This window comes from Streptomyces sp. ICC4, assembly GCF_003287915.1.
Classification (GTDB): Bacteria; Actinomycetota; Actinomycetes; order Streptomycetales; family Streptomycetaceae; genus Streptomyces; species Streptomyces tritrimontium.
Genome location: NZ_CP030286.1, coordinates 2352244 through 2407645, shown reverse-complemented (window position 1 = coordinate 2407645; position 55402 = coordinate 2352244). Strand labels below are relative to the sequence as shown.

Below are 55402 nucleotides of genomic sequence, written 5' to 3'. Positions count from 1 at the left end.
GAGAAGTGGCCGAAGCGGATGAGGCGGTCATCGAACAGCCAGAAGTCGGCACCCGGAAGAGCGAGCGTGGCGGCCTCGGGGCGAGGGAGCCAGCGGATCAACTCCCCGGCCCCGACGTTCAGGTACGTACCCGCGTGCTCGTACCGGATGTACGCGCTGACCGGCACGGAGACGATGCGGGCACGGCGCATGACGACGCCACGGCCGACGGCTTCCTTCACCAGGTCGAGCCACGGGCGGCGGCTCTCGACCGACTCGGGGCTGATCCCGCCAAGCTCCCGCCACATGGCGAAGTCCTCGTCCTCCGAGGCGATGCCGTACGAGTCGCGCAGCTCCAGGTGGACGGCCGACCTCTGGCACCCCGCAATCAGCTCACCGAACGGCGGCACGCTGCTCGGCTTCATCACACGCCTTCCTGATCTGGTCCACCATGCTTACCGGGATACGCACGACGCCCTCATGGTCCGGGATGCCGCCCACGGTGAGGCATTCCGTTTGCGTGGCCTCGTCAGCCTTCACACCCTGGATGACGAGATCGGCCGACGTGTCGTCCACCCACACGCTGGGGCAGTTGTCGCCGTTGCTGTTGGGGTCCTTGCCGAAGAACAGTAGAGCCATGGCCTTGCACTCCTGACGAGTCAGTTGCGTCTGGTTGCACGAGCGTCGCCCGCACGAATGAGCATCGTCAAGAGTGCGTCGCAGAGCACGAGAAAGCCCGGTCACTCACAAGGAGTGCCGGGCTCACGGTAATTCCTTTCGCAGGGCGCGCGCCCCAGAGGCGAGCAGCCGAGGCCTCATGGTGGTCAGATTCATTGATTGCGTCAATACAGTGGCTCTGAACTGCGGCTTTAGAACTAATGGTTGGGCGAGGCGAGAACCTCATCAGGTCTCTCAACACCACCGAGCGGGGCCCAGGCGACGCTTCTCACAGGCCCCGTTGCTCTGCTTCTTCATCGAGTGGGCTTCTGGCGTGCCAAGACAATCAGGCGAAGCGGGTGCCCGGACGCCAAGGCGCCCGGCCGCGGCCGGCGGGGCCGGCCGCGGGTCCGGGCCTTGGGTCAGGCGTTGGGCGATGCCACTGCCGCCGAGGGGCGGATCGGGAGCCGGTTGACCGGGCGGCCCGTGGCCGCGCGGACCGCCGAGGCCACCGCCGCCGGGGAGGTGACCACCGGGACGGCGCTCGCCGGCTTGGCCCCGAAGGGGGCCACCACGTCGCGCTCCTCGACCAGCTTGACGATGCGGACCGTCGGGGCGTCCAGCGACGTGGGCAGGGCGTAGCCCGTCAGGTCGGGGTGGCGGATCAGGCCGGAGGCCGTGCGCAGGTTCTCCGTCAGGGACGCCCCGACGCCCTGGATGACGCCCGCCTCGATGCGGGCCGCCAGCTGGCGGGGGTTGAGGACGCGGCCCACGTCCTGGGCGACCGCGAGTTCGACGACGCGGACCGAGCCCAGCTCGATGTCCACGTCCACCACCGCGCGGATCGCGCAGAAGGCGAGGCCGACGAAGGCGTCGCCCTGCCCGTCCGCGTCCAGCGGCTCGGTCGGGTGGGGGCGGCACTGGGCCGTCGCCCAGAGTTCCTTGCCCTCCATCGCCTCGGCGACCGTCGTGGAGAAGGCGCCGTCGTACGAGGTGATCCGGCCGTCCGCGATCTGCAGGAGCTCCGTGGACATGCCGAGCTTGTGGGCCATCGGCTGGAGGAGCTGGGTGCGGACCATCTTCGCCGCCCGCTCCACCGCGCCGCCCGAGACCCACGTGTGGCGGCCGTGCGCCGAGGGACCCGCCGGCGGCTGGTCGGTGTCGACCGGGGCCACGACGACCTCGTCCACGCCCAGGGTCTCCTGGACGATCTGGCGGGCGAGCGTGGAGAAGCCCTGGCCGGTGTCGACGGCCGCGCAGATGACCGTCGCGGTGCCGCCGACCACCTTGACCGTGGCCGTGGACACCTCGTCGGTGCCCTCCGCGCCGAGCATGTGGACCATGCCGACCCCGTACCCGACTCCGCGCCGCACCGCGCCCGGCTCGCCCGCGCCCTCCAGGCCGCCGGGGAGCAGCCAGTCCTCCTCCGGGGTGTCCTTCGGGAGCGGCGGGAGCTCGTAGTCGCGGACCGCGCGCAGCAGTTCGGCGACGGGGGCGGGGCAGGTGACCGTCTGCCCGGTGGGCAGCAGGTCGCCGGTGGCCAGGACGTTGCGCAGGCGCAGTTCCGCGCCGTCTATGCCGAGGGCGGCGGCGAGCTTGTCCATCTGGCCCTCGTACGCCGCGCAGACCTGCATGGCGCCTTCGCCGCGCACGTGGCCCGACGGCGGGTTGTTCGTACGGACCGCCCAGCCCTCGACGAAGGCGTGCGGGACGACGTACGGGCCGCACGCGAAGGCCACGGCCGCCGCGAGGGACTCCGAGGAGGCGTCGGCGTAGGCGCCGCCGTCCATCAGGATCTGGGCCTCGACCTTGACCAGGCGGCCGTCCGCGTCCGCGTGGTGGCGGTAGCGCAGCAGCGTCGGGTGGCGGTGGGGGTGGCCGAGGAAGGACTCCTCGCGGGTGGCGGCCAGCTTCACCGGGCAGCCGGTGCGCAGGGCGAGGAGGCCCAGCGGGAGCTGGAAGGCGGCGTCCTCGCGGTCGGCCGTCGCGCCCGGGACGCCGGTGACGACGACGCGCACGCGGTCCGGTTCGAGTCCGAAGCAGGCGGCGGCGAGGTCGCGGTCGGTGTGCGGGTCGGTGGAGGCGGTGTAGATCTCCACGCCGCCGTCGGGGCGCGGCACGGCCAGCCCGGCCTCGGCGCCGATGGGCGCGGGGTCCTGGCGGCCGATGCGGTAGAGGCCCTCGACGACGACTTCGCCGGTGGCCTCCGGGTCGCCGTAGCGCAGCGGGATGTGCCGGATCAGGTTGCCGTCGGGGTGCAGGGCGGGGGCGCCGAAGGCCTGTTCGGGGTCGGTGACCGGGTCGAGGAGCTCGTACTCGACGGCGATCGCGGCGGCCGCGAGGCGTGCGGTGTCCGGGTGGTCGGCGGCGACGGCGGCGATAGGCTCGCCGTGGTGGCGGACCACGTCGTGCGCGAAGACGGGCCGGTCGGCGATGCGGCGGCCGTGCGTGGTGGCGCCGGGGACGTCGGCGTGGGTGACGACGGCGCGCACGCCGGGCATCTCGGTGGCGGCCGTGGTGTCGATGGACAGGATGCGGGCGTGGGCGTGCGGGGAGCGCAGCACGGCTGCCCACAGGAGGCCCTCGGCCCACAGGTCGGCGGCGTAGGGGAAGGTGCCCTCGGTCTTGGCGCGGGTGTCGGTGGCCGGGACGGACGCGCCGATGCCGCGCGGGACTTCCCGCGCGGCGGGGTCCGTGCCCTCGGGGGGCGCCGCGGAGACCCCGGTGGACCCGGTGGACCCGGAGAGCGCCGATGCCGTGGCCGCGTCGTGGGCGCTCACGCCGTGCCTCCCTGCTGGTTGCCGTGCCCGTGCAGGCCTTGGTTGCCCTGGTTGCCCTGGTTGCCGTAGTGGCCCTGCGTGCCCTGGTTCCCGGGCATGCCCGGCATTCCGTGGACGCCGCCCTCGCCGGGCGGGGCCTGGTGCGGGATCCGCGCCTCGGCCGAGGCCGCCGCGGCCGCTTCCGACGCCGCCTCGCGCTCGGCAGCCACCTCGCGCACGGCGTCGATGACGCCCGAATAGCCCGAGCAGCGGCAGAGGTTGCCGCACAGGGCCTGGCGGGTCTCCAGCTCGCTCGGGGCGTGGTTGCCTTCGAGCAGGTCGTGGATGGTCATCGCCATGCCGGGCACGCAGAACCCGCACTGCACCGCACCCGACCTGCACAACGCCTGCTGCACGTCCGACAGTTCCCCGTCGGTCGCGAGACCTTCCACGGTGCGGACCTCGCTGCCCGCCGCCGTCGCCGCCGGGACGAGGCAGGAGGCGACGAGCCGGCCGTCGACCTGCACGGCGCACGCCCCGCACTCGCCCTGCGAGCAGCCGTCCTTGGCGCCGGCGAGGCCGAGGCGCTCGCGCAGCACGTAGAGGAGGGACTCGCCGATCCAGGCGCCGGTGACCGGGCGGTCGGCGCCGTTGACGCGCAGGACGTAGGAGGCCGGCGGGTGCTCGTGGTGGGCGTCGGCCGCGGCGTCCGCCGCATCCGTGTCCTCTTCGCCGTACGTCGCCCCCTCGGACCCCGCCCCTGCGGCCTGCTCCGCCGAGGCGGTCGCGACAGCGCTGTCGGCGGTGTCCGAACCCGGTGCGAGCGCGGCCCCGGCTCCGCCGTAGGTGTGCGCGTCCCCGGCCGCCTCCGCGTGCGCACCCTCGGGCACGGCTCCGGCGGCCCCGGCCTCCGGCGCCTCGGCGGCCTCCGCCTCGGTCCCCGGATGCGGCCGCTCCCCCGTCACCGGGATCCGCGCCGGGCCGTGGGCGGCTTCGATGTCGTGCGGGGCCGGGTAGGCCGGCTCCCCCTCGGGGCCCGCGGACTCCGCCGGGAGCGGCGTACCGACCCCCGGGCCGCCCAGCACGCGCGGTCCGCGTCCCGGGCCGCCCGCGAAGCCGCCGGCGCCGGATCCGGACGCCGCGGCGGGAGCACCCGGCAGCGCCCCCGAACTCAGGGCGTCCTGGCCCGGCTGCTGCGCCGCGTATCCGCGCGCGCCCTCGAAGTCGGGGTGGCTCGCCCACGGCGCCGCGGCCCCGCCCGGCAGGGTCGCGGGGGCCTGGCTCCAGTCGGCCGACGCCGCGAGCTGCCCGAAGCTGCCCGTGTCGCCCGTCCCGCCCGGTGTCCACACATCGCTCGCGGCGGCTTCGGGGAAGTGCCACTCGGCGGTCTCGCTCGATTCGTGCGCGCCGCCGGCGTTCGTCCGGGCGGCCTCCGCGGCCGGCTCCGGGGCGGGCTCGGCGAACGCCGCGGCCACCGAGGCCGGGAGCGGCACCGAGGCCGGGATCGGGGCCCGCGCGGCGACGGCCTGGGCGGCCGCGTGACCGGCGACGGCCGCGGCACCCGCGCCCGCGTCGGCCGGGGCCGGGGCGCCCGCCTCGGGCCACTGCACGGGCATCGTCCAGGTGCCGGTGGCCGACGGGTCGGTGCTCGCCGTGCCCAGCGGCACGATCATCGGCGGCGGCACGTAGCCGTGCCCGGGAGCGGCCAGCGGCTCCCCGGTGCCGAGCGCGTCGAGCATGTCCTGCGGCAGCTTCACGAAGGCCGTCGCGTCGGAGTCGTACTCGCCGCCGTGCGGCACCGGCTCCCAGCCCCACGCGGGGCCCGTGTTCTCGTTCTCACTCATGAGCTCAGCGCCCTCCCCAGGGCCCTCCGTGCCAACACGGCCACCGTCCGCCGCAAATGCAGTACTCCGGGAGCCACCGGCTCCCCCTGGTCGGGTACGCAGGCGGCCGCGACGTACTCGCCGAAGGCTTCCAGCGCCTCGGGGGCCAGGCTGCGGTCCCCGTCCCAGTCGATCAGCGAAGCCACCCACTGCTCGGCTTCGAGCGGGCGCAGCGGCATCGGGGCGACCGCGCCGATCGCGCAGCGCACTCCGCGACGCGCCGGGTCCAGTACGAGTCCCACGGACGCCACCGCACGACCCGGTCCGGTGCGGCCCGTCGCCTTCAGGAACACCTGCGGCGCGTGCAGCAGCGGCACCCGTACGAAGCCGATCAGCTCCCCGGGGCGCAGCATCTCCCGGCCGGCCAGCAGGTGCGAGACCGGGATCTCGCGGCGCGATCCGCCCGGCCCGACGATGATGAGCACGGCCTCCAGCGCGGCCAGCACGGGCAGCGCGTCACCGGTCGGGGCGGCGGTGGCGATGTTGCCGCCCAGCGTCCCGGCGTTGCGGATCTGCGGGGGCCCGGCGGCGCGCGCGGCGGCCGCCAGGGCCGGGATCAGGGCGGCGAAGTCCGGCCGGCCCATCCTGGCGTGCGTGAGGCCGGCGCCGAGGAGCGCGTGGCCGTCCTGGTACTGCCAGCCGCGGATCTCGTTGATCCGGCCGAGGCCCACCAGGGCGGCGGGGCGCAGCAGTCCGGCGTTGACGGCGGCCATGAGGTCGGTGCCGCCGGCCACGGGGACGGCGGCGGGCATGGCGGCGAGCGCCGCCACGGCCTCGTCGAGCGAGGTCGGCAGCGTCACGGACTGCGCCGCGTTCCCCGCCTGCGGGTCGTCCCGGGGCCCCTGGGACGTATCCCGTGCCTGCGGTGCGTGCGTGGTCAACCCAGCTGCCCCTTCCCGATGTCCCGGTCCTGGCGCTCACGCCTGTCCGCCGTACGGTACGTGCTCACCGCCGGGACGTGGCAACTCTGGCACATCTTCCGGAGCACCGGAGGCGAGGGTCTCACGCCGGGCCCGGAGGCTGACCGGGGGGTGTGCGCGGCACGCTCCGGACCTGCCGGGCACAGGCGCGGACGGCCGGAGTCCGGCGGCCCGCGCGTCATCCGCACGGGGGTCCGTCACACGTTCGGGGGTGCTCCCTCGATCGGGCGGCCGAGCACTCCGGGCCTGCGCTGCCACGGCAACGGCCCGCCGGGAGCGCGGTAGTCGACCCCGAGCGCGTCCAGGCGCGGGTAGTGCGCCGCCATCCGCGCCTCGAAGTCCGCGTAGTCCCGCCGCTCCGGTTCCGGCAGCCGCGACCACACCGCTTCGGCGAAGGCCGCGAGGCGCGGGAACACCTGGTAGTCGATCCGGCTCTGGTTCTCCATCACCTCGGTCCACACGTTGGCCTGGGCGCCCAGCACGCGGGAAGCGGCCTCTTCCGACAACTTCGGCGGAACCGGCTCGAACCGGTACACATCCTCCAGTGTGCGGACGAACCCGATGGGCATCGGCTCGTCCCCGCCGTCCGCCTGACGGTGGTCCAGGTACACCTGCTGCTCCGGGCACATGACCACGTCGTGGCCGGCCTCGGCGGCGGCGATCCCGCCCGCGTACCCGCGCCAGGAGGAGACGGCCGCGCCGGGGGCGAGTCCGCCCTCCAGGATCTCGTCCCAGCCGATCAGCCGGCGGCCGCGCGCCGCGAGCCAGCCGTCGAAGTGCCGGATGAACCAGGACTGCAGGCCGTCCTCGCCGTCGACCCCCAGTTCCGCGATCCGCCCCTGCGCGACGGCCGAGGCCTTCCACTGCGCCTTGGGGCACTCGTCCCCGCCCACGTGCACGAAGGGCGAGACCTCGGCCGGGAACAGCTCCAGCAGCTCCTCGAAGACCCCCTCGTAGAACCGCAGGACGGCCTCGGTGGGCGCGAGCACGTTCTCGTTGATCCCCCAGTCGTCCCACACCTCCAGCGCGGCGGTGTCCACCACGTCGGTGTTGCCCAGCTCCGGGTAGGCGGCGATCGCGGCCTGCGAGTGCCCCGGCACGTCGATCTCCGGCACCACCCGCACGTGCCGCTCGGCGGCGTACGCGACGATCTCGCGGATGTCGTCCTGCGTGTAGAAGCCGCCGTGCGGGGTCTCGTTCCACAGCGGCGAGGCCCGGTGGCCCCAGCGGCTGCGCGCCCGCCACGCGCCCACCTCGGTGAGGCGCGGGTGGCGCTTGATCTCGATCCGCCAGCCCTGGTCGTCCGTCAGGTGCAGGTGCAGGACGTTGAGCTTGTGGGCGGCGAGCAGGTCGATGTAGCGCAGCACCCCGTCCTTGGGCAGGAAGTGCCGGGCGACATCGAGCATCATGCCGCGCCAGCCGAAGCGGGGGCCGTCGGCGATGCCCCCGATGGGCAGCCGCCACACCGCCCCCGGCAGAGGCGCCCGTCGGTACGCGTCGGGCCCGAGCAGCTGACGCAGCGTCTGGGCTGCGTAGAAGAGGCCCGCCTCGTCGGTCCCTTCGAGGAGTACGAGGCCGGGCGCGACGTGGAGCTCGTACGACTCGGGGCCGGTGTGCCGCGCGATCTCCGGGCGCAGCGCGAGGCGGATCACCGGGCGTCCGCCGTACGCGTCCCCCTGGGCTGGGGCCGGGAGCGCCCAGCCGGTGGCCGCGCCGAGCTCGCGGCGCAGCCACCGGGCCGCGCCTCTGACACCGGGTCCGGCGTGGAGCAGCGGGTCCGTGAGCTCGTACGTGCCGGCGTCGGCCGGGAATCGCGCGTACCGCGGCTGCGGGATCAACTCGGGCATGGGATCGGCTCCTCCACCGTTGCAACATGTGCAACGCACGTTTCACATGGCGCTTACGCGGCGACCCTAACCCGCCCCCGGGGCACGGAAAAGGCCCCCGGACGCAACCGTGCGCGCCGAGGGCCTTGGTCCCGCTCAGGGGGGCCGGACTACTTGTCCTTGCCGCCCTTGTCCTTGTCCCCGCCGGGGCCCATGGACTCGTAGATCTCCTTGCACATGGGGCAGACCGGGTACTTCTTCGGGTCCCGCCCCGGAACCCAGACCTTGCCGCAGAGCGCGACGACGGGGGTGCCCCCGAGCGCGCTCTCCATGATCTTGTCCTTCTGGACGTAGTGGGCGAAGCGCTCGTGGTCGCCGTCACCGTGGGACACCTGCGGCGTCGGCTCTACGAGGGTCCCCGTACCAGTCCCGCGATCGGGCTCAAGAGTGCTCATGGAGCAAGCGTACTGAACCCCGCCGGGGTCAGTTCAGCGACGGGTCGTCCGGATAGGTGGCCACCATCGCCAGCTCGCTGCGCTGGCGCCGCAGCACCGCGCGCCACAGCCGCTCCGGATCCGGGAAGGACACGTCACCGGGCTCGGAATCCACCACGTACCAGGCGCCGCCGCCCAGTTCCTCCTCCAGCTGGCCCGGGCCCCAGCCCGAGTAGCCGGCGAAGATGCGCAGGCCGCCGAGGGCCGCCGCGAGGAGCTCCGGCGGGGCCTCCAGGTCCACCAGGCCGATCGCCCCGTGCACCCGGCGCCACCCGAGCGGCCCCTCCTCCCCGGGGATGACGGCCAGCCCGAGCGCGGAGTCCAGCGCCACCGGGCCGCCCTGGAAGACCACCCCGGGGGCGCCGGCCAGCGGGGCCCAGGGCAGCAGGACGTCACCGACGCCCACCGGGGTGGGCCGGTTGAGGACGACGCCGAGCGAGCCCTGCTCGTCGTGGTCGAGCAGCAGCACGACCGCGCGGTCGAAATTCGGGTCCGCGAGGGCGGGGGTGGCCACGAGCAGCCGCCCTGTGAGGGAGGACACCTCGGTCATGCCGTCATGGTCTCGCACATTGGCCCGTGAGGGGGAGCGGACGCGGGGATCGGATCCCGCGCAGCTCAGGCGCGCGGCGGCAGCGCGGGGGGCGTTCGCCCGGCCGGCCGCGGACCCGGGCGGAAGGAGACGCTCCGCCACCTGGCGGGCACCCAGGGCGTTGTGGCGAATTCATGACAGTCCTACGGCCCCGTCAGCCATACAAACAAGGGGGTCGTGCCCCTTACCCTTTTGACTTGGCCCCCCGCCCACCCCTCTCCGGAACGCGAGATTCATGACCGGCATCAGTGACGATGTACTGCTTGTCCACGGCGGAACCCCGCTCGAGGGCGAGATCCGCGTCCGAGGCGCGAAGAACCTCGTACCGAAGGCCATGGTCGCGGCCCTGCTCGGCAGCGGGCCCAGCCGGCTGCGCAACGTTCCCGACATCCGTGACGTCCGGGTCGTGCGCGGGCTGCTGCAGCTGCACGGGGTGACCGTCCGCCCGGGCGACGAGCCGGGCGAGCTGGTCCTCGACCCCACCCACGTCGAGAGCGCCAACGTCGCCGACATCGACGCGCACGCGGGCTCCTCGCGCATCCCGATCCTGTTCTGCGGCCCCCTGCTGCACCGCCTCGGCCACGCCTTCATCCCGGGCCTGGGCGGCTGCGACATCGGCGGCCGGCCGATCGACTTCCACTTCGACGTGCTGCGCCAGTTCGGCGCGACCATCGAGAAGCGCGAAGGCGGCCAGTACCTGGAGGCCCCGCAGCGGCTGCGCGGCTGCAAGATCCGCCTGCCCTACCCCTCGGTCGGCTCGACCGAGCAGGTGCTGCTGACGGCCGTCCTGGCCGAGGGCGTCACCGAGCTCAGCAACGCCGCCGTCGAACCGGAGATCGAAGACCTCATCTGCGTCCTGCAGAAGATGGGCGCCATCATCTCCGTCAACACCGACCGGACCATCCGGATCACCGGTGTGGACAGTCTGAGCGGCTACAACCACAAGGCGCTCCCGGACCGCCTGGAGGCCGCCTCCTGGGCGTCCGCCGCCCTGGCGACCGGCGGAAACATCTACGTGCGCGGCGCGCAGCAGCGTTCGATGATGACCTTCCTCAACACCTTCCGCCGGGTCGGCGGTGCCTTCGAGATCGACGACGACGGCATCCGCTTCTGGCACCCGGGCGGCCCGCTCAACGCCATCGCTCTGGAGACGGACGTCCACCCCGGCTTCCAGACCGACTGGCAGCAGCCGCTGGTCGTCGCGCTGACCCAGGCGACCGGCCTCTCGATCGTCCACGAGACGGTCTACGAGTCCCGCCTCGGCTTCACCTCGGCGCTCAACCAGATGGGCGCACACATCCAGCTCTACCGGGAGTGCCTGGGCGGCAGCGCGTGCCGCTTCGGCCAGCGCAACTTCCTGCACTCGGCGGTCGTCTCGGGGCCCACCAAGCTCCAGGGCGCCGACCTGGTCATCCCCGACCTGCGCGGCGGGTTCTCGTACCTGATCGCGGCGCTCGCCGCCGAGGGCACCTCGCGGGTCCACGGCATCGACCTGATCAACCGCGGCTACGAGAACTTCATGGAGAAGCTCGTCGAGCTCGGCGCCAAGGTCGAGCTCCCGGGCGGCGACCTCGTCTGACCCCCGCCGATCCGCCGTCGGCCCCGGGCCGACGGCGGATCGGCACAGACCGACCCAGAACGCCCCCAGGGCCCCGTACAGGGCCTCTGGGGGCGTTCTGGCTCCCGGGGGCCACCCGGGCCCCGCAAGCGCCGAGAGGCGGCCACCCGGTGCCGGGTGGCCGCCTCTCGCGTACTACGTACTACTACTGCCGTCCCAAGGGCCTGTGCGGCCCTCGGCACAAGGGCGGACTACTTGCCCTTGGCGGCTTCCTTGAGCTTGGAGCCCGCGGAGACCTTCACGCTGTAGCCGGCCGGGATCTGGATGGGGTCGCCGGTCTGCGGGTTGCGCGCGGTGCGAGCGGCACGGTGGGTGCGCTCGAAGGTCAGGAAGCCGGGGATGGTGACCTTCTCGTCGCCCTTGGCGACAATCTCGCCGACGGTCTCGGCGAGCGCGGCCAGAACGGCGTCGGCGTCCTTGCGGGTCACCTCGGCGCGCTCGGACAGAGCGGCCACCAGCTCACTGCGGTTCATGTTGTACTCCCGTGTTCAACGTGCCTTAGAGGCGTGAGATCGAAGCCGATGCTGCCAGGGCCCTAGGACAGTCCCCGGACCCGGGTCTGACGTCAGACCCTCTCGCCCGGTTACGCATCCTGCCCCCACCAGCGGCGGGAAAGCCAATCCGGCACCCGCCGGGGTCACACGAAAAGCGCCACAGTCACGCCGCGGTGACGCTCCGTCCGCACCAGAAGGCGTCCGGAGGGTGTCCGGAGACGCGGACCGCGGGCCACGCGGGCATCCCCGCAACCCTAGAGGCGCCCCGGGGGGCCCGCATCCCGCGACGCGCCGGGGGATCAGACGGAGGTGGGGCCCGCCACGGCCGGCGTGGCGGCCTTGCGGACGGCGCCCGCGACCGCGCCCGCGACCTTGTCGTTGAAGACCGACGGGATGATGTAGTTCGCGTTCAGCTCGTCCTCGCCGACCACGTCGGCCAGGGCGGCCGCCGCTGCCAGCATCATGCCGGTGTCCACCGTGCGCGACTGGGCGTCCAGCAGGCCGCGGAACACGCCCGGGAAGACCAGGACGTTGTTGATCTGGTTCGGGAAGTCGGAGCGGCCGGTGGCCACGACGGCGGCGGTCTGGCGGGCCACGGCCGGGTCCACCTCGGGGTCCGGGTTCGCGAGCGCGAACACGATCGCGCCTTCGGCCATGGCGGCCACGTCGTCGCCGCTGAGCACGTTCGGGGCCGAGACGCCGATGAACACGTCGGCGCCGACCACGGCCTCCTTCAGGGTGCCCGTGTAGCCCTCGGGGTTGGTGTTGTCGGCGATCCAGCGCAGCGGGGAGTCCGCCGCCGCGTCGACGAGGTCGGGGCGGTCCGCGTGCACGACGCCGTGGATGTCGGCACTGACCGCGTTCTTGACGCCCGCCGCGAGGAGCAGCTTGAGGATCGCCGTGCCGGCCGCGCCGGCGCCCGACATGACGACCTTGACGTCGCCAACTGCCTTGCCCACCACGCGCAGCGCGTTGGTGAGGGCGGCGAGGACCACGATGGCGGTGCCGTGCTGGTCGTCGTGGAAGACGGGGATGTCGAGGGCCTCGCGCAGCCGGGCCTCGATCTCGAAGCAGCGGGGCGCGGAGATGTCCTCGAGGTTGATGCCCGCGAAGCCCGGCGCGATCGCCTTGACGACGGCGACGATCTCGTCGGGATCCTGGGTGTCCAGGCAGATCGGCCATGCGTCGATGCCCGCGAAGCGCTTGAAGAGGGCCGCCTTGCCCTCCATGACGGGCAGCGCGGCCATCGGGCCGATGTTGCCGAGGCCCAGCACGGCGCTGCCGTCCGTCACGACTGCGACGGAGTTGCGCTTGATGGTCAGGCGGCGGGCGTCCTCGGGGTTCTCGGCGATCGCCATGCACACGCGGGCCACGCCCGGGGTGTAGATCATCGAGAGGTCGTCGCGGTTGCGGATGGGGTGCTTGGACGCCATCTCGATCTTGCCGCCGAGGTGCATCAGGAAGGTTCGGTCGGAGACCTTGCCGAGGCTGACGCCCTCGATCCCGCGGAGCTTCTCGACGATCTCGTCGGCGTGCGCCGTGGACGTCGCGGCGATGGTGACGTCGATACGGAGCTTCTCGTGGCCGGATGCGGTCACGTCGAGGCCGGTGACCGAGCCACCGGAGGACTCCACGGCGGTGGTGAGCTGGGAGACCGCGGTTCCGCTCGCGGGCACTTCCAGGCGGACCGTCATCGAGTACGAGACGCTGGGCGCCGTTGCCATGGCCGTGTTCCTCTTCTGTCCCTGGTTTTTCTGTACACACGCAGGGCCCCGCGCCTCTTGCCTAGAACACGGCAGGTGTGGCAGGACCTGTTGTCCGATCGTCCCACCTACCAGCCGGTACGAGGTAACCAGCTACAAATTTCGGAAGAACTCTTCCACCATACGAGATAAGTGGGGCCCGCGGAATGGGTGGTCCATACAAAAAGGTCCGCGCCCCCCACCGGAGTGGGGAGCGCGGACCTGATGATTCCTACGTCTATGACACCGACCCGCCATGCTCGCCTCGCGGCAAGTGGTCGCTCTAAGCGACGAAGGTTGGGCCCGGGGGCTTGGATCGAGTCGGTGCCGTAACCCAGGCTAACAAAGGTTCGCCCGAAGTGATCCCCCTACCGGCGGCCGGTTTCGGCCGACCACGCCCTTGGCCGCCGACCATCCGGCCGTACCCCGCCGCACCAAGCCGTACGAAGCCCTGGGCGGGCCGGGAGACGGTGGTGAACCGCCCCCCGGCCCAGGGCTCCGCCCCGGCCTCCGGCTACGGCTGCAGCAGGGCGGCGACGCCCGCCGCGTCCGGGGTGTCGCGCGCGGTGGAGATCACCGTCAGTTGCTGCGTCGCACGGGTCAGGGCCACGTACAGCACGCGCAGGCCCGCCGGGGACTCGTCCGCGATCTCCGCCGGGGAGACGACCACCGTGGCGTCGTACTCCAGCCCCTTCGCCTCCAGGCTGCCGAGCGCGACCGCACGCTCCCCCAGGTCCGCGAGCCAGCCCGCGGCCTCCACGCGCCGGTCCATGGCCACGACCACGCCCACCGTGCCGTCCACCTGCTCCAGCAGCCTGCGGGTCTCCTCGCGGACCGTGTCCGCGAGATCGTCCGCCACCGCCGTGAAGCGCGGCTCCAGGCCCGTCGAGCGCACCGCCGTCGGCGGCTCCGTGCCCGGGGCCGCCAGCTTCAGCACCCGGGAGGCGACCTCGGCGACCTCGGCCGGGTTGCGGTAGTTCACCGTCAGGGTGAACCGCCGGCGCGGCCGCGATCCCAGCGCCTCGTCCCGCGCGGCCGCCGCCTCCTGCGGATCGGTCCACGAGGACTGCGCCGGGTCGCCGACCACCGTCCAGGTGCCCATCCGGCCCCGGCGGCCGACCATCCGCCACTGCATCGGCGTCAGGTCCTGCGCCTCGTCGACGATGACGTGCGCGTACTCGGTGCGCTCCGCCGCGAGCCGCTCGGCCCGCTCCCACTGGGTCTCCTCGCGGGTCGGCATCAGCTCCTCCAGCCCGCTCAGCTGGTCGAGCGGGTCCATCTGCCGCTTGCGCTTGGGCCGCGCGGGCGCGCCGACCAGCTGGTGGAGCTCGTCCAGCAGCGCCACGTCGTGCACCGACAGCGGACCCTTGCCGTCCGGGCCCACCCGGCGCAGGGAGCGCGCCATCTGCCGGGTCTCGCGCGGGTTCAGGTCGCGGCGCGACCAGCGGCCGAGCTTGCGCTCGTCGGCCATCGCGGCGAGCACCGCGCGCGGGGTCAGCTCCGGCCACCAGGCGTTCAGGAACTCGATGAACGCGTCCTCCGTCGAGATGTCCTCGTCGAAGGCGGAGCGCAGCTCGGCGGCGAGCTCCGGGTCGCTGTGCCGGCCGGCCCCGCCGGACTTGGAGTACAGCGCGTCCAGCAGGAGCTTGCGGGCGCGCGGGCGCAGCAGGTTGACCGGGGCGGTGCCGGACAGGACGTTCTGCCGGATCCGGTCGAGGTCGCCGGCCTCCAGCTCCTGGCGGCGCCCGAAGGCCACCACGCGCAGCCGGTCGGGGGCCTGCGCCCCGCCGGGGCCGCCGAGTTCGAGGGCGCCCCGCACGGCCTTGCGCAGCACCTTCAGCATCCGGGACGAGCCCTTGATCCTGGCCGTGGACGGGTCGTCGTACGTGGTGGCCTCGGCCCCGTCGACGAGCGAGCCGAGCGCGCGGATGGCGACCTGGCCCTCCTCGCCGAGGGAGGGCAGGACGCCCTCGGTGTACGCGACGAGGAGCGGGGTCGGGGAGACGATGAGGATGCCGCCGGAGTAGCGGCGCCGGTCCTGGTAGAGCAGGTAGGCGGCGCGGTGCAGGGCGACGGCGGTCTTGCCGGTGCCCGGTCCGCCCGCGACCTCGGCGACCGAGGCCGCGGGGGCCCGGATGACGAGGTCCTGCTCGGCCTGGATGGAGGACACGATGTCGCGCATCGAGTGCGTGCGGGCCCGGCCGAGGGCGGCCATCAGTGCGCCGTCCCCGATGACGGGCAGCTCGCGCCCGTCGAGGAAGGCGGTCACCTCGGGGCGCATCAGGTCGTCCTCGACGCCGAGCACCTTGCGGCCCTTGGAGCGGATGACGCGCCGGCGTACGACGCGGCCCGGCTCCTTGGGCGTGGAGCGGTAGAACGGCGCGGCCGCGGGGGCGCGCCAGTCGATGACGAGCGGCGCGTAGTCGGAGTCGAGGACTCCGATGCGGCCGATGTGGAGCGTCTCGGCGATGTCGGCCGTGAGATCGGCGCGGATCGCGTCCTCGGCGGGGGCGACGGAGGTGAAGGCGCCGTCCGGACCGCGCTCCCCGTCCTTGCCTTGGACCAGGTCGACCCGGCCGAAGAGGAAGTCCTCGAATTCGTTGTTGAGACGGTTGAGGTGGATTCCGGCCCGGAAGACCTGTGCATCCCGTTCGGCGAGCGCGCCGGGCGTGCCGACCTGGCCACGCTTGGCGGCGTCGTTCATCAGGAACTCCGCCTCGTGGATCTTCTCCTCAAGGCGTCGGTACACGTGATCGAGATGCGTCTGCTCGACCGCGATCTCCCGATCGCGGACGGAATCCGCCGTGCTGTCGACAGCGGCATTCTGCGCGGCCACCAAGGCCCCTTTCTGACGTGCATGGGCGACCGTCAACCGTACGCGAACGCGCCCGCGCGCGCACGCCCGTTCCGGGACGGGTCGCCGATCAAGACGAACATCACGTCGGCCGGGTGCCCGGTCGCCGCGCTAGCCGGGGCGGGATTCCAGGACGCGGCGGCGGTGGCGGGCCACGCGCTCGCGGTTCCCGCACAGCTCACTGGAGCACCAGCGGCGCCGGTGGCCGCGCGAGGAATCGAGGTAGAGGCGGGCGCACCCGTCGCCCGCGCAGGCCCGCAGCAGGGCGCGCTCCGAGGGATCGGTGAGCAGTTCGACGGCGTCGCGGGCCACGGCGGCGAGCAGTCCGGCGCATTCGACTCCGCCGCACAACTCCCGGACGAGGTGCCCTTCTTGGTCCTGTACGGCACACAGGCCCGGGGGTGGACCGGCGGCCGCCGCGTTGACCCGGGCCAGCGCGGGCGCCGGCGGCGCGGACCCGCCGAGCTCGGCGCGTACGAGGCTCTCGACATCGGCGCGGAGCATGCGGAAGGCCTGCGCCCAGTCGGCTCCCACCGGGGGCAGCGGCGTCCGGCCGGGCACCAGTCCGGCCCCCTCCAGCCACTGCCGCAGCTCGTCGCCGTCCCGGATCCCCTCGCCCCCCTCGGCGTACCTGCGGGGATCGAAGGTGGCCACCAGGTCCAGGCAGACCCGCCCGGATTCGAACCACATGCCCGTCACCGCCTCCCGCTCGGGGCGTGCCCCCAGAGTGCCCGTCCCCCGGCCCGGCGGCTAGTGCTGTGACCGGGAAGGTCCACCGGGTCGCGGCGCCCGGCACGGCACCTCGCCGCGTTGTCGGACCACGGCGGTACGTCCAGTACGAGCCGCGGCCCTCCGCCTTGCGAGGCACCGCACCGAACACCGCGACCCGGCAAACCTTCCCAGCCACAGCACTAGCCCTCACCCTCGCCCCGCATCCACCCCAAGTACCGGACACGGACACGGACATGACCCGCGCCGAGTGTGCGCCCCGACCCCACGCAGCCGCGTTCCCGGCCTCCCCGACCCAGGCAGTCGTCCTGGCGGGCGGCCAGGGTTCGCGGCTGCGGCCGTACACGGACGACCGCCCGAAGCCGATGGTCGAGATCCCCGGTACGGGCGTGCCGATCATCGGGCACCAGCTGGCGTGGCTGGCCTCCGAGGGGGTGACGGACGCCGTCGTCTCGTGCGGGCACCTCGCCGAGGTGCTCCAGGAGTGGCTGGCCGGGGCCGAGTTGCCGCTGCGCGTGACCACGGTGGTCGAGGACGAGCCGCTGGGCCGCGGCGGCGGTCTGAAGTACGCGGCGCGCCGGCTACCGCGGCCCGAGGAGGCCTGGTTCGCGACCAACGGCGATGTGTGGACGCGCTTCTCGCTGCGCGAGATGGCGGCCTTCCACGCCGAGCGCGGGGCGACGGCCACCCTGGCGCTGGCCCGGCCCCGGATTCCGTGGGGCGTGGTGGAGATCAACGAGTACGGGCACGTACTGGACTTCATCGAGGCGCCGCAGTCCCCGTATCCGGTGAACGCCGGCGTGTACGTCTTCGGGCCCGAATTCGCCGCGTTGCTCCCCGACTTGGGCGACCACGAGCGTACGACGTTCCCGCGGTTGGCCCGCGAGCGGCGCCTGGCGGGCTTCCCGCTGCCCCAGGGGGCCTACTGGCGGGCGATCGACACGGCGAAGGACCTGACCGAGGCGGCACGGGAGTTGGCCGCGCAGGGCGGCGCGTAGGGCCTCCTCGGCCCTGTCCCGGCCCCACGGCCGCGCTCAGCCTTCCGCTCCCAGCCCTCCGCCCCCACCACGAAGACGAGAGGGGCCCGGCACGCTCTCGCGTGCCGGGCCCCTCTCGTCGTGTGGTCGTACGGTCCGGCCTCCGGCCTCGGGCCGAAGTCCTCAGCCGAGGAGTCCGCCCACCAGTCCGGGCTTCTTCGACGGCGCGTCCCCGGTCCCGCCGGGGGTCCCGGAGGAGCTGGCCGGGGGCTTCTGCGGCGTGGACTGGCGCGGGGTGCTGCGCGGGGTCTGGCTGCCGGTGGTGCCCCGGGTCGCGGTCGGGGACGATCCGGACCCGCCGGTGCCGGGGGAGGCCGAACCGGTCGCGCCGCGGCCCGACTTGGCGGCCGGCGAGGAGGCTCCGGCGGAGGGCTGTGCGGCGGGCTTGGACGGGGTGGGCCGTACGGGCTGCTGCTGTTGCGGGGTGCTGGGCAGCGGCCGCCCGGGCAGGTAGTTGCTCGGGGCCTCTCCCGGTCCGGGGACGGTGACGACCGTGGTGGAGCGGACGGCGCCGCCGAGGAGCGAGCCGATGAGCAGGGTGAGCCCGCAGACGACGGTGGCCATGACGGCTCCGCGCCGCAGTACGCGGCGGCGCAGGCGCCAGACCTCGGAGCGCGGGCCGAGCGTGCGCCAGGCCTCGCTGGCGAGGCGCCCGTCCAGGGAGTAGACGGGGGCGCCCGCGATGATCAGGGGGCTCCAGGCGGCGAGGTAGATGATGTCGGGCGCGTCGTAGGCGGGAACGGTCTTCCAGCTCACGGTCATGAGCAGGGCGGCGGACAGGAGCGCCCCGAAGCAGGCGGCGAACCGCTGCCACAGGCCGAACACCGTCAGCACGCCCACGATGACCTGGAGGAAGGCCACGCTCAGGCCCGCGCCGACGGGGTGGGCGAGCGCGAAGTCGCGCAGCGGCTCGGCGAGCGCCCAGGGCTGGAGGGTGTGCAGCCAGGTGACCATGGAGCCGCGCTCGCCACCGTCGAAGTAGACGGGGTCGCACAGTTTGCCCATGCCGGCGTAGATGGAGATGAAGCCGAGGAAGACGCGGAGCGGGAGCAGCACGACGCCGAGGTTCATCCGGCGGCCGGGGTAGTACGAGGCCTGGCCGCGGGTGTCGCCGGGGGCCCGGCGGGAGTCCGTGCCGGGCCCGGGGCCCTCGCCGTACGGGGCGCCGTGGGCCTCGTACGGGTGGTCGCGCAGGGCGGGCTGCCGGCGGGTCTCGTCGAGGTCGCCGTAGCTGCGCTGGCCGATGACGGTCGGGGTGGCGAGGGTGTCGTCGGCGAGGTCGTGGGCGAGGTCGATGCGCGGGATGACCTGGGTGGCTCCGCCGTCGTACTCGTCGTGCCCGCGCCCGTGCTCGCGTACGGCCTGGAGCAGGCCGCCCATGGCGGCGCTGGCCGCGGCGTCGCCGGGGGCGGACTTGCCGCTCCACACGACGGGGCGGCGGCGGGCCGCGCCGGCTCCGGCGGCGGCGAGGGCCCCGCCGAGCGCGGGGGCGAGCCCGGAGGCGCCCGCGGGCCTGGGACGCGCGCTGGGGCTCGGTGCGAGCCGCACGCGGAAGCTGGCGTGGTTGACGATGACCTGTGCGGGGTCGCACGGCACCTTGACCATGCTCAGCGCGGGCTGGTCGTCGAACCCTGGCGTTCTGGTGTCCACACTCATCTAACCGAGTGACGGGTGTTTAGGACACTGCCTTGACATCAGGGATGTGTCCGAGACCCGTCAAATCAAGCCACCCCGCCCACGGGGGACGGGGTGGCACGCTCACGGGTCACGCCGTGTGAGCCAAGTGGATCAAGCAGATCCCGCGGATCCGGTCAATCCGGTCGATCCCACGGATCCGGTCGATCCCACGGATCCGGTCGATCCCGCGGATCCGGTCGGTCAGGCGCGGCCGCGGGTGGCGCGGCGGCGGGCGGCCTCGTAGAGGACGACGCCCGCGGCGACGCCGGCGTTGAGCGATTCGGCGCCGCCCGGCATCGGGATGCGCACGAGGTAGTCGCAGTTCTCGCCGACGAGGCGGCCCAGGCCCTTGCCCTCGGAACCGATGACGATGACGACGGGGCCGCCCAGCGCTTCGAGTTCGTGGACCTCGTGCGTGCCCTCGGCGGCGAGGCCGACGATGGTGATGCCGGCCTTCTTGTAGTCCTGGATGGCGCGGGTCAGGTTGGTGACCCGGGAGACCGGGGTGCGGGCGGCGGTGCCGGCCGAGGACTTCCAGGCGCCGGCGGTCATGCTGGCGGCGCGGCGCTCGGGGATGACCACGCCGTGGCCGCCGAAGGCGGAGACGGAGCGGACGATCGCGCCGAGGTTGCGGGGGTCGGTGACGCCGTCGAGGGCGACGATGAGCGGGTCCTCGCCGTTGTCGTACGCGGCGGCGGTGAGCTCCTCCGGGTGCGCGTACTCGTACGGCGGGACCTGGAGGACCAGGCCCTGGTGGTTGAGGCCGTTGGTCAGCCGGTCGAGCTCGGGGCGCGGGGCTTCCATCAGGTTGATGTTGCCGCGCGCGGCCGCGAGCTGGAGGGCCTCGCGCACGCGCTCGTCGTTGTCGATGAACTGCTGGACGTAGAGGGTGACGGCCGGTACGCCGTCGCGCAGCGCCTCGAAGACCGGGTTGCGGCCGACGACCATCTCGCTGGTGCCCTTGGGGCCGCCGCGGCGCGGGGCCGGGCGGCGCTTGGCGGCCTGGCGGGCCATGGCGTTGCTGATGCGGTTGGCTTTGTGCTTCTTGCGGTCCTCGGCCTTGGGCGTGGGGCCCTTGCCTTCGAGGGCCTTGCGCCGCTGGCCACCGCTGCCGACCGTCGCGCCCTTCTTGTTGGACGTGCGGCGGTTCCTGCGCTGGCTGTTCCCGGCCATGACCTCTACCTGTTTCGTTGGTGCTGCGATATGTACGTATGAAGAGTGTGCCGCCCGGAACGCCGGGCGGCCCAATCTGAGTGCGCCAGTGGGACTGCGCGGTGGGGCCGCTCCGGGTGGCTCAGCGGGGGCCGAGCGTCCAGCGGGGGCCCGTGGGGCTGTCCTCGATGACGAGGCCGGACTGCTGCAGCTGGTCGCGGATGGCGTCGGCGGTGGCCCAGTCCTTGCGGGCGCGGGCGGACTCGCGCTGCTCCAGGACCAGGCGCACGAGGGTGTCCACGGCTCCGTGGAGGTCCTCGCCGCGGTCGGCTTCGCCCGCCCAGTGCGGGTCGAGGGGGTCGAGGCCGAGGACGCCCAGCATGGCCCGTACCTCCGACAGGCGCGCGATGGCCGCGTCCTTGTCGTCGGCGGCGAGCGCGCTGTTCCCCTGGCGGACGGTGGTGTGGATGATGGCGAGCGCCTGCGGGACGCCCAGGTCGTCGTCCATGGCCTCGGCGAAGGCGGGCGGGACCTCGGCGGCGGGCTCGACGGTCTTGCCGGCCTTCTCGATGACGCGCTGGATGAAGCCCTCGATGCGGGCGAAGCCGGACTCGGCCTCGCGCAGGGACTCCACGCTGTACTCGATCATCGAGCGGTAGTGCGGAGTGCCGAGGTAGTAGCGCAGGACGATCGGGCGCCAGACCTTGAGCATCTCGGAGACGAGGACGGAGTTGCCGAGCGACTTGGACATCTTCTCGCCGGAGAGGGTGACCCAGGCGTTGTGCATCCAGTACTTCGCGAACTCGTCGCCGTAGGCCTTGGCCTGGACGATCTCGTTCTCGTGGTGCGGGAAGATCAGGTCGAGCCCGCCGCCGTGGATGTCGAAGGCGCTGCCGAGGTACTTGTGCGCCATCGCGGAGCACTCGAGGTGCCAGCCGGGACGGCCGCGGCCCCACGGGGTCTCCCAGTCGGGCTCGCCGGGCTTGGAGGCCTTCCACATGGCGAAGTCGCGCGGGTCGCGCTTGCCGGTGATGCCCGACTCGGCGGGCTGGCGCAGGTCGTCGATGTCCTGGTTGGAGAGCTCCAGGTAGCCGGGGAAGGAGCGCACGTCGAAGTAGACGCTGCCGTCGGCGACGTAGGCGTGGCCGCGCTCGATGAGCCCGCGCATCATCTCGATCATCTCCGGCACGTGGCCGGTGGCGCGCGGCTCGTACGTGGGCGGGAGGCAGCCCAGCGCGTTGTAGCCGTCGTTGAAGGCGCGCTCGTTCTCGTAGCCGATGGACCACCAGGGGCGGCCCTGGGCCTCACCCTTCGCGATGATCTTGTCGTCGATGTCGGTGACGTTGCGGATGAAGGTGACGTCGAGCCCGCGGTGGGTGAACCAGCGGCGGGCGATGTCGAAGTTCAGGTACGAGCGGACGTGACCGATGTGCGGAGCCGCCTGCACGGTGGCGCCGCAGAGGTAGATCGAGACGCAGCCCGGAACGAGCGGGATGAAGTCACGGATCTGCCGGGCGCTGGTGTCGTACAGGCGAATAGTCACGGCATCCAGGGTAGTGCGCCCGTAGCAGTGCCCCGCGACCCTTTCGGTACGCGGGGCCCGCTTTGTTGTCGAAGAGCCGCGGGAGCGGCCCCCGTACGGGGTACTAGGCCCGGTTCGTCCGGTAGACGAGGGCCGTGGCGATGGCGGCGAGGCCTTCGGCGCGGCCGGTGAGGCCCAGTCCGTCGGTGGTGGTGCCGGAGAGCGAGACGGGGGCGCCCGCCGCGGCGGTGAGCGTCTTCTGTGCTTCTTCGCGCCGCTTGCCGATCTTGGGGCGTACGCCGATCACCTGGATGGCGATGTTGCCGATCTCGAAGCCTTCGGCGCGGACGATGCGGGCGGCCTCGGCCAGCAGCGTGATCCCGGCGGCGCCGGACCACTCGGGGCGCGAGGTGCCGAAGTGGGCGCCGAGGTCGCCGACTCCGGCGGCGGAGAAGAGGGCGTCGCAGGCGGCGTGCGCGGCGACGTCGCCGTCGGAGTGGCCGGCGAGGCCGTCCTCTCCCTCCCAGAGCAGGCCGGCGCACCACAGCTCGCGGCCGGTCTCGAAGGCGTGGACGTCGGTGCCGATGCCGACGAGCGGGATCACGGGGGCGTCGGTACGGGCGGCGCCGGCGGCGGCGCTGTCGGGACTAGTAGGCATCGGTGGCCCTCCTGCGGGCGAGTACGGCCTCGGCGAGGACCAGGTCGAGCGGGCGGGTGACCTTGAAGGCCTCTTCGTGTCCGGGGACCACCACGACGGTGACGCCGAGCTGTTCCACCATCCCGGCGTCGTCTGTGGCGCCCTCGCCGTCGGCCGTGCCCGCCGCGAGCTTCTCGTGCGCGCGCAGCAGCGTGGCCACGTCGAAGCCCTGCGGGGTCTGTACGGCGCGCAGCCGGGCCCGGACGGGGGTGGCGACGACCGGCTCGGGTTCGCCGGGCCGGCCCGGCTCGACCTCCTTGACGGTGTCGGCCAGCGGCATGGCGGGCACGACGGCGGGGGCGCCGTCGCGGACGGCCTCGACGATGGAGTCGACGGTGTCCACGGGGACGAGCGGGCGGGCCGCGTCGTGGATGAGTACGGCGGTGATGTCGGCCGGGAGGGCGGCGAGGCCGGCGCGCACGGACTGCTGGCGGGTTTCGCCGCCGGCGACGACCAGGACCTCCGTGCGGTCGGGCAGCGCGTGCTCGTCGAGCATGCGGCGCACCTCTACGGTGTCGGCCGGCGGGGCGACGACGACCACGAGGGAGACGGCGCGGGAGCGCGCCATGGCGCGGACGGCGTGGATGAGCATGGGCAGTCCGCCCAGGGTCCGCAGGGCCTTGGGGGCGCCGGGACCGAGCCGGACCCCGCGGCCGGCGGCCGGGATCACCGCGGCGGTGCGATGGGGGCGCGATTCGTCAGACATCAGTAGCTCCGAGCCAGGTTTGTGACTTCGGCCGACATGGGTATGGCCTGAAGGGTGCCGGGTGCGACGCCCTCGCCCCTTCCGTGACGACCGGTCGAGTCGGCTGCCCGGACCCGGCACGCCAGTGAACGATGTCGGCTTGTTCAGCACAGGTGTTGTCAACGGATCTTGTTGTCAACAGGTCGAGTTGTCGACAGGCAGTGGATATCAACAGGCAGTGGATACAGACATGCCGCAGCGCCCGGCAACAAGTTTCCTTGTCATCGGGCACCGCGGCACAACTCTATGTACGACCGGGCGACTGTGCGTGACCGGGGCGTACGGGTGATCGCGTCAGGACGCGAGCACCTCGTCGAGGAGGGCTTCCGCCTTGTCCTCGTTGGTGTTCTCGGCGAGCGCGAGCTCGCTCACCAGGATCTGGCGCGCCTTCGCGAGCATGCGCTTCTCGCCCGCGGAAAGCCCGCGCTCACGCTCACGACGCCACAGGTCGCGCACGACTTCGGCGACCTTGATGACATCGCCAGAAGCGAGCTTCTCCAGATTTGCCTTGTAGCGCCGTGACCAGTTCGTGGGCTCTTCGGCAAACGGTGCGCGGAGCACCTCGAAGACCCGTTCCAGGCCGTCCTGGCCGACTACGTCGCGAACGCCGACGAACTCCGCATTGTCCGCAGGCACGCGAACGGTCAGGTCGCCCTGGGCGACCTTGAGCACCAAGTAGGTCTTGTCCACGCCTTTGATCTGGCGAGTCTCAATGGCCTCGATCAGCGCGGCCCCGTGATGGGGATAGACCACGGTGTCGCCAACCTTGAACGTCATGTGACAGGTACCCCTTCCGTGGCTATCCAGGGTAACACGAGAATCGACCGTTATGAATGGCGTTTTCGCAGGTCAGGGCACATCTCGGGGCTTGACAACACGGACAGGAACGTGCTGCGGGAGGCTTCCGGGAGAGGGTATTCGCAGGTCGGAGGCTCTGTGCGGACCGACCGAATCGGCCGCGCCGCGCCCGGCCAAGACCCCCGCCGGTGTGACGTACGTCCTGTTTTGCCGGTTTCCGGGGCGGGAAACCGAACTACTCCGTTCGACTGGCGACCGCCCCGGCGGGGCGCGTTCCGGCCCAATCCGGAATTCGATCACCGGCGGTGTTCGAAGGAATCCGGAAATTGATCATCGGACGTCCATCGGCCATTTCCCCGAATGCAAAGATCACCCGGCCGCGGCGGCGCCGGGACACGACCCGGACAGGGCGGCCCCCGCGCTGCGGAGGGTCGGGTGCGGGCGCGGGGCGACGGCTCGGTAACCTAAGCGCGCTGCACCCCCTTAGAGCGGCTTTACTTCGGCCGTTCCCGAGGGGCCCCTCCCTGCGACGACCGGGGGAGTCCACCCTTCCGATTCGTACGTCCAAGGAGAAGCCGCCGCCGTGAGCCGCAGCCTTCGACGCGGCGCCCTCGCCGCCACCGCCGTCGTGTTCTCGATCGCCTCGCTGGCCGCCTGCGGTGCGGGCCAGGATGCGCAGACTCTCCAGGTCAAGCCGGACAACGCCGCCGTCACCAAGGGCGACATCAAGATTCAGAACGCCCTGGTGGTCACGCAGGAGAAGAACAAGAAGGGCCCGGCCGCCGTCGCAGCGACGCTGTTCAACGCCGGTACCAAGGATCAGACCGTCGACGCCATCACTCTTCCGGGTGGCAAGGCCACCGTGACGGTGAAGCCCGCGGGCGGCGCGTCCAAGCTGGTCGTACCGGCCGGCGGCTCCGTGGTCCTGGGCGGCAAGGGCAACGCCTCCGCCATCATCTCCAGCGGCAGCGAGTCCGTCCTGGACGGCGACGCGCAGAAGGTCGTCTTCCAGCTCAGCTCCACGGGTGACGTGGCGCTGGAGGCCTTCGTCGTCCCGGCGACCGGCATGTACGCGGGCGTCGGCGCCACCGAGGCCCCGGCCGCGGGCGCCAGCCCCTCGGGCAGCCCGTCCGGCAGCCCCTCGGGCACCCCCTCCGGCTCGCCGGGGGCCACGCCGTCCGGCTCGGCCTCGGGCAGCCCCGCGGGCAGCCCGTCCGGGTCCTCGTCCCCCAGCGCCGGCCACTGAGGCGCGCAGCACCGTACACACGGCAACGGCCCCCGTCCGCTCGATGCGGACGGGGGCCGTTGCCGTACGGCTTCCACGGGGTGCCCACGGTACGGCTATGGCTACGGCTACGGCTTACGGCTCGAACTTGTAGCCGAGGCCGCGGACCGTGACCAGGTAGCGGGGCGCGCCCGGGTCGGGCTCGATCTTGGCGCGCAGGCGCTTGACGTGGACGTCGAGGGTCTTGGTGTCGCCGACGTAGTCGGCGCCCCAGACCCGGTCGATGAGCTGCATGCGGGTCAGCACGCGGCCCGCGTTGCGCAGCAACATCTCCAGCAGGTCGAACTCCTTCAGCGGGAGGTCCACCTTGGCTCCGGAGACGGTGACCACGTGGCGGTCGACGTCCATGCGGACGGGGCCCGCCTCCAGGGCCGCCGGGGTGACCTCCTCCGGCTCGCCGCGGCGGCGCAGGACCGCGCGGATGCGGGCGACCAGCTCCCGCGAGGAGAAGGGCTTCGTGACGTAGTCGTCGGCTCCTATCTCCAGCCCGACGACCTTGTCGATCTCGCTGTCCTTGGCGGTCACCATGATCACGGGGACGTTGGAGCGGCCGCGCAGCTGCCGGCAGACCTCCGTGCCGGGCAGGCCGGGGAGCATCAGGTCGAGGAGGACGAGGTCGGCGCCGTTGCGCTCGAACTCGTCGAGCCCGTCGGGCCCGGTCGCGGCGATCGCGACCTCGAAGCCCTCCTTGCGGAGCATGTAGGACAGGGCGTCGCTGAAGGATTCCTCATCCTCGACGACGAGCACTCGGGTCACGGAAGGACCTCCGGGGCAGGGATGGCTGGTGCGGTGTGAGGTTCGAGCTGGGGGGTGGCGGGGGCGGAGGCCGTCGCCGGGGCCGGCGCGGCCGCTTCGGGGAGTCGCAGGGTGAAGGTGGAACCCTGGCCCTCCGAGCTCCATACCGACACCTCCCCGCCGTGCGAAGCCGCTACGTGCTTCACGATCGCGAGGCCCAGGCCGGTTCCTCCCGTGGCGCGGGAGCGGGCCGGGTCGACGCGGTAGAAGCGTTCGAAGATGCGCTCGCGGTCCTTTTCCGGGATGCCGATGCCCTGGTCGGTCACGGCTATCTCGATCAAGTCTCCACCCGGCGCGGTGACCCGGCGCGCGGCGATGCCGACGCGGGTGCGGGCGGGGCTGTAGTTGACGGCGTTCTCGACCAGGTTTCCGAGGGCGGCCGCGAGCTGCCCCCGGTTTCCCCATACCCGCAGGTCGGCGGTGCCGCCGGCGGCCATGGTGATCTGTTTCGCGGAGGCCGTGTGGCGGCAGCGGTCGATGGCCTCGGCCACGAGCGTGTCCACGCGGACGGGCTCCGCGTCCTCCAGGGGGTCGTCGTTCTGTACCCGGGAGAGGTCGATGAGTTCTTGTACGAGGTTGATCAGGCGGGTGGCCTCGATCTGCATGCGGCCGGCGAAGCGGTGCACGGCCTCGGGGTCGTCCGAGGCGTCCATGACGGCCTCGGACAGCAGGGAGATCGCGCCGACCGGGGTCTTGAGCTCGTGCGACACGTTCGCGACGAAGTCGCGGCGCACGGCCTCGATGCGGCGTGCCTCGGTGAGGTCCTCGACCAGGAGGAGCACCAGGCGGGAGCCGAGCGGGGCGACGCGCGCCGATACGGCGAGCGCTTCGCCGCGGCCGGTGCCGCGCCGGGGCAGGTCGAGCTCGACCTGGCGTATCTCTCCGTCGCGGCGGGTGTCGCGGGCCATGTGGAGCATGGGCTCCACGGCCAGCTTGCCGCCGCGGACCAGGCCGAGGGCATATGCCGCCGAGCTGGCCTTGACCACCGCGTCGCCCTCGTCGAGGACGACGGCGGAGGAGCGGAGCACGGAGAGGACCGTGTCCACGCCTGGTGGGAGCACCGCGTTGATGTCGGGGCGCATGGAGCTCCGGGTGGGGCGGGCTTGGTCGCGCTCGCTCCAGCGGAACGCCAGCATCGCGATCACACCGGTGCAAAGACCGGCGATCGCTGCAGCTGCGGCGACCGCCGCGTTCACGTCCATGACTCCAGGTTAAGCAGGCATGACGACACTTCCACAGCCGTTCGGGTGGCACCTCGAACAGTCGTCGCCCAGAGTTCACCCTGACGACGGGGTTGATTCACTTGTGGTGCCGGAGTCGGTCGCGTTCGAGGTTCACCGTGGCAACGTGGGGCCGATGGCCCCACCGGCCCGCCCCCGGGCAGCAGGACCGCAGTAGCAGTAGGTCGAGAGAGGGACACGAGACATGCGTGACGCGTACCACGAGGAACTGGACTCGATCGGTGAAGGCCTGGTCGAGATGGCCCGGCTGGTCGGTTCCGCCATCGGGCGGGCCACGACCTCCATGCTCGACGCCGACCTGAAGCTCGCCGAGAGCGTCATCGCCGCCGACCAGAAGGTGGACGACCTCCAGCACGACCTGGAGGCACGGGCCATCGCGCTGCTCGCGCGCCAGCAGCCGGTCGCCACCGACCTGCGCATCGTCGTCACCTCGCTGCGCATGAGCGCGGACCTGGAGCGCTCCGGCGACCTGGCGCAGCACGTGGCGAAGCTGGCGCGGCTGCGCTTCCCGGACACCGCGGTCCCGCGCGACCTGCACGCCACCATCCTGGAGATGGGGCAGCTGGCGCAGCGCCTGATGGCGAAGGCCGCCGAGGTCATCATCACGAAGGACGTCGACCTGGCGCTCCAGCTGGAGCAGGACGACGACGAGATGGACCAGCTGCACCGCACGCTGTTCCAGCACCTGATGGACGACCGCTGGAAGCACGGCATCGAGACGGCCGTCGACGTGACGCTGCTGGGCCGCTACTACGAGCGCTTCGCGGACCACGCCGTGTCGGTCGCCAAGCGCGTCGTCTACCTGGTGACGGGCGAGCACGCGGACGAGCTCCAGCCGCCGACGCAGGTCGAGGGCGTCTGAGTCGGCGCGTCTGAGTCGGCGCGTCCGGGCCGGCGCGGCCGGGCGTCCGATCGGCGAGGGCGGCAACGAGCCCCCAATGCGCCGTTGACGCGCCGGTTCGGCTGGGCATGAATGAGGGCGAAGGCACACCGCCTACGAGGAGGATCCATGCCCGATTCCCCCGTCCCCATCACTCCTGAGCACGAAGCGCAGCCCCCGGAGGCGCTCCGCCTGCCGCTGCTCGCGGCCTGCGGCTGCGGCTCGGGCTGCGGCTGCGGCTGCCAGTCCGGCGCCCCCTGCCAGTGCGGCGGCTGACCGCCGCCGCCCTGCTCGACCCGCCCGAAGGGCCCTGCCCGACCTCCGTGTCGGCCGGGGCCCTTCGCACCGTTCCCGGCCGGACCGGGCCAGGAGGAAGGAAGCAGCCGTGCGCCACGGCCGCCCCGGCAAAGAGCAGTTGCGGCGCAACTTCGACAGCGTCCTGACGCAGGTCCTGTCCGGGCGGGGCGTCCGCACCGAGACGGGCCTCGACTCGCAGACCGAGAAGGCCCTGTGGGCGGTCAGCCGCGCCCACCCGGACCCGCCGGACGCGCTGGTGGCTGCGGCGTACCGGGCCTTCGCCGGCCAGATCGACGGCACCAACGCGGCCGAACGGCGCGCGGAGACGGCCCGCAAGATCGCCGAACGCTGTTCCAACGGCCGTTCTCGTCTCTCACGTCACCCTCCCCCGGCCCGCAGCGGGCCCGGGGTAGACGAAAACCCCTGACCTGCGCCGTGTGCGCAGGTCAGGGGCTTATCGCTATAGCTACTTCTTCTTGCCCTGGTTCTTGACGGCCTCGATGGCCGCCGCCGCGGCGTCCGGGTCGAGGTAGGTGCCGCCCGGGTTGAGGGGCTTGAAGTCGGCGTCCAGCTCGTAGGAGAGCGGGATGCCGGTCGGGATGTTCAGGCCCGCGATGTCGGCGTCGGAGACCCCGTCGAGGTGCTTGACCAGCGCGCGCAGGGAGTTGCCGTGCGCGGCGACCAGGACGGTGCGGCCGTCCAGCAGGTCCGGGACGATCGAGTCGTACCAGTACGGGAGCATGCGGACGACGACGTCCTTGAGGCACTCGGTGCGCGGCCGCAGCTCCGGCGGGATGGAGGCGTAGCGCGGGTCCTCGGACTGCGAGAACTCCGTGCCGTCCTCGAGCGCCGGCGGCGGGGTGTCGTACGAGCGGCGCCACAGCATGAACTGCTCCTCGCCGAACTCGGCGAGGGTCTGGGCCTTGTCCTTGCCCTGGAGGGCGCCGTAGTGGCGCTCGTTCAGGCGCCAGGAGCGGTGGACCGGGATCCAGTGGCGGTCGGCTGCCTCGAGCGCCATCTGCGCGGTGCGGATCGCACGCTTCTGGAGGGACGTGTGAACCACGTCGGGGAGAAGGTCGGCGTCCTTCAGGAGTTCGCCACCGCGGACTGCCTCCTTCTCGCCCTTCTCGTTGAGATTGACGTCCACCCAGCCGGTGAACAGGTTCTTCGCGTTCCATTCGCTCTCGCCGTGGCGGAGGAGGATCAGCTTGTACGGTGCGTCGGCCATGCGTACGAGCCTAATGGACGCGCCCGGCCGCCCGCGCGCGGTGTGTACGGCGTGTGGAGGGGCCCGGATTGACGGCGGCCGTCAATCGAGTGGCTCCGCGGACCGCCCATCCGTAGGGTGCGAACTGTTCCAGGGACACTTACGCCGCCGGGGGGATTCCGTATGTCCGCTGCCAGTTTGAGACGGGCCGCTCGCGAGAGCGTGTCGGGGTTGCCGCGCGAGTTCTGGTGGCTCTGGACGAGCACGCTGGTCAACCGGCTCGGGGCCTTCGTCGCCACATTCATGACGTTGTACCTGACGTTGGAGCGGGGCTATTCGGCCTCCTTCGTGGGACTTGTGGTGGCCCTGCACGGGCTCGGCGGTGTGGTGTCGTCGCTCGTCGCCGGCGTGCTGACGGACCGGCTGGGCCGGCGGCCCACGCTGGTCGCGGCGCAGGCCTCGACCGCGTTCTCGGTGGCGCTGCTCGGTTTCATGGAGCACCCGGCGGCGATCGCCGCCGTGGCGCTGCTGGTCGGCATGACCTCGAACGCCTCGCGTCCGGCGGTGCAGGCGATGATGGCGGACATCGTCCGCCCCGAGGACCGGGTACGGGCCTTCGCGCTGAACTACTGGGCCATCAACCTCGGTTTCGCCGTCAGCTCGACCGTGGCGGGCTTCGTCGCCGAGCACAGCTACCTGGCCGGGTTCATCGGCGAGGCGGTCCTGACGCTGGCCTGCGCGGTGCTCGTGTTCATCAAGCTGCCGGAGTCGCGGCCGGTGCGGACGGCGGCGGAGAAGGCGGCCGCCGAGCCGGAGATCGGCCTGGGGACGGTGCTGCGGGACGGGCGCTTCATGGGGGTCGTCGGGCTGTCGTTCCTGATCTCGCTGATCTTCATGCAGGGTTCGTTCGGGCTGCCGCTCGCGATGGGCGCGGCCGGGTTCTCGACGGCCGACTACGGGCTGGTCATCGGGGTCAACGGCGTGCTGATCGTGCTGCTGCAGATCCCGGTCACCCGGTTCATCGAGCACCGCGACCCGCAGAAGCTGCTGGTGGTCTCGGCGCTGCTGGCCGGGTACGGCTTCGGGCTGACGGCCTTCGGCGGCTCGGTGTGGAGCCTGGCGCTGACCGTCTGCGTGTGGACGCTGGCCGAGATCGTCAACTCTCCGACCCAGATGGGCCTGGTGGCGCGGCTCTCCCCGCTGCACGGGCGCGGCCGCTACCAGGGCATGTACACGATGTCCTGGGCGGTGGCCTCGCTGGTGGCGCCGCTGATGGCGGGCTTCGCGATCGAGCACTTCGGCGCGGGGTGGCTGTGGGGCTCGACGGCGGTGCTGGGGATGGTGGCCGCGCTGGGGTACTGGCTGCTGATGCGGGGGCTTGCGGAGGGCGCGGCGGGAGCGGGGCCGGGCGGCTCCCCCGGGCCCGCCGCCACGGCGGAGCCGGCTGCCGCGGAGTCGGCCTCGGCGGAGCCGGACCCCGCCGGGCCGGACCGGGTCAGGCCGACGGCTGTGTGAGGTTCTTGAAGGCGTCGAGGTTGCGGGTGGACTCGCCGCGCGAGACGCGCCACTCGTACTCCCGCCGGATCGCGCCGGCGAAGCCCAGCTCCAGCAGGGTGTTGAAGGCCCCGTCCGCCGCCTCCAGGACCGTGCCGAGCAGGCGGTCGAGGTCGTCCGGGGTGATCACGGACAGGGGGAGGCGGGCCGTCAGGTAGACGTCTCCGAGCGCGTCCACCGCGTAGCCCATGCCGTAGAGCTTGAGGTTGCGCTCCAGCAGCCAGCGGTGGACGCCCGCCTCGTTCTCGTCGGGGTGGCGGATCACGAAGGCGTTGACCGACAGCGAGTGCTTGCCGACCTTGAGCGAGCAGGTGGTGCTCAGCTTGCGGGTGCCGGGGAGCTGGACGACGTACGTGCCCGGTGAGGGGCTCTCCCAGCTCAGCTCCGAGCCGGTCAGGGTCGCTTCGATGATCCCGGCGGTGTCAGCGTCAGCCATGGTGGGAGCGTACGTGACGGCGGTGATCATGCATCGCCGCGGTGTACACGTCGGCCGTGCCGCTCGCGGCGGTGTCCCAGCCGAAGAACTGCGCGTGCCGCGCCGCCGCCGCGCCCATCACGTCCGCGAGGGCGGGCTCGTCCACGAAGCGCCGTAGCTCGCGGGCGTAGTCCACCGGATCGTGTCCGGGTACGAGGATCCCCGTCACCCCGTCGTCGACGGCGACGGGCAGCCCGCCGACGGCGGCCGCCAGTACGGGCGTTCCGGTGGCCTGGGCCTCTATGGCGACCAGCCCGAAGGACTCGCTGTAGGAGGGCATGACCAGGACGGACGCCGCCCGGAACCAGTCCGCGAGCGCGTCCTGCGCCACCGGCGGGTGGAAGTGGACGAGGTCCGCGATGCCGAGCTTCGCGGCGAGCTTCTGCAGCCCCTCCGGCTTGGCGAGCCCGCTGCCGCTCGGCCCGCCGACGACGGGCACGAACAGCCGGGTGCGCAGCGCCGGATCCCGGTCCACGAGCTCCGCGACGGCCCGCAGCAGGATGTCGGGGGCCTTGAGGGGCTGGATGCGGCCCGCGAAGAGCGGGATGACGGCGTCCTGCGGGAGACCGAGGCGGGCGCGGGCGGCGGCCCGGCCGTCGGCGACGGTGAAGCGTTCGAGGTTCACTCCGGGGTGGACGACGGCCACCTTGCCCGGGTCGGCCTCGTAGTGCCGGACGAGCTCGTCGGCCTCCTCGGCGGTGTTCGCGATGAGGCGGTCGGCGGCGTTGACGATCTGCGTCTCGCCGATGACGCGGGCGGCGGGCTCGGGGGTGTCGCCCTCGGCGAGCGCGGCGTTCTTGACCTTGGCCATGGTGTGCATGGCGTGCACGAGGGGGACGCCCCAGCGCTCGGCCGCGAGCCAGCCGACGTGGCCGGAGAGCCAGTAGTGGGAGTGGACGAGGTCGTAGTAGCCGGGGCGGTGGCCGGCCCAGGCCTGCATCACGCCGTGGGTGAAGGCGCAGAGCTGGGCGGGCAGCTCCTCCTTGGCCAGGCCCTCGTACGGGCCCGCGTCCACGTGCCGTACGAGGACTCCGGGCGCGAGCTCGACGACGGGTGCCAGGCCCCCGGTGGTGGCCCGGGTGAAGATCTCGACCTCGATGTTGATCGCGGCGAGGCGCTTGGCCAGCTCGACGATGTACACGTTCATGCCGCCGGCGTCGCCGGTGCCGGGCTGGTGCAGCGGTGAGGTGTGCACGCTGAGCATGGCGACGCGGCGCGGCTTGCGGTGTCCGCCGACGCCGGCGGGCAGCCGCAGGCGGGGCGGCTCGTGGCGGGTGGCGGACCGGGCCGCGGCGATCCGGCCGCCGAGGCGGGACACGTACTGGCTCAAGGGAGCAGTTCCTCTCGCTCGGACGGCATGACGCGGGGAGCGCGGTCGGCGCCCTACTGAGGAGTGCAACCCGGATGGCCGTGCCCCGCATTCCGGGGGCGGCGGGATTCCTTGGCCGTTTGCCGGATTTTTATCGCGCGGGAGCGCTCCGCTTACTCTCTGCACATGGCTTCCCGCTCCACCCCTCCCCCTCGTCGCCCCGTCGGCACGGTGACGCGCGGGACCACGAACCCGAACCGTCTGCGCCGCATGGACCGCTGGATCGCGGCGACGCACGGGGCGGCGCTGCGGCGCGCGGACGATCCGGTCGCGGTGGACCTGGGCTACGGGGCCGCGCCCTGGACGGCGGTGGAACTGCTCGCGCGGCTGCGGGAGGCGGCTCCGCGGGTGCGGGTGGTCGGCATCGAGATCGAACCGGCGCGGGTCGCGGGCGCGAAGCCGTACGAGCGCGAGGGGCTGAGCTTTCGGCACGGCGGGTTCGAGGTGCCGCTGGAGGGCGGGGTCCGGCCGGCGCTGATCCGCGCGGCGAACGTGCTGCGCCAGTACGACGAGGACCAGGTCGAGGCAGTGTGGGAGCGGCTGCGCTCGCGACTGGCCCCGGACGGTCTGCTGGTGGAGGGGACCTGCGACGAGATCGGGCGGCGGCACGTGTGGGTCGCGTTGGGGCCGGAGGGGGCGCGCACGGTGACCTTCGCGACCCGGCTGGGCTCCCTGGAGCGCCCCTCGGACCTGGCGGAGAGGCTGCCGAAGGCGCTGATCCACCGCAATGTGCCGGGTGAGCCGGTGCACGCGTTCCTGCGCGATTTCGACCGGGCGTGGGCGGCGGCCGCCCCCTACGCCTCGTACGGGGCGCGCCAGCGCTGGATCCGCACGGCGCGGGCGCTGGCCGCGGACTGGCCGCTGGCGGACGGGCCGGTGCGGTGGCGTCAGGGGGAACTGACGGTGCGGTGGGAAGCGTTGAGGCCTTCGGGGTGATGTTGGTGCCGTAGGGGGGTGACCCTTGGGTCGGTAGGGGTGGCGGGGGACGACCGGGACGCATCGGGTGGATATCCACAAGGGTGTTGGAATTCACCGACTCATGGCACCATCCCGAAGGCAACGACAAGTTACTGACGATTAGTCAATCCTGTGTCTGGGGGGACCATGAGGAAACGACGACGGGGATCGCTCGCCCTCACACTGCTCTGCGCGACCGCGCTGCTGAGCGCGCCCGGCCTGCTGTCGGGCACGGCGTTCGCGGCACCGGACCCCCAGCAGGGCAAGTCCCTCGACCAGGTCCGCAAAGACATAGAGGACCTCTACCGCGAGGCCGGCGCCGCGACGGACGCCTTCAACCTCGCGGAGGGGGAGACCAAGACCCAATCCGACAAGATCGTCGAGATCGCCAAGCTGGTCGTCGCCGGCCAGGCGCGCATCACCGGGCTGAAGAGCCGCGCGGGCGCGGCCGCCCGCGCCCAGTACCGCTCGGGCGGGCTGCCGCCGGGCGCGCAGCTGGCCCTGAGCAACGACCCGGTGCAGTTCCTGGACGGCGCGGACCGGCTGCGCCAGGGCGAGAAGGCGACCTCGGACCTGCTCTCCGAACTGAACCGGACCCAGAGCGACTTGCAGCAGTACGCGAAGGACGCGAGCGCGCACTGGGACACGCTGGAGGCCAACCGGCTCAAGCAGGAGGCCTCGAAGAAGCAGATCGAGGAGAAGATCAAGGCGGCGGAGGAGCTCGAGAGCAAGCTGGAGGCCGAGCAGAAGGCCCGGCTGCTGCAGCTGGAGCAGGAAGCGCAGTACAAGGCGCAGACGACCTGGCTGTCGTCGGGGGCGCTGAAGGAGTCCACGGGTTCGGCGGCCACCGAGGCGGGCAAGCGGGCCGTGCAGTACGCCGCCGCGCAGCTCGGCAAGCCGTATGTGTGGGGCGCGGAGGGCCCGGGCTCGTACGACTGCTCCGGGCTGACCTCGCAGGCCTGGCTGTCGGCGGGCAGGGGGATCCCGCGCACCTCGCAGGAGCAGTTGCGGCTGACGAAGGTCGCGGTCAAGGACATGCGGCCGGGTGATCTGATCATCTACTTCGACGACGCGAGCCACGTCGGGATATATGTGGGCGACGGCGCGATCATCCACGCGCCCCGCCCCGGGCGCAACGTCACGATGGCGGGCGCGGGCTCGATGCCGATCAAGGCGGTCGTCCGGCCGGACGCGTAGGCCGGACGCGTAGGCCGGACGTGTGGGCCGGACGTGTGGGCCGGACGCGTGGGCCGGACGGGGGCAGACCCGGCCGCGCTCCCGCCCCGGCCGTCCCGTCCGACCCGGCCGTCCCGTCCGACCCGGGACGTCTCGGTGGGCGGGACACGACACCGCGACGCCGTGACGTTGGTCATTCGGTGACACTGACTTTCCCCCGCGATAACGGCATATGACGGAGCCCCCTGCCAGGCCCGGCATTCCGCTCTCCCCACCCCGCCCGCTAGGGTCGCCGGACGAGCGACCCCCCGAGGGGGCGGGAAGGAACCGGAGACGATGCCCGTACCCGTACCGCGGCAGAGGGACATCCCGGCCACCGAGAGCGGTCCGGGCGGCCAGTCGTCGCTCAACCTGCTGGTGATCGAGGACGACCCCGCCGGCGGACTCACCGTCCCCGAGATCCTCGACGCCGACGGCCACCGCATCCGGCTGCGCAGCGCCCGCAACCTCACCGAGGCCGCCCGCCTGCTCACCCCGGACGTGCACTGCGTGCTGCTCGACCTCGCGCTGCCGCACGGCCCGCCGGGCCCGGCCGACGGCGCCGACCCGCTCGGCGCCCTGCGCGAGGTGCTGCGCATCGCCCCCCGCCACGCCGTCCTCGTCCTCACCTCCGAGGGGGACGCGGAGCGCGCCGCCGAGGCCGTACAGGTGGGGGCGCAGGACTTCCTCTTCCGCGACGAGCTCGACGGGCGGCTCCTGAGCCGCGCCATCCGCTACGCGGTGGAGCGCAAACGGGCCGACATCGCCCAGTACAAGCTCGCAGAATCGAAACTGCGCGCCCAGGAGAACGCCCGCCTGGAGCGCGGCCTGCTGCCGCACCCGCTCCTGGAGGGCTCCGACCTCCGCTTCGCCGCCCGCTACCGCCCCGGCCGCAGCCGGGCGCTGCTCGGCGGGGACTTCTACGACACCGTCCGCACCCCCGACGGCACCGTCCACGCCATGATCGGCGACGTCTGCGGCCACGGCCCGGACGAAGCGGCCCTCGGCGTCGAGCTGCGCATCGCCTGGCGGGCGCTGACCCTGGCCGGCCTGTGCGGAGACGACCTGCTCGCCACCCTGCAGCAGGTCCTGGAGGTCGAGCGGCCCTGCGAGGAGATCTTCGCGACGCTGTGCACGGTGGACATCGCCCCGGACGGCCGCCGCGCGGGCCTGTGCCTCGCGGGCCATCCGGCGCCGCTGATATCCAGGCCGGGCCGCCCCGCCCGGCTGCTCCCGTACGAGAACAGCGGCCCGGCGCTCGGCCTGCTGCCCCGGGCCCGCTGGCCCCGCCGCCAGGTCGAGCTGGGCGGCACCTGGAGCCTGATGCTCTACACCGACGGCCTGATCGAGGGCCGGATCGGCCCCGGCCGGGAACGCCTCGGGCAGGACGGCATGGTCGAGATGATCAACCGCCACCTGGACGACGGGCTGAGCGGCGAAGGCCTGCTGGAGGCCTCCGTCACCGAGGCGCGCCGCCTCAACGGCGGTGAGCTGACGGACGACGTCGCCGTCGTCCTCCTCTCGCGCGCCGAGGGCTGACCCGCCCGGAGACGGCCGCGGACGGCCGCGGACGGCCGGGGAGACCCCGGGCGAACTGCCTACCGTCTACGTCTACCGTCCGCCGTCTACCGTCCGCCGTTGTAGGGCCCGTACGGCCCGTCACTACTGCTGCCGCCGCTGCTGCGGCCCCGCCCGCCGCCCGAGACCTGCTTGAGCGCGGGGCGCACGTCGACGAAGAAGACGATGGTGGCGACCAGCCCGGCGATCTCCAGGAAGAGCATCCCGAGGAAGAAGTCCACGAGGACGGTGACACCGAGGATGACCAGCCAGAAGGTCTTGGTCTGCTTGTCCGCCGCGCGGTAGGCGTCCTCGCGCGCCATGACCGCCAGCACGAAGGCCGCAACGGCGAGCGCGAGCATGGCGAACCCGAGCAACGGCAGAACCCCTTGATCGAACCCGTTCATCAACATCGTCTGACCGCCTTCTCACGCCTCGCACGCCCGGATGCCGTCTGACTCCACGCTACCGGCAGAGCCCCTTCCACAAACACCAACGGACCGGACACCCCTCGGGTGCCCGGCCCGCCGTGCGACGCATCAGCTCTCGTCGGCCGGCTCCGCGGCGGCCTTCTTGGCCGCGGCCTTGCGCGCCGTCGCCTTCTTCGCCGGGGGCTTCTCCTCGCCGGCGGCGTCCTGCCCGGCCGCCTGCTGCGCCTCGGCCTGCGCCTCGGCCTGCGGCTCCGGCTCCACGACGACGGCGATGTCGACGATCTCCTCGGAGACCTCGCCGCGCCACTGGCGCACGGCCTGCTCGCCGTGCTCGGCGACCTTGTCGTAGGCCTCCTTGGCCTTGACCGCGTACTCGGCGGCCACGCCGACCCCGCGCAGCGCCAGGTCCTGGGCGGTCTCGCCGAACTTCTTCGGGTCGATCGCGCCGAACACCTCGACGACCTTGGCGGTGACCGCCTCCTGCGCCTCCCGGGCCTTCTCCTGCACGGCCTTGGGGTCGGTGTTCTTCACGGCCTCGATGCGCGCGGGGGCCTCGGCGCGCAGCTGCTCGATGAGCCCGGGCACCTTCTTGGCCTGCTGCGCGGCCAGGTCCGCGGTGCCCGCGACGAAGTAGAGCGGGGTCGGGTCGGTGAGGGTCTTCTTCAGGTCATCGGCGATGGCCATGCGGTGGTCCTCCCGGATCACAGTCTCAGTTCGTGTGGGTCGTCGTATCGGCATCGGAGCCGCCGGCATCGGCGGCCGCCCCGGCTCCGGCGTCGGCTTCCGCCTCGGCGGCGTTCTCCTTGCGGAAGGACTCGTAGATCTGGAGCAGCACTTGCTTCTGCCGCTCGCTGATCGACGGATCGGCGAGGATCACGGCCCTCGTCTCGACCTCGTCCCGGTCCCGCTCGTCCAGGATTCCGGCCTGCACGTACAGCGTCTCGGCGGAGATCCGCAGCGCCTTGGCGAGCTGCTGCAGGATGTCCGCGCTCGGCTTGCGCAGCCCGCGCTCGATCTGACTGAGGTACGGATTCGACACCCCCGCCGCATCGGCCAGTTGCCGCAGCGAGAGCTGCGCGGTCCGCCGCTGCTCGCGCAGGTATTCGCCGAGGTTCCCGACGTTGAGCGATGCCATGCCCCGATCCTGCCGCACCCTGCTAACTATTGCAAGCACCTGCTTGCAATAACTCCCACCGCACGGGGCGCCGGTCACCGGGCCTGAGCGCACTCCGGGCGGGTCCAGAGGGTGAGGTCGCTGCTGGTGGCGACCGCCAGGGTGAGGCCGGAGGGCGAGAAGCCGACGGCGCGGAGCTCTGAGTACTGGGAGTGGAAGACGTGCCACCACGTCCCGCCCGCCGGCCCTTCGTGCGGCGGGCCGTCGGTGGAGAGGATCACGCGGTCGTGGGGCCACTCCGGGCTGACCACGTCCACGAGCCAGCCGTCCGGCGTGCCGCTGTGCAGGCCGCCGCCGAAGAGCCCGGCGATGTGGACCCGGGTGCCCTCGATCGGGCCGAGCCCGGGGCAGGTGAGGTCCGGCGACGCGTCGGGGGTGCTGGTGTCGGGGTCGGGATCCCGGTCGCGGGCGATCCGCTCGCCGGTGACCGCGTCGAACAGTCCGTGGCCGGCGCTCGACACGGCCATGACGAGGTCGTGCCCGCTGTCGGGATGGACGGCGAAGCCGATGCCGGTCAGTCCCCCGACGGGATTCCTGTGGTCCGGCACCGGCCGCCACGGCTCGGGGGCCGGCATGACGGCGGCGGCGATGTAGTGCTCGCGCAGCTTCCGCTGGTACTCCGTGATCAACTCGCCTTCTCCGTTCTCCCCGCCTCGGGGATCTCTCGCAGGGCCACGGCTACGCCGACGCCACGACCACCGTCGCGTGGTACTCCTCCGATGTCACCGCGCGCACCGACAGGCCCGCCGCCGTCAGGGCCGACGCCGTGACCGGGGACTGCCGGGCGCTCGTCTCGATCAGGAGCCGGCCGCCCGGGGCCAGCCAGGCCGGCGCGCCCGCCGCCACCCGGCGGTGGATGTCCAGGCCGTCCGGGCCGCCGTCCAGGGAGACGGCCGGTTCGTGGTCGCGGGCCTCCGCCGGCAGCAGGCCGATCTCGCCGGTCGGCACGTACGGGGCGTTGACGACCAGCACCTCCACCCGCCCCCGCAGCGCTGCGGGCAGGGAGGCGTAGAGGTCGCCCTCCCAGACCCGCCCCCCGTACGGGGCGAGATTGCGGCGGGCGTACGCGAGCGCGACCGGGTCGATGTCCGTCGCGTGCAGCTCGGCACCCGGCACCTGCGCGGCCACGGCCGCGCCCAGCGCGCCCACCCCGCAGCACAGGTCCAGGACCACCGCGCCGGGCCGGGCCGGCGCCACCGCCTCCCGTACGAGGAACTCGCTGCGCCTGCGCGGTACGAAGGCCCCCTCGCCCACTTCCATCCGCAGCCCGCAGAACTCCGCCCAGCCGACGACGTGTTCCAGCGGCTCCCCCGCCACCCGCCGGGCCACCAGAGCCGCCAGCTGCCCTTCGTCCCCGGCCGCGTTGCGCAGCAGCTCCGCCTCCTCCTCCGCGAAGACGCAGCCGGCCGCGCGCAGGGTTTCCACCAGTGTTGCCAACTGCCTCAGTCCGTCCGTCCATCCGTCCTCAGGGTTCCGCTTCACCACGCGCCCCGCCCCGTCCGCCTCAGAAGACGTCGGGGCACCACGGCCGGCGCGCCGTGCGGAACACCGCGTCCGCGAGCGCGACCGCCCCGGGGCGGTCCTCGGTGATCTCGCCGAGCGCCGCCAGCCGCACCGCCGACTCGTCGCCGAGGTACAGGGCCCCGAGCACGGACACGTCCAGCCGCAGGTCCGCCGGCTCGTCCGCGGACACGGGTACGCACGTGCCCGCGCCCGCGTCCAGCCGGTAGCGCCCGCCCGCGAGCCCGGCCCGGTCCGCGACCTCCAGGACGAGGATGCCGGGCACGGCGTACGTCCGCGCGCCCAGGGCCCGTACGACGTCCAGGATCCGCACCCACAGCCAGTCCGCCGAGGTCACCGCCCGGGCGGCGCGCGCGTCGGGCAGCAGCCGGGTGACGAGGTCGTCGGGGGCGCGCAGCCCGGTGCGGACCTTGACCACCCAGTCGAAGGAGCACAGGAAGTGCCACAGCGCCCGCTCCGCCTCCGGGGTCACCGCGATGAGCTGCTTGACCTGCAGGGTGTTGTGGGGGACCTTCGCATCGGTCCAGTTGTCGTCCACCCCGAACCTGGCCAGGCCGGTCACCTCGCCCGCGGCCGTCCGGTGGACGGCGTGGAACCCGGGCTCGTACGCGTGGTGCTCGGTCGTCTCCGCCCCCGTGGTCAGCCGCCACCACCGGGCGTCGCGGTTCACCGCGCCGGGCACGGCCGCCCGCAGCCGCTCGTGCAGGGCCGGGCCGACCTTCCTCACCTCGGCCACGTCCACCAGCTCGATCCGCCCGCCGCCCTCGGGCGCCGACCGGCGTGCGTCGAGCCCGGTGCGCGGTACGTCGATCTCCCACTCCGAGGCCGAGGTCGCGGGCCCGTACCCGTACCGCCCGTAGATCGGGTACTCGGCGGAGATCAGCGTCGACAGCACGTCGCCGCGCGCCTTGGCGGCGGCCAGCTCGGCGGCCATCATCCGGGTCAGCAGGCCCTGTCGGCGGTGGGTGGGCAGCACGGACACGTTCGTGACCGCGCTCGACGGCACGAACGCCCCGCCCGGCACGGTCAGTTCCTGCGCGAAGGAGCGGAAGGTCGCCACGCACCGGCCGGTGGAGGTGTCGAACGCGCCCTGCGTCCGCGCCCGATCGGCGTACTCGGCCCACCGCTCGGCATCGGCGGCCGACGCGCACTGCGTGCGCAGGAAACCGGTGTGCTGGGCGTGCAGCCACTCGGGGATCTCGGATGCGGCGATCGGCCTGACGTCAGCGCTCATAGCGGCCCACGCTAATCGGCCCACCGTGGCGCGTCGCCCGAATTTCACCGTGCGCGCGGACCGGCTCAGGCCAGCAGGTCGTCCACCTGGGCCTCGCCCTCGCGGTAGCGCCGGGTGATCTCCGTGCTGCAGCCGTCCGCCGTGCGCTGCAACTGCTGGCGGCGCCGCGAGACCTGCTGCTCGTAGCGCACCAGGCGGGCCATGCCCTCGTGCAGTTCCTCGTCCGTGCGCGCGCCCAGGTCGGAGAGTTCCACGTCGGACAGCATCTCGGCCGCCAGCAGCCGGTACTCCTCGCCGTGCGGGGTGCCGAGCGTGACGTGCCGGGCGGAGGCGCTGCGGGTGGACGGGGCGTCCGCGAGGATCTCCGAGAGCCGGTCCACGACCGGCGCCTCGGGGTCCGTGCGCCGGGCGAGTTCGGCGCGCAGGATGTCGATGCGGCCCTGGAGCAGCCTGCGCACGTAGCTCAGGTCGGCCTCGTCGCGCTGCGCGTCGCGGCGCAGTGTGCGCAGCTCCGGCAGGCCGAGCGCGGTGGTCGCCGTCGGCGGGGCGTCCGCGGCGCCGGTGCGCTGCGCGGGCGGGCGGGGCGCCGGCAGGTCGGCGGGCGCGATGGATGGAGCGGGTGCGGCGGACGCCGCGGATCCGACGGATGCAGCGGGTACAGAAGCAGGTGCGGAGGTACCAGAGATGTTCATGCGTTCGTGTCCGTCCCCTCGACCGGTGCTGGGGGCACCGCCTGCGTGCATCGTGCCACTCTCCGTGGTGCCGGTGCAGTCCCAGTCCGCCCGATCGGCCCCGGACGGCCCAACTGATTCGTTCGTCAGCCGTTGCCGTCGACCGGATACCCCATAGGGGTGAAGGGGGGAGCGCCTGGTACACAGGTGGTATGCGAGCAGTGGTGCAGAGGGTGGACGGCGCGAGCGTCGTCGTGGCGGGCGAGACCGTCGGGGAGATCGTCGGCGAGGGGCTGTGCGTCCTGGTGGGGGTGACCCACGACGACACCCCGGAGAAGGCGGCGATCCTGGCGCGCAAGCTGTGGTCGGTGCGGATCCTGGAGGCGGAGAAGTCCTGCAGCGACGTGAACGCGCCGCTGCTGGTGGTCTCCCAGTTCACGCTCTACGGAGACGCCCGCAAGGGCCGGCGCCCCACGTGGAACGCGGCCGCGCCCGGCCCGGTCGCCGAACCGCTCGTGGACGAGGTCGTGGCACAACTGCGGGCGCTGGGCGCGACGGTGGAAACGGGCCGGTTCGGTGCGGACATGCGCGTCTCGCTGACCAACCACGGCCCGTTCACCATCGTCATCGACATCTGACCTGCTGACCTGCTGACCTGCTGGTCAGGGGGCCACGACGACCTCCTGCGCGGCGGCCGTCTTCCCGACCAGCAGCGGCGCGTCCACCGGAACGTTCCGCTTGACGAGCGCGAGCGCGATGGGGCCGAGCTCGTGGTGGCGGACCGAGGTGGTCACGAAGCCGAGCTGACGGCCCTCCTCCCCGTCCGCGGCGAGCCGTACGGGCGTGCCGTGGGCCGGGAGCAGCACATCGGAGCCGTCCAGGTGCAGGAAGACCAGCCGGCGCGGCGGCTTCCCCAGGTTGTGGACGCGGGCCACCGTCTCCTGGCCGCGGTAGCAGCCCTTCTGCAGGTGCACGGCGGTGCCGATCCAGCCCAGCTCGTGCGGGATGGTGCGGTGGTCGGTCTCCAGGCCGAGCCGCGGCCTGTGGGCCTCGACGCGCAGGGCCTCGTACGCGAGCAGGCCGGCGGCCGGGCCGTGGGTGCCGGCGAAGGCCTCCAGTTCGGCGCGGGGCAGGAAGACGTCGCGGCCGTGCGCGGTCTCCCGTACGGCGTGCTCCTTGGCGACCTCGGCGATGGATCCGGCCGGCAGGTGCACGACGGCGAAGTCCGCGGTGGCGTCGGCGGCTTCCACCCGGTAGAAGAACTTCATCGACTCCAGGTAGGCGAGCAGCGCCTCCTGGGTGCCGGGCTCGACGTGCATCCACGTCGTCTCGCCGTCGTCGACGAGGTAGAGCGCGTGCTCGATGTGCCCGTTCGCGGAGAGGATCAGCGCCTCGGTGGCCTGGCCGGCCGGAAGCTCGGTGACGTGCTGAGTGATCAGCAGGTGCAGCCAGCTCAGCCGGTCCGGGCCGGTGACGGTGACGACCCCGCGGTGGGAGAGGTCGACGAAGCCGCGGCCTTCGGCGAGGGTGCGCTGTTCTCCGTAGAGCTCTCCGTAGTGGGCGGCGACGCCTTCGTCGCGGCCTTCGGCCTGGACGGCGCCGGGGAGATGGAGCAAGGGGCTGCTGGTCATGCCACCCAGCCTACGACCCTGCGGGGGACGGACCTAGGGCCGGCCGTCCCGCTGCTCGGCCCGGTGCTTGGCGGCGCACTTCTTGCAGAGTCCGAAGATCGCGAAGTGCTTCATGTCGGTCTCGAAGCCGAAGGTGGTGCGGAGCTTGGCCGTGAACTCGGCGGCGACGTCCACGTCCGCCTCGATCACGTCGGCGCAGTCCCGGCAGACCAGGTGGATGTGGTGGTGCCGGTCGGCGAGGTGGTAGGTGGGGGCCCCGTGCCCGAGGTGGGCGTGCGAGACCAGCTTCAGCTCCTCCAGGAGCTCCAGCGTGCGGTAGACCGTGGAGATGTTGACCCCGGAGGCCGTCTTGCGCACCTCGACGAGGATCTCGTCCGGGGTCGCGTGCTCCAGGGCGTCGACGGCTTCCAGCACGAGCTGGCGCTGCGGCGTCAGGCGGTATCCGCGCTGGCGCAGGTCGCTCTTCCAGTCGCCGCTGTCGATCGTCCCGGCGCTGTCCGTGCTGTCGGTGGTGACCACCCGGCCAGTGTAGGCCTCGGCCCGGGCCGCCATGACTGGCCGAGCACCCCTGGGATGCGCGGGAGCCCCCTACGGCTGCTGCGGCAGGGGGCTCACGGGCCGGCTCGGCGGCTCGGCGACTCGGCGACTCGGCGGCTCGGCGGCTCAGCGGAAGAAGGCGATGCCGTCGTCCGGCATGTCCGGGAGGTTGCGCGCCATCTCGGCGACCTCCTCGGGCGTGACGACCTTCTTGAGCTGGGCCGACATGTACGGGCGCAGCTCGATGTCGGGGGTGGTCTTCTCGCCGACCCACATCAGGTCGCCCTTGACGTAGCCGTAGAGCCGCTTGCCGCCGCTGTGCGGACGGGAGGTGGCGGTACGGGCCACGGCATCGGTGACCAGATCGATCTGCGGCTTCTGGTCGGCGAGGTCGCCGTACCAGATCTCCACGACGCCCTGGTCGCGGACCATGACGATCTCGACCTTGCGCTGGCCGTCGATGCGCCAGAAGCCGGACTCGGACTCCAGCGGCCGCACGTTGTTGCCCTCGGCGTCGAGGACCCAGGAGTGCGAGTGGTACTCCAGGAAGTCCCGGCCGTCGTGGCTGAAGACGACTTCCTGGCCGAAGTTGCACTTCTCCTCACCGGGGAAGTCGAAGACGCCCGCGCCCTCCCAATTGCCCAGGAGGAAGGCGAGGGGGACGAGGCTCGGGTTCAGGTCGGACGGGATCTGGATCATGAATGGCTGCTCAGGCGATCTGTGGGAGGGGTTGCGGTGTCCGGGGCGGGCGGCGGCCGATCAGACGATCAGCGCTGGCCCTGGTACAGCTTCTTCACGGCCAGTCCGGTGAAGGCCATGACACCGACGACGACCAGGACCAGCAGGGAAGTGAAGACTGCCTCAAGCACGGGGTGCTCCTCGGAGTGTGAGTGGCGTTACGGGGCCGGTCCCCAAGCCTACTGGCCTGGGGACCGGCGCACTCTGTGAGGTGGGCCGTACGACGCGCCCCTCGTACTAGCCCGTACTAGCCGAGGAGCTGGTACTGGAGGATCACCGTCTGGTGGAACGGCACGGTCGCCACCTCACCCTTGCGGTTCTGCAGGATCACGGCCTGGACGTCACCGGCCTGGAGGCAGCCGAGCGCGGTCTGCTCGTCGCCCGTGGGCTTGGCCTCCTTGTAGAGGCTGACCTCGCTCGCGCTCCGGGAGCCGCTGGCGGCGCCGGTGTACGCGCCGTCGCTGCCCACCTCGATGCGCTGCGAGCTCTTGGCCTTGCGCCAGTCCTCGTCGGACTGGAGCCGCACGACGCCGTTCAGCTTGGCGGTGGAGCCGCAGCCGCCGAACTTGTCCACGAAGCCTGAAGCGTGGAAGCGCAGCAGGTAGACACGGGTGCGGGTGCCGTCCGGGGTGGTCCAGCCGCGGGCGGTGATCTGGCGCAGCCCCTCGTTGCCGAACTCCTCCTTCAGCTTCTCGCGGGCGGCGGCGTCGTACTCCTCCAGGAAGGTGTCGACGGTCACCACCCCGTCCTTCTCCAGCTTCAGCGCGGAGTCGGGGGTCGAGCCGGTGGGGGCCGGCAGGAGCAGCTCGGTGAGGCCCGCGTAGTGGATGCCGTCCGGGTTGTCCTTGGCGAACGGCAGGGCGGCGCCCGGCGGCAGCACCGGCTTGGCCAGCGCCGGGTAGGTCCAGCGGCCGTCGGCCTTGGTGGACAGGCCCGGGATGTCGGTGCGCTCCGGCTGGGTGACCTCGTACGCGACACCCGTGCCGACGGCGCCGAAGACGAGGACGGCGGCGGTCCAGCGCAGCGCGGCGAACAGCTTGCGGCGGTCCTTGGGCGCGGCCGGCACCTCCGGGGCCGCGAAGGGGTTGGCCGCGAGCGGGTCGGCGGCGAACGCGTCGGCCTGCGCCGCCGCGTCGGCGGGGGCGACGGGGGCGGCCGGGGCCGCCCACCCCTCGGTCGCGGGGCCGGCGCTCTCGACCGCGGGCGCCGCCGCCTGGGCGGGCACCACGGGCTCGGGAGCCTGCGCGGGGGCCGCGACGGCGGCGTCGGGGGCGGCGTCGGGGACCGCGTCCGTGGCCACGGCGGGCTGCGGCACGGCGTCCTCGGGGGACGCCGGCGCGGCTCCGGTGGTGTTCTGCTCGGTCACACGGACTCCCCGGGGGACTTCAGGTGGCTCATCTGGTTCTTGAAGAACGTGACGGCATCGGCGGTGGAGAAGGGCTTGGGCCCGTAGGCGCGGAAGGTGACCATCACGTCGCCCTCGACGGCCACGCAGTCGATGGAATCGATCTTTTCCTTGTCCTTCTCGCCGATCGCCTCCAAGGAGCACTTGGCGTCCGGGAACCCGTCCACCTTCGGCGCCTCGCGGCCGTCACCCGTGAAGTCGAGGAACTTCTTGCTGACCTCGGAGAACGCGCCCACGGCCTTCGGGTCGGCCTGCATGATGCGGACCTCGGCGTACCAGTTGCTCTTCTCGTTGACGTAGCTGCGCCCCGCCAGGCCCTTGAGCTTCAGCTCGGCCAGCGTCTTGTCGCGGTCCTTGCGCTCGGAGCTGGTCAGGCCGCTGCGGGTCTCCTTCATGCCCTCGACCGCCTTCTCGCCGGAGACGAAGAAGTTGTTGCCGTCCTCCTCCAGGTCCGGGCCGAGGACGAAACCGGACGGGAGCGGGAGCAGCTTGCCCGAGATGGCGTTCGTCGGCACGGAGCCGGGCGCTTCGCGCTTCGGGGGTTCCTCGCCGATGGGGATCCAGTAGGCGGTGGGCGCGTCCCGGTCGGCGTCCGCGATCGCGGAGGACGCCCATGCGCCGCCGCCCAGGAGCACCGCGGCGGCCACGCCGGCGGCGATCAGGACGATCGTCTTGCGGTTGACCTTGCGCGCGGGCCGGGCGGGCGCGGCGAGATGGGCCCCCCACGGGGCCGCCTCGGGGGCCGAGGCTGCCTCGGGGGCCGAGGCTGCCTCGGGGGCTGCCGGCGCCTCGGGGGCCGGGGCTACCTCGGGCGCCGGGGCTACCTCGGGCGCCGGGGCCGCCTCGGGGGCCGGGCCTGCCTCGGGCGACGGGGTCGGGGCCGCTGCCCCGTCCGGGGTCACGTCGTTCTGCGGCTCGGTCACAGTCGCTCCAGCTGTCGCTTGGCCAGGTCCACGACGTCGCCTTCGCTGATCTTGCCGCGGTTGTTCACGAATTGGATGTCGAGCACGATGTCGCCGCGGCGGGCGATGGCGCGCGCTCCGCGCATCGGGAGGTACCCCGGCTTCTCGTCGGCCTTGGAGTCCACCCAGACGTGCCCGAGGTCCGAGGGGGTGCCCGGGATGTCCACGCCGCCGTTGCCCGCGTACTCGACCTGGGGCATGTAGTCGGACTGGTTCGTCTGGTAGTCGTCCGCCCCGGAGCGGTCGTTGAACTGGATCAGCCGCACGTCGACGAAAGTGGTGTCGTCCACCGCCCAGCTCACCGAGGCGATCCGCCGGATGTCCTGCTCGGCGAGGTAGCCCAGCTGACGGTCCGGCTGCTTGAAGAAGGTCGCGAAGTACTCGATGGGCTCGTAGCCCGCACCCTCGGCCTTCGCCCCGCCCGGCGCCTCGACCAGCAGCTTCGCGAGGTCGTCGTCCGTCTTGTGCCAGCGGTTGGCGTTGATCGTCTTGTTCGTGGTGGCGTCGTCGGGCGCGAGCGCCTTCGGGGACACCAGGTCCGCCTGGGCCAGCGGCGCCAGCGGCGTCGGTTCGCGGTCGTACTGGACGGCGTAGCCGGCGACCGTGCCCGCCAGGACGCCGAGGACGGCCGCGCCGGCGATCAGGAGGACCGTACGGCGCCCGCGACGGCGTCGGGGGGTGGCCGCGACGAGGTCCAAAGTGCCCTGTTCCGGGGTGCTCTCCTCCTCTTTCCGCTGGTCGGGAAGGGTCTGTTCGTGTTCCAAGGGAAGTTCCCCCACAGGACTGGTGTCGCGGGTCGATTGACCGCGTACAGAGATGACACCTTGCTGCGGGATGATGTTGTACGCATGCTTATTACATTTTTATCTCGACTGGTTTCAGTCCTCGGGACGCCGCTTTCCATCCAGTTCGTCCCACCACTCGTCGGACTTCGCGTCCCCCGAGGGGTCGTCCCACCAGCGGTCGTCGGGCCCGCGCCGGTTCGCGACCATCGCGGCGACCGGCGGGATGACCATGGCGACCGCGCACAGCGCGACCGCGGCCTCGACCGACCACAGGCGCACGAAGGACCAGGCGGAGACGAAGAGGAACAGGCATCCGCCCATGAGCAGGAAGTAGGCGCGCCGGCGCCGGGCGTACATGCCTCCAGCGTAGGGCCGCCCGCCCCGGAACGGCACGAAGGGCCGCACCCCGGCCTCGGGGTACGGCCCTTCGTCACACCAGTGCGGTACTCAGACCGCGATCGCCACGTCCGTCACGCCGCCGGATTCGACGACGACCACGGCGCGGTCCGCCTGGGCTCCGGGCACGAGCGCCCGCAGCGTCCAGGAGCCCTCGGCCGCGTAGAAGCGGAACTGGCCGGTCGCCGAGGTCGGGACCTCCGCGGTGAACTCGCCGGTCGAGTCCAGCAGGCGGACGTAGCCGCTGATGGGCTCGCCGTCCTTGGTCACCTGACCCTGGATGGCGGTCTCACCGGGCTTCAGCGTCGCGAGGTCGGGCCCGCCGATCTGTGCTCCACACATGTTCTCTGTCCTGTCCTAGAGAGGTATGACTACGGGCGTCGCGTGCCCGGAATGCTCGGTGCCCGGAACGCTGGGTACCCGGAACGCTGGGTACCCGGAACGCTGGGTACCCGGAACGCTGGGTACCCGGAACGCTGGGTACCCGGAACTACTTGTTGGCGCCGAGCTCGATCGGCACGCCGACCAGCGAGCCGTACTCGGTCCACGAGCCGTCGTAGTTCTTGACGTTCTCCTGGCCCAGGAGCTCGTGCAGCACGAACCACGTGAGCGCGGAGCGCTCACCGATGCGGCAGTAGGCGATGGTGTCCTTCGCCAGGTCGACCTGCTCGGCCTGGTAGAGGGCCGTCAGCTCTTCGTCGGACTTGAAGGTGCCGTCGTCGTTGGCGTTCTTCGACCACGGGATGTTGCGGGCGCTCGGGATGTGGCCCGGACGCTGCGACTGCTCCTGCGGGAGGTGCGCCGGCGCGAGCAGCTTGCCCGAGAACTCGTCGGGCGAGCGGACGTCGACCAGGTTCTTCGTGCCGATCGCGGCGACCGCGTCGTCACGGAAGGCGCGGATCGAGGTGTCCTGGGCCTTGGCCTTGTACTCGGTGGCCGGGCGGCTGGGGACCTCGGTGCCGTCGACCAGGTCGCGGGAGTCGAGCTCCCACTTCTTGCGGCCGCCGTCGAGCAGGCGGACGTCCTGGTGGCCGTAGAGCTTGAAGTACCAGTAGGCGTAGGACGCGAACCAGTTGTTGTTGCCGCCGTAGAGGACGACGGTGTCGTCGTTGGAGATGCCCTTGGCGGAGAGGAGCTTCTCGAAGCCCTCCTGGTCCACGAAGTCGCGGCGGACCGGGTCCTGGAGGTCGCTCTTCCAGTCGATCCGGACGGCGTTGGTGATGTGGTTCTTGTCGTACGCGGACGTGTCCTCGTCCACCTCGACGATGACGACGTTGGCGTCGTTCAGGTGGGCCTCGACCCAGTCGGCGTCTACAAGGACGTCGCTGCGGCTCATGGTGTTCTCCTCCGGGGCAGTGTGCGGCGGGGTGGTGCTGGTGGTGCTGGGTGCGTGTGCTTCCGGGTGCTCCCCCAGCTACCGCCGGGAGGTGCCCCCGGACGGATCCTGTTGCGGGGAGGCGTCAGGAGGGCGGGAGCAGTAGTGGTCACACGGGAAAGCGGAAGGCTGTCGTCCGGCTATGGAGCGGGATGCGCTCACACGTCACATGGATCGACAGAGCATGGCGGCGACGCGACACAGGTCTACTGCCCGTCGCTTCGTGAGGTCCGCCTGCTGATGCTTCATAGCCATGGATCGTAGGGACGAATCGGCCGCCCTGTCACCGCCGTGTCATATACCGAGACAGGATCGTCCGCATAGTGGGATCAGATGGGGGTCGACGGCTCCGCCACGGCCTCCGGGGGCCCTCGTACGGCCCCTCCCATCTGCGGATCGGACCGACCCGTCTCACGATCCGGCCAACTTCAGATTCGCACCGCCCACGGTGAGGTGAATGCCCGCCTCGTCCGAGGTCAGCGCCGTCAGCCCGAGCCCCGACGGCAGACCGCCGTCGAGCCGCCGCTCGAAGTCGGTCTTCTTGCGCACCGCGGCCTCGATCCCGGGAAGGCCCTCGCCCGGCACCCGGTCGGCACGCACCCGGACGGTCTTCGCCCCCTTGCCGTCCCCGGAGTCGACGAGGGAGACCGTCGACACCACGCTGCGGCTGAGCGTCTTGCCGAGGAACTCCACGCTCGCGGTCACCTTCACCTTGCCCGGAGCCCCGCCGTAGGCGACGGTCACCCCCGGCTGCGCGGCCGCGCTCAGATCGGCGTACGTGACCGTGGCCGAGCCCTCGGCGCTCCGGGCGGTGCCGCCCGTGTAGTCGCCGTTCAGCTCCACTCCGCGGAAGGCGACCTCGAGCCGGGAGAGGTGCGTCTTGCGGCCCTCCTCGGTCGAGACGTCGAGGCCGTCCATCTTCAGGTCGACCCGGTCGAGGTCGCGGGAGAGCGCCTGGGTCAGGAAGGGGAACCCGTGGATGTCCACGTCCACCCCCACCGACGGGTCCTGGAAGGCCCGTATCCGGTCGGCCATCCGGTCCTCGGCATAGCCGACCGCCCAGCGGTCCAGGCCGACGAAGAGGCCGCCGAGGACCACCCCGATGATCACAACGACACGCAGGACACGCACGTGCCCACCCCCCAGACGATCGGTTTCAGCGACACAGTGGACCATGACCCGGCGTCAGGGCGCCGTGAACATGCCATCGGAGGGGTGGGGTTGCGGGGGGCCGGAGGGTGCGGGGGCCTCAGCCCACCACCCGGCCGATCAGGTAGACCGCCGGAGCCGCCGCGGCCAGCGGCAGCGCGACACCGGCCGTCATGTGGACGAACTTCGACGGGTAGTCGTACGCCGCCACCCGCAGCCCGATCAGCGCGCACACCCCGGCCGTCAGGCCGATCAGCGCACCGCCCGCGCCGACGGACGTCAGCCCGCCGACCGCGATGCCCGCGCCGGCCGCGGCGGCCAGCGAGACGCCGACCGAGGGCACGGTGGGCAGCGGCAGCGCACGGGCGAAGACGGCCACCGCCACGGCGGCCGCGCCCACGCTCACGGCGGCGGAGCCGGCCGCGAGGTAGCCGGCACACACGATGGCCAGCGCGGCCGAGGCCACCGAGGCCATCAGCCCGTACATCCGCTCGTCCGGATCGGCCTGGCTGCGCAGCTGGAGCACCAGCGTGAGCAGCACCCAGGCGCCGAGCGTGCCGATGATCGCACCGGGCCCGTACGCCTCGTCCACCGCGAGCACGGCCACGTCGGCGGCGACGGCCCCGGCGAAGGCCAGCGCGATGCCCTGGCGGGCCGGCCACATGCCGTTCAGCCGGAACCAGCCGGCCGCGGTGAGGCCCTGGAGCGCGATCAGGGGTGCGAGCAGCGCGAGCTTGCCGAGGGCCGCGGCCGCGGCGATGACCAGCCCGAGGGCGGCGGTCAGTATGGCCGCCTGCGGGCCCGGGTCGATGATCGGCGAGCGGCCTTCCGCGCGGGCCTGGGCGGGGTCGACCGCGCGCAGGGTGTTGCCGGCAAGGGTGGGCGGGGACCAGGCGGGCTCCTCCTCGGCCGTCCCCGGCTCCGGGGCGGGTGCCTGCGCGGGTGCCGGTCCCGGAGCCTGCGCCGGGTCGGCCGCGGCCGCCGCCGCGGCCTGCGGCGGGAGGTAGGCCGTCGGGTCCACCCACTCCTGCGCCTGGGGCTGCGCCTGGGCCTGGGCCTGCGGCTCCTCGCGGAACCAGTGGTCCGGCGCGGCCGTCTCCCTCACCTGCTGCGGCGGGTCCATCGGGCCGGGGTAGGAGCCGGGGTAGGAGGGCGCGTAGGCGGCCTCGCCCCAGGCCGGCCCGTCGGCCGGGCCCTGGGGCTGCGCCCGGCCCGCCTGCGGGTCCGCGGGGGCCTGCGGCTCCTCGCGGAACCAGTGGTCCGGCGCGGCCGCGTACGGGTCCGGGTACTGCGCGGGGACGCCGTCGAGCGGGCTCTGGACCGGCTGGTGGGAGGTGTCCCACGTCGAGGCCTGCCAGGTCTGGGTCCCGTACGGGTCCGGCTGCTCGAGCTGCTGCTGCGGGTACTGCTGCTGGCCTTGGTACTGGCCCTGCGGATCCTGGTACTGGCCCTGCGGGTCCGGATACCGGCCCTGCTGGTCCCCGTACTGCGCCTGCGGGTCCAGGTACTGCGCCTGCTGCTGCTCGTACAGCCGCTGTTGCCGCTGCTGCTCCTGCTGCTGTTCCTCGGGCGTGCTCATCGGACTCCGCTCACCCGCCCGCGAACGGCGGGAGCACCTCGACGGTGCCCCCCTCGGTCAGCTCGACGGAATCGTGCGGGCGCTTGCCCACCGGCTCTTCGTTCACGAGGAAGGAGCAGCGCAGCAGGACCCGGGTGAGTTCCCCGGGGTGGCGTTCCCGTACGGCGTCGAGCGCCTCGGCCAGTGTCCGCGCCGAGTACGGCTCCTCCGCCGTCTTGGCCGCGGCCTTGGCCGCCGCCCAGTAGCGGATGGTTCCGGTTGCCACTGCACGCTCCTCTCGTCGGCGCTCTGCCGTCGGCCTCCATCATGAACCCTCGCGCCGCCGATCCCGGCGTGCCTCCGCGCGCCCCGCGTGCGCCCGAGCGGCCCCCGGGGAGTCCGTCGATCCGGTGAAACCAGCGCACGAGCAGGTCGCGGGGGTGGTGCGAACCACAGAAGAGCCTCCGCTCCAGCCCTCGGCCCCGCGGGGGTGGGTGGGCTATTCTGCTGCCGAGAGGATCCGGGCAACGTAGCCCCCGGGTCCTTTTGTGCTTTCAGCACGTTGAACGAACCGAGAACAGTGGTGTCCACCCGGACCTCAGGGCGCGGGGAACGGCGGACACCGGGCAAGTCGTACGAAGCAGTGCCGCGAAAGTCCTCGACGGGACCGAGGAGGAACCGACGTGATGGACCAGCGAACCGTGTGTGCGCACAAGCACGCACCCCACCGCCCGAACCGGGCAGGTGGTCGGGCATGAGCTCCCTCCTGCTCCTGACCAATGCCCTGCAGCCGTCCACCGAGGTGCTGCCCGCACTCGGCCTGCTGCTCCACACCGTCCGGGTGGCTCCGGCCGAGGGCCCCGCCCTCGTCGACACCCCGGGCGCCGACGTGATCCTCGTCGACGGCCGCCGCGACCTGCCCCAGGTGCGGTCGCTGTGCCAGTTGCTCCGCTCCACCGGGCCCGGCTGCCCGCTGATCCTCGTCGTCACCGAGGGCGGCCTCGCGGCCGTCACCGCCGACTGGGGCATCGACGACGTCCTCCTCGACACCGCCGGACCGGCCGAGGTCGAGGCGCGGCTGCGCCTGGCCACCGGGCGCCAGCAGCTCGGCTCGGACGACTCCCCGATGGAGATCCGCAACGGGGACCTGTCGGTCGACGAGGCGACGTACTCGGCGAAGCTCAAGGGGCGGGTCCTGGACCTCACCTTCAAGGAGTTCGAGCTGCTCAAGTACCTCGCGCAGCACCCTGGCCGCGTCTTCACCCGCGCCCAGCTCCTCCAGGAGGTGTGGGGCTACGACTACTTCGGCGGCACCCGCACGGTCGACGTGCACGTACGGCGGCTGCGCGCGAAACTCGGCCCCGAGCACGAGTCGCTGATCGGTACCGTCCGCAACGTCGGCTACCGCTTCGTCACCCCGGAGAAGGTCGAGCGGGCGGCGGCGGAGGCCGCGGCCCAGGCGGCCACGAAGGCGGCGGCGGAGGCCGCGGCAGGGGCCGCGGCGGCGCTCACCCGAATGGACTAGACGGGCTGTGGGAATGACCTCCTCCGGACGCCCTGCCCAGAGGTAGGTCACCCCGCGTAGACTGCCGCGCGTGGCCAAGGTGACGCGGGATGATGTGGCACGACTTGCGGGTACTTCCACCGCCGTCGTGAGTTACGTCATCAACAACGGACCCAGGCCGGTTGCCCCGGCCACGCGCGAGCGTGTCCTCGCCGCGATCAAGGAACTGGGCTATCGCCCGGACCGGGTCGCGCAGGCGATGGCGTCCCGGCGCACCGACCTCATAGGCATGATCGTCCCCGATGCCCGCCAGCCGTTCTTCGCGGAGATGGCGCACGCGGTCGAACAGGCCGCCGCCGAGCGCGGAAAGATGGTGCTGGTCGGGAACTCCGACTACCGCGACGAGCGCGAGGTCCACTACCTGCGGGCCTTCCTCGGCATGCGGGTCTCCGGACTGATCCTGGTCAGCCAGGGCATGAGCGAGCGGGCCGCCACCGAGATCGAGGCGTGGGACGCCCGTGTCGTCCTCCTCCACGAGCGCCCGGAGGCCATCGACGACGTCGCGGTCGTCACGGACGACATCGGCGGCGCGCAGCTCGCCACCCGGCACCTGCTGGAGCACGGGCACCCGTACGTCGCCTGCCTGGGCGGCGTCGAGAACACCCCCGAGGTCGGCGACCCGGTGGCCGACCACGTCGAGGGCTGGCGGCGGGCGATGCTCGAATCCGGCCGCTCGGTGGAGGGCCGGCTCTTCCAGGCGCCGTACAACCGCTACGACGCGTACAAGGTCGCCCTGGAGGTGCTGGCCGGCCCGGACCGGCCGCCGGCGATCTTCTGCGCCACGGACGACCAGGCGATCGGCGTACTGCGGGCCGCGCGCGAGCTGCGCATCGACGTGCCCGGGGAACTGGCCGTGGCCGGCTTCGACGACGTGAAGGAGGCGGCGCTGACGGACCCGCCGCTCACCACGATCGCCTCGGACCGCCCGGCGATGGCCCGCGCGGCGGTGGACCTCGTCCTGGACGACTCCCTGCGGGTGGCCGGCTCCCGCCGCGAGCGCCTGAAGCAGTTCCCGTCGGCGCTGGTGATCCGCCGCTCCTGCGGCTGCCGCTGACACGTCCCCTTTCGACGCGATCTTCCAGACCGTCGGCGGTCAACGGGCCCAGTGCGGGCTTATATCGGGCATACGCGGTTCTGTCGGGCTTCTCAGCGGGGACTCAGACGGCTCTCATGATCCGCGGACACAGTCGTATCCATGACCGAGAACTTCCGCCGCGAAGGCGAGTACCCCCAGGAGAACCGCCCCCAGCCGCACCCCGCCCCCTTC

At 72.5% G+C, this 55402-nt stretch carries 55 protein-coding genes (1 of these 55 cut by a window edge); 13 read left to right on the top strand and 42 right to left on the bottom strand.

The genetic code is table 11. From position 1 onward, the window contains the following. The 8 genes from DRB89_RS11175 to DRB89_RS11140 form a co-directional block, all read right to left on the bottom strand. Nucleotides 1-404: the 5' portion of a DUF6879 family protein gene (locus tag DRB89_RS11175; protein WP_112448124.1), read on the bottom strand. 121 nt of this gene lie to the left of the window's left edge; 404 of the gene's 525 nt are visible here — the first part of the coding sequence; it begins with the start codon at nucleotides 402-404; the stop codon falls past the left edge of the window. Further along, nucleotides 373-618, bottom strand: a complete 246-nt coding sequence (locus DRB89_RS11170) for a hypothetical protein (protein ID WP_112448123.1) — start codon at nucleotides 616-618, stop codon at nucleotides 373-375. The genes DRB89_RS11175 and DRB89_RS11170 overlap by 32 nt, the downstream gene beginning before the upstream one ends. A gap of 440 nt (nucleotides 619-1058) precedes the next feature. Then, nucleotides 1059-3416 (bottom strand): xanthine dehydrogenase family protein molybdopterin-binding subunit, encoded by a 2358-nt coding sequence (locus DRB89_RS11165; RefSeq protein ID WP_112448122.1) that lies wholly within the window; start codon nucleotides 3414-3416, stop codon nucleotides 1059-1061. Next, nucleotides 3413-5239, bottom strand: a complete 1827-nt coding sequence (locus DRB89_RS11160; RefSeq protein ID WP_112448121.1) for a (2Fe-2S)-binding protein — start codon at nucleotides 5237-5239, stop codon at nucleotides 3413-3415. The genes DRB89_RS11165 and DRB89_RS11160 overlap by 4 nt, the downstream gene beginning before the upstream one ends. Continuing rightward, a complete protein-coding gene (locus DRB89_RS11155; protein ID WP_239516767.1) occupies nucleotides 5236-6030 on the bottom strand; it encodes an FAD binding domain-containing protein in 795 nt (264 codons plus the stop codon). Before DRB89_RS11155 ends, DRB89_RS11160 begins: the two co-directional genes overlap by 4 nt. 365 nt (nucleotides 6031-6395) lie before the next feature. Then, nucleotides 6396-8045 (bottom strand): beta-N-acetylhexosaminidase, encoded by a 1650-nt coding sequence (locus DRB89_RS11150; protein WP_112448119.1) that lies wholly within the window; start codon nucleotides 8043-8045, stop codon nucleotides 6396-6398. A gap of 149 nt (nucleotides 8046-8194) precedes the next feature. Beyond that, nucleotides 8195-8479 carry a DUF3039 domain-containing protein gene (locus DRB89_RS11145; protein WP_112448118.1) on the bottom strand — a complete coding sequence of 95 codons (285 nt, stop codon included), beginning with the start codon at nucleotides 8477-8479 and terminating at the stop codon, nucleotides 8195-8197. A gap of 28 nt (nucleotides 8480-8507) precedes the next feature. Then, nucleotides 8508-9068: a YqgE/AlgH family protein gene (locus DRB89_RS11140; RefSeq protein ID WP_112448117.1), complete on the bottom strand. Its 561-nt coding sequence runs from the start codon at nucleotides 9066-9068 to the stop codon at nucleotides 8508-8510. A gap of 274 nt (nucleotides 9069-9342) precedes the next feature. On the opposite strand from DRB89_RS11140, the gene murA reads away from it, so the two are divergent. Beyond that, entirely contained in the window at nucleotides 9343-10686 is a 1344-nt protein-coding gene (gene murA, locus DRB89_RS11135) for a UDP-N-acetylglucosamine 1-carboxyvinyltransferase (RefSeq protein ID WP_112448116.1), read from the top strand. A gap of 230 nt (nucleotides 10687-10916) precedes the next feature. On the opposite strand, the gene DRB89_RS11130 is transcribed toward murA, so the two are convergent. The 4 genes from DRB89_RS11130 to DRB89_RS11115 form a co-directional block, all read right to left on the bottom strand. Next, complete coding sequence (locus tag DRB89_RS11130) at nucleotides 10917-11198, bottom strand: HU family DNA-binding protein (protein ID WP_007264399.1); 282 nt, start codon at nucleotides 11196-11198, stop codon at nucleotides 10917-10919. 320 nt (nucleotides 11199-11518) lie between these two features. Then, nucleotides 11519-12943, bottom strand: a complete 1425-nt coding sequence (locus DRB89_RS11125) for an NAD-dependent malic enzyme (RefSeq protein WP_112448115.1) — start codon at nucleotides 12941-12943, stop codon at nucleotides 11519-11521. A 532-nt stretch (nucleotides 12944-13475) separates the two neighbouring features. Next, on the bottom strand, nucleotides 13476-15797 hold the full coding sequence (locus DRB89_RS11120; RefSeq protein ID WP_112453318.1) for a UvrD-helicase domain-containing protein: 2322 nt from the start codon (nucleotides 15795-15797) through the stop codon (nucleotides 13476-13478). A 129-nt stretch (nucleotides 15798-15926) separates the two neighbouring features. Then, on the bottom strand, nucleotides 15927-16505 hold the full coding sequence (locus DRB89_RS11115) for a CGNR zinc finger domain-containing protein (protein WP_112448114.1): 579 nt from the start codon (nucleotides 16503-16505) through the stop codon (nucleotides 15927-15929). 275 nt (nucleotides 16506-16780) lie between these two features. Between DRB89_RS11115 and DRB89_RS11110 the strand changes: the two genes are divergently transcribed. Beyond that, nucleotides 16781-17542 carry a nucleotidyltransferase family protein gene (locus tag DRB89_RS11110; protein WP_112451961.1) on the top strand — a complete coding sequence of 254 codons (762 nt, stop codon included), beginning with the start codon at nucleotides 16781-16783 and terminating at the stop codon, nucleotides 17540-17542. A 162-nt stretch (nucleotides 17543-17704) separates the two neighbouring features. Here DRB89_RS11110 and DRB89_RS11105 read toward each other — a convergent pair whose 3' ends face one another. The 6 genes from DRB89_RS11105 to DRB89_RS11080 form a co-directional block, all read right to left on the bottom strand. Then, entirely contained in the window at nucleotides 17705-19237 is a 1533-nt protein-coding gene (locus DRB89_RS11105; RefSeq protein ID WP_112451962.1) for a DoxX family protein, read from the bottom strand. Between the two features lie 222 nt (nucleotides 19238-19459). Continuing rightward, nucleotides 19460-20431, bottom strand: a complete 972-nt coding sequence (rlmB, locus tag DRB89_RS11100) for a 23S rRNA (guanosine(2251)-2'-O)-methyltransferase RlmB (protein ID WP_112451963.1) — start codon at nucleotides 20429-20431, stop codon at nucleotides 19460-19462. Nucleotides 20432-20552: 121 nt separating this feature from the next. Continuing rightward, on the bottom strand, nucleotides 20553-21953 hold the full coding sequence (gene cysS, locus DRB89_RS11095; protein WP_112451964.1) for a cysteine--tRNA ligase: 1401 nt from the start codon (nucleotides 21951-21953) through the stop codon (nucleotides 20553-20555). Between the two features lie 103 nt (nucleotides 21954-22056). Continuing rightward, nucleotides 22057-22590 carry a 2-C-methyl-D-erythritol 2,4-cyclodiphosphate synthase gene (ispF, locus tag DRB89_RS11090; RefSeq protein WP_112451965.1) on the bottom strand — a complete coding sequence of 178 codons (534 nt, stop codon included), beginning with the start codon at nucleotides 22588-22590 and terminating at the stop codon, nucleotides 22057-22059. After that, nucleotides 22580-23335, bottom strand: a complete 756-nt coding sequence (gene ispD / locus DRB89_RS11085) for a 2-C-methyl-D-erythritol 4-phosphate cytidylyltransferase (RefSeq protein WP_112451966.1) — start codon at nucleotides 23333-23335, stop codon at nucleotides 22580-22582. Before ispD ends, ispF begins: the two co-directional genes overlap by 11 nt. A 333-nt stretch (nucleotides 23336-23668) precedes the next feature. Further along, complete coding sequence (locus tag DRB89_RS11080; protein WP_112451967.1) at nucleotides 23669-24151, bottom strand: CarD family transcriptional regulator; 483 nt, start codon at nucleotides 24149-24151, stop codon at nucleotides 23669-23671. Nucleotides 24152-24755: 604 nt separating this feature from the next. Here DRB89_RS11080 and DRB89_RS11070 point away from each other — a divergent pair. After that, nucleotides 24756-25418 carry a DUF461 domain-containing protein gene (locus tag DRB89_RS11070; protein WP_112451968.1) on the top strand — a complete coding sequence of 221 codons (663 nt, stop codon included), beginning with the start codon at nucleotides 24756-24758 and terminating at the stop codon, nucleotides 25416-25418. Between the two features lie 114 nt (nucleotides 25419-25532). On the opposite strand, the gene DRB89_RS11065 is transcribed toward DRB89_RS11070, so the two are convergent. Both DRB89_RS11065 and DRB89_RS11060 read right to left on the bottom strand, forming a co-directional pair. Further along, complete coding sequence (locus DRB89_RS11065; RefSeq protein WP_086575133.1) at nucleotides 25533-26213, bottom strand: response regulator transcription factor; 681 nt, start codon at nucleotides 26211-26213, stop codon at nucleotides 25533-25535. Further along, a complete protein-coding gene (locus tag DRB89_RS11060) occupies nucleotides 26210-27454 on the bottom strand; it encodes an ATP-binding protein (protein ID WP_112463259.1) in 1245 nt (414 codons plus the stop codon). Before DRB89_RS11060 ends, DRB89_RS11065 begins: the two co-directional genes overlap by 4 nt. 223 nt (nucleotides 27455-27677) lie before the next feature. On the opposite strand from DRB89_RS11060, the gene phoU reads away from it, so the two are divergent. From phoU to DRB89_RS43680, 3 genes are all read left to right on the top strand, one after another. Next, nucleotides 27678-28355, top strand: coding sequence for a phosphate signaling complex protein PhoU (gene phoU, locus DRB89_RS11055; RefSeq protein ID WP_112449136.1), 678 nt, complete (start codon nucleotides 27678-27680; stop codon nucleotides 28353-28355). 147 nt (nucleotides 28356-28502) lie between these two features. Then, nucleotides 28503-28649: a hypothetical protein gene (locus tag DRB89_RS43685; RefSeq protein ID WP_204357747.1), complete on the top strand. Its 147-nt coding sequence runs from the start codon at nucleotides 28503-28505 to the stop codon at nucleotides 28647-28649. 109 nt (nucleotides 28650-28758) lie between these two features. Beyond that, a complete protein-coding gene (locus tag DRB89_RS43680) occupies nucleotides 28759-29097 on the top strand; it encodes a hypothetical protein (protein ID WP_204357746.1) in 339 nt (112 codons plus the stop codon). A gap of 39 nt (nucleotides 29098-29136) precedes the next feature. Here DRB89_RS43680 and DRB89_RS11045 read toward each other — a convergent pair whose 3' ends face one another. Beyond that, complete coding sequence (locus tag DRB89_RS11045; protein ID WP_112449135.1) at nucleotides 29137-29898, bottom strand: phosphoglyceromutase; 762 nt, start codon at nucleotides 29896-29898, stop codon at nucleotides 29137-29139. A 162-nt stretch (nucleotides 29899-30060) separates the two neighbouring features. Between DRB89_RS11045 and DRB89_RS11040 the strand changes: the two genes are divergently transcribed. Next, entirely contained in the window at nucleotides 30061-31392 is a 1332-nt protein-coding gene (locus DRB89_RS11040) for an MFS transporter (protein ID WP_112449134.1), read from the top strand. On the opposite strand, the gene DRB89_RS11035 is transcribed toward DRB89_RS11040, so the two are convergent. Both DRB89_RS11035 and mshA read right to left on the bottom strand, forming a co-directional pair. Continuing rightward, nucleotides 31373-31867 (bottom strand): YbjN domain-containing protein, encoded by a 495-nt coding sequence (locus DRB89_RS11035; RefSeq protein WP_112453473.1) that lies wholly within the window; start codon nucleotides 31865-31867, stop codon nucleotides 31373-31375. The two genes, DRB89_RS11040 and DRB89_RS11035, sit on opposite strands and share 20 nt — an antisense overlap. Continuing rightward, nucleotides 31860-33236, bottom strand: a complete 1377-nt coding sequence (mshA, locus tag DRB89_RS11030) for a D-inositol-3-phosphate glycosyltransferase (protein ID WP_204357745.1) — start codon at nucleotides 33234-33236, stop codon at nucleotides 31860-31862. Before mshA ends, DRB89_RS11035 begins: the two co-directional genes overlap by 8 nt. 165 nt (nucleotides 33237-33401) lie before the next feature. Between mshA and DRB89_RS11025 the strand changes: the two genes are divergently transcribed. From DRB89_RS11025 to DRB89_RS11015, 3 genes are all read left to right on the top strand, one after another. Next, nucleotides 33402-34211 carry a class I SAM-dependent methyltransferase gene (locus DRB89_RS11025; protein WP_204357744.1) on the top strand — a complete coding sequence of 270 codons (810 nt, stop codon included), beginning with the start codon at nucleotides 33402-33404 and terminating at the stop codon, nucleotides 34209-34211. A 168-nt stretch (nucleotides 34212-34379) separates the two neighbouring features. Then, nucleotides 34380-35429 (top strand): C40 family peptidase, encoded by a 1050-nt coding sequence (locus DRB89_RS11020; protein ID WP_112449132.1) that lies wholly within the window; start codon nucleotides 34380-34382, stop codon nucleotides 35427-35429. Between the two features lie 315 nt (nucleotides 35430-35744). Beyond that, nucleotides 35745-36986 carry a PP2C family protein-serine/threonine phosphatase gene (locus DRB89_RS11015; RefSeq protein WP_112449131.1) on the top strand — a complete coding sequence of 414 codons (1242 nt, stop codon included), beginning with the start codon at nucleotides 35745-35747 and terminating at the stop codon, nucleotides 36984-36986. Between the two features lie 86 nt (nucleotides 36987-37072). On the opposite strand, the gene DRB89_RS11010 is transcribed toward DRB89_RS11015, so the two are convergent. The 7 genes from DRB89_RS11010 to DRB89_RS10980 form a co-directional block, all read right to left on the bottom strand. After that, nucleotides 37073-37417: a DUF2516 family protein gene (locus tag DRB89_RS11010; RefSeq protein WP_112449130.1), complete on the bottom strand. Its 345-nt coding sequence runs from the start codon at nucleotides 37415-37417 to the stop codon at nucleotides 37073-37075. Nucleotides 37418-37543: 126 nt separating this feature from the next. Further along, nucleotides 37544-38119, bottom strand: coding sequence for a hypothetical protein (locus DRB89_RS11005; RefSeq protein ID WP_112453471.1), 576 nt, complete (start codon nucleotides 38117-38119; stop codon nucleotides 37544-37546). A 25-nt stretch (nucleotides 38120-38144) separates the two neighbouring features. Beyond that, nucleotides 38145-38570: a helix-turn-helix transcriptional regulator gene (locus DRB89_RS11000; RefSeq protein WP_112449129.1), complete on the bottom strand. Its 426-nt coding sequence runs from the start codon at nucleotides 38568-38570 to the stop codon at nucleotides 38145-38147. 74 nt (nucleotides 38571-38644) lie between these two features. Next, on the bottom strand, nucleotides 38645-39238 hold the full coding sequence (locus DRB89_RS10995) for a hypothetical protein (RefSeq protein ID WP_112449128.1): 594 nt from the start codon (nucleotides 39236-39238) through the stop codon (nucleotides 38645-38647). Nucleotides 39239-39287: 49 nt separating this feature from the next. Next, nucleotides 39288-40055: a putative protein N(5)-glutamine methyltransferase gene (locus tag DRB89_RS10990; protein WP_112453470.1), complete on the bottom strand. Its 768-nt coding sequence runs from the start codon at nucleotides 40053-40055 to the stop codon at nucleotides 39288-39290. A 58-nt stretch (nucleotides 40056-40113) separates the two neighbouring features. Next, the gene (locus DRB89_RS10985) at nucleotides 40114-41364 is read right to left on the bottom strand and encodes a GNAT family N-acetyltransferase (protein WP_112449127.1); all 1251 of its coding nucleotides are present in this window, start codon (nucleotides 41362-41364) and stop codon (nucleotides 40114-40116) included. Nucleotides 41365-41429: 65 nt separating this feature from the next. Then, entirely contained in the window at nucleotides 41430-42056 is a 627-nt protein-coding gene (locus DRB89_RS10980) for an AmfC protein (RefSeq protein ID WP_112449126.1), read from the bottom strand. Between the two features lie 191 nt (nucleotides 42057-42247). On the opposite strand from DRB89_RS10980, the gene dtd reads away from it, so the two are divergent. Continuing rightward, nucleotides 42248-42673, top strand: a complete 426-nt coding sequence (dtd, locus tag DRB89_RS10975; protein WP_112449125.1) for a D-aminoacyl-tRNA deacylase — start codon at nucleotides 42248-42250, stop codon at nucleotides 42671-42673. A gap of 24 nt (nucleotides 42674-42697) precedes the next feature. On the opposite strand, the gene DRB89_RS10970 is transcribed toward dtd, so the two are convergent. From DRB89_RS10970 to DRB89_RS10915, 12 genes are all read right to left on the bottom strand, one after another. Further along, the gene (locus DRB89_RS10970) at nucleotides 42698-43666 is read right to left on the bottom strand and encodes a folate-binding protein YgfZ (protein WP_112449124.1); all 969 of its coding nucleotides are present in this window, start codon (nucleotides 43664-43666) and stop codon (nucleotides 42698-42700) included. 33 nt (nucleotides 43667-43699) lie between these two features. Next, complete coding sequence (locus DRB89_RS10965; RefSeq protein WP_112453469.1) at nucleotides 43700-44149, bottom strand: Fur family transcriptional regulator; 450 nt, start codon at nucleotides 44147-44149, stop codon at nucleotides 43700-43702. 180 nt (nucleotides 44150-44329) lie between these two features. Next, nucleotides 44330-44902 carry an FABP family protein gene (locus DRB89_RS10960; RefSeq protein ID WP_112449123.1) on the bottom strand — a complete coding sequence of 191 codons (573 nt, stop codon included), beginning with the start codon at nucleotides 44900-44902 and terminating at the stop codon, nucleotides 44330-44332. 286 nt (nucleotides 44903-45188) lie between these two features. Then, nucleotides 45189-46307: a hypothetical protein gene (locus DRB89_RS10955; RefSeq protein WP_239516090.1), complete on the bottom strand. Its 1119-nt coding sequence runs from the start codon at nucleotides 46305-46307 to the stop codon at nucleotides 45189-45191. Next, nucleotides 46304-47269 carry a hypothetical protein gene (locus tag DRB89_RS10950; protein ID WP_239516089.1) on the bottom strand — a complete coding sequence of 322 codons (966 nt, stop codon included), beginning with the start codon at nucleotides 47267-47269 and terminating at the stop codon, nucleotides 46304-46306. Before DRB89_RS10950 ends, DRB89_RS10955 begins: the two co-directional genes overlap by 4 nt. Next, the gene (locus DRB89_RS10945) at nucleotides 47266-48072 is read right to left on the bottom strand and encodes a hypothetical protein (protein WP_239516088.1); all 807 of its coding nucleotides are present in this window, start codon (nucleotides 48070-48072) and stop codon (nucleotides 47266-47268) included. The genes DRB89_RS10950 and DRB89_RS10945 overlap by 4 nt, the downstream gene beginning before the upstream one ends. 114 nt (nucleotides 48073-48186) lie before the next feature. Beyond that, nucleotides 48187-48450, bottom strand: coding sequence for a DUF3099 domain-containing protein (locus DRB89_RS10940; RefSeq protein ID WP_112449120.1), 264 nt, complete (start codon nucleotides 48448-48450; stop codon nucleotides 48187-48189). A gap of 90 nt (nucleotides 48451-48540) precedes the next feature. Further along, entirely contained in the window at nucleotides 48541-48831 is a 291-nt protein-coding gene (locus DRB89_RS10935) for a DUF1416 domain-containing protein (RefSeq protein WP_112449119.1), read from the bottom strand. Nucleotides 48832-48979: 148 nt separating this feature from the next. Beyond that, complete coding sequence (locus tag DRB89_RS10930) at nucleotides 48980-49825, bottom strand: sulfurtransferase (RefSeq protein WP_112449118.1); 846 nt, start codon at nucleotides 49823-49825, stop codon at nucleotides 48980-48982. A gap of 450 nt (nucleotides 49826-50275) precedes the next feature. Further along, a complete protein-coding gene (locus tag DRB89_RS10925) occupies nucleotides 50276-50995 on the bottom strand; it encodes a DUF2993 domain-containing protein (protein ID WP_112449117.1) in 720 nt (239 codons plus the stop codon). Between the two features lie 118 nt (nucleotides 50996-51113). Continuing rightward, nucleotides 51114-52592 (bottom strand): hypothetical protein, encoded by a 1479-nt coding sequence (locus DRB89_RS10920; protein WP_239516087.1) that lies wholly within the window; start codon nucleotides 52590-52592, stop codon nucleotides 51114-51116. Between the two features lie 10 nt (nucleotides 52593-52602). Beyond that, entirely contained in the window at nucleotides 52603-52857 is a 255-nt protein-coding gene (locus DRB89_RS10915) for a MoaD/ThiS family protein (RefSeq protein WP_112449116.1), read from the bottom strand. A gap of 468 nt (nucleotides 52858-53325) precedes the next feature. Here DRB89_RS10915 and DRB89_RS10910 point away from each other — a divergent pair, with 468 nt between their 5' ends. Both DRB89_RS10910 and DRB89_RS10905 read left to right on the top strand, forming a co-directional pair. Continuing rightward, entirely contained in the window at nucleotides 53326-54096 is a 771-nt protein-coding gene (locus DRB89_RS10910) for a response regulator transcription factor (RefSeq protein ID WP_112449115.1), read from the top strand. Between the two features lie 70 nt (nucleotides 54097-54166). Next, nucleotides 54167-55189, top strand: a complete 1023-nt coding sequence (locus DRB89_RS10905; protein WP_112449114.1) for a LacI family DNA-binding transcriptional regulator — start codon at nucleotides 54167-54169, stop codon at nucleotides 55187-55189. Nucleotides 55190-55402: the final 213 nt, after the last annotated feature.

Excerpts from the sequence above, each read along its gene's own strand:
- DRB89_RS11140 (WP_112448117.1), bottom strand. The coding sequence starts at position 9,068 with ATGACCGAGGTGTCCTCCCTCACAGGGCGGCTGCTCGTGGCCACCCCC.
- DRB89_RS11000 (WP_112449129.1), bottom strand. The coding sequence starts at position 38,570 with ATGGCATCGCTCAACGTCGGGAACCTCGGCGAATACCTGCGCGAGCAG.
- rlmB (WP_112451963.1), bottom strand. The coding sequence starts at position 20,431 with ATGGCCGGGAACAGCCAGCGCAGGAACCGCCGCACGTCCAACAAGAAG.
- phoU (WP_112449136.1), top strand. The coding sequence starts at position 27,678 with ATGCGTGACGCGTACCACGAGGAACTGGACTCGATCGGTGAAGGCCTG.
- DRB89_RS11110 (WP_112451961.1), top strand. The coding sequence starts at position 16,781 with ATGACCCGCGCCGAGTGTGCGCCCCGACCCCACGCAGCCGCGTTCCCG.
- DRB89_RS11035 (WP_112453473.1), bottom strand. The coding sequence starts at position 31,867 with ATGGCTGACGCTGACACCGCCGGGATCATCGAAGCGACCCTGACCGGC.
- ispD (WP_112451966.1), bottom strand. The coding sequence starts at position 23,335 with ATGTCTGACGAATCGCGCCCCCATCGCACCGCCGCGGTGATCCCGGCC.
- DRB89_RS10980 (WP_112449126.1), bottom strand. The coding sequence starts at position 42,056 with ATGAACATCTCTGGTACCTCCGCACCTGCTTCTGTACCCGCTGCATCC.
- DRB89_RS11145 (WP_112448118.1), bottom strand. The coding sequence starts at position 8,479 with ATGAGCACTCTTGAGCCCGATCGCGGGACTGGTACGGGGACCCTCGTA.
- DRB89_RS11150 (WP_112448119.1), bottom strand. The coding sequence starts at position 8,045 with ATGCCCGAGTTGATCCCGCAGCCGCGGTACGCGCGATTCCCGGCCGAC.
- DRB89_RS10920 (WP_239516087.1), bottom strand. The coding sequence starts at position 52,592 with ATGAGCACGCCCGAGGAACAGCAGCAGGAGCAGCAGCGGCAACAGCGG.
- DRB89_RS11015 (WP_112449131.1), top strand. The coding sequence starts at position 35,745 with ATGCCCGTACCCGTACCGCGGCAGAGGGACATCCCGGCCACCGAGAGC.
- DRB89_RS10940 (WP_112449120.1), bottom strand. The coding sequence starts at position 48,450 with ATGTACGCCCGGCGCCGGCGCGCCTACTTCCTGCTCATGGGCGGATGC.
- DRB89_RS10935 (WP_112449119.1), bottom strand. The coding sequence starts at position 48,831 with ATGTGTGGAGCACAGATCGGCGGGCCCGACCTCGCGACGCTGAAGCCC.
- DRB89_RS11105 (WP_112451962.1), bottom strand. The coding sequence starts at position 19,237 with ATGAGTGTGGACACCAGAACGCCAGGGTTCGACGACCAGCCCGCGCTG.
- DRB89_RS11020 (WP_112449132.1), top strand. The coding sequence starts at position 34,380 with ATGAGGAAACGACGACGGGGATCGCTCGCCCTCACACTGCTCTGCGCG.
- DRB89_RS11040 (WP_112449134.1), top strand. The coding sequence starts at position 30,061 with ATGTCCGCTGCCAGTTTGAGACGGGCCGCTCGCGAGAGCGTGTCGGGG.
- DRB89_RS11115 (WP_112448114.1), bottom strand. The coding sequence starts at position 16,505 with ATGTGGTTCGAATCCGGGCGGGTCTGCCTGGACCTGGTGGCCACCTTC.
- DRB89_RS11160 (WP_112448121.1), bottom strand. The coding sequence starts at position 5,239 with ATGAGTGAGAACGAGAACACGGGCCCCGCGTGGGGCTGGGAGCCGGTG.
- DRB89_RS11010 (WP_112449130.1), bottom strand. The coding sequence starts at position 37,417 with ATGTTGATGAACGGGTTCGATCAAGGGGTTCTGCCGTTGCTCGGGTTC.
- DRB89_RS11060 (WP_112463259.1), bottom strand. The coding sequence starts at position 27,454 with ATGGACGTGAACGCGGCGGTCGCCGCAGCTGCAGCGATCGCCGGTCTT.
- DRB89_RS11155 (WP_239516767.1), bottom strand. The coding sequence starts at position 6,030 with ATGCCCGCCGCCGTCCCCGTGGCCGGCGGCACCGACCTCATGGCCGCC.
- DRB89_RS11025 (WP_204357744.1), top strand. The coding sequence starts at position 33,402 with ATGGCTTCCCGCTCCACCCCTCCCCCTCGTCGCCCCGTCGGCACGGTG.
- DRB89_RS10960 (WP_112449123.1), bottom strand. The coding sequence starts at position 44,902 with ATGATCCAGATCCCGTCCGACCTGAACCCGAGCCTCGTCCCCCTCGCC.
- DRB89_RS10985 (WP_112449127.1), bottom strand. The coding sequence starts at position 41,364 with ATGAGCGCTGACGTCAGGCCGATCGCCGCATCCGAGATCCCCGAGTGG.
- DRB89_RS10970 (WP_112449124.1), bottom strand. The coding sequence starts at position 43,666 with ATGACCAGCAGCCCCTTGCTCCATCTCCCCGGCGCCGTCCAGGCCGAA.
- DRB89_RS11080 (WP_112451967.1), bottom strand. The coding sequence starts at position 24,151 with ATGACGTTCAAGGTTGGCGACACCGTGGTCTATCCCCATCACGGGGCC.
- murA (WP_112448116.1), top strand. The coding sequence starts at position 9,343 with ATGACCGGCATCAGTGACGATGTACTGCTTGTCCACGGCGGAACCCCG.
- DRB89_RS11045 (WP_112449135.1), bottom strand. The coding sequence starts at position 29,898 with ATGGCCGACGCACCGTACAAGCTGATCCTCCTCCGCCACGGCGAGAGC.
- DRB89_RS11130 (WP_007264399.1), bottom strand. The coding sequence starts at position 11,198 with ATGAACCGCAGTGAGCTGGTGGCCGCTCTGTCCGAGCGCGCCGAGGTG.
- dtd (WP_112449125.1), top strand. The coding sequence starts at position 42,248 with ATGCGAGCAGTGGTGCAGAGGGTGGACGGCGCGAGCGTCGTCGTGGCG.
- DRB89_RS10930 (WP_112449118.1), bottom strand. The coding sequence starts at position 49,825 with ATGAGCCGCAGCGACGTCCTTGTAGACGCCGACTGGGTCGAGGCCCAC.
- DRB89_RS43685 (WP_204357747.1), top strand. The coding sequence starts at position 28,503 with ATGCCCGATTCCCCCGTCCCCATCACTCCTGAGCACGAAGCGCAGCCC.
- DRB89_RS10910 (WP_112449115.1), top strand. The coding sequence starts at position 53,326 with ATGAGCTCCCTCCTGCTCCTGACCAATGCCCTGCAGCCGTCCACCGAG.
- DRB89_RS11125 (WP_112448115.1), bottom strand. The coding sequence starts at position 12,943 with ATGGCAACGGCGCCCAGCGTCTCGTACTCGATGACGGTCCGCCTGGAA.
- DRB89_RS11005 (WP_112453471.1), bottom strand. The coding sequence starts at position 38,119 with ATGGCCATCGCCGATGACCTGAAGAAGACCCTCACCGACCCGACCCCG.
- ispF (WP_112451965.1), bottom strand. The coding sequence starts at position 22,590 with ATGCCTACTAGTCCCGACAGCGCCGCCGCCGGCGCCGCCCGTACCGAC.
- DRB89_RS11170 (WP_112448123.1), bottom strand. The coding sequence starts at position 618 with ATGGCTCTACTGTTCTTCGGCAAGGACCCCAACAGCAACGGCGACAAC.